Annotated in this window: 58 protein-coding genes and 1 tRNA gene (2 of these 59 only partly in view); 28 read left to right on the top strand and 31 right to left on the bottom strand. The window is 68.1% G+C overall.

Going from position 1 to position 54952, the window contains the following annotated elements; translation table 11 throughout:
* The 4 genes from dnaG to hcaB form a co-directional block, all read right to left on the bottom strand.
* A protein-coding gene (gene dnaG / locus AB7F93_RS07355) for a DNA primase (protein WP_428302242.1) crosses the window boundary here: on the bottom strand, window positions 1-1597 show its 5' portion. Its footprint begins 146 nt before the window's first position; the window shows 1597 of its 1743 coding nt (coding positions 1-1597); the start codon lies at window positions 1595-1597; the stop codon falls past the left edge of the window.
* Between the two features lie 75 nt (window positions 1598-1672).
* A complete protein-coding gene (locus AB7F93_RS07350) occupies window positions 1673-2149 on the bottom strand; it encodes an aromatic-ring-hydroxylating dioxygenase subunit beta (protein WP_428302241.1) in 477 nt (158 codons plus the stop codon).
* 4 nt (window positions 2150-2153) lie between these two features.
* Window positions 2154-3344, bottom strand: coding sequence for an aromatic ring-hydroxylating oxygenase subunit alpha (locus AB7F93_RS07345; protein ID WP_428302240.1), 1191 nt, complete (start codon window positions 3342-3344; stop codon window positions 2154-2156).
* Window positions 3345-3401: 57 nt separating this feature from the next.
* Window positions 3402-4217, bottom strand: a complete 816-nt coding sequence (gene hcaB, locus AB7F93_RS07340) for a 3-(cis-5,6-dihydroxycyclohexa-1,3-dien-1-yl)propanoate dehydrogenase (RefSeq protein WP_428302239.1) — start codon at window positions 4215-4217, stop codon at window positions 3402-3404.
* Between the two features lie 178 nt (window positions 4218-4395).
* Between hcaB and AB7F93_RS07335 the strand changes: the two genes are divergently transcribed.
* The 4 genes from AB7F93_RS07335 to AB7F93_RS07320 are packed head-to-tail and all read left to right on the top strand — an operon-like array spanning window position 4396 to window position 8057.
* On the top strand, window positions 4396-5721 hold the full coding sequence (locus AB7F93_RS07335; protein ID WP_428302238.1) for an aromatic ring-hydroxylating oxygenase subunit alpha: 1326 nt from the start codon (window positions 4396-4398) through the stop codon (window positions 5719-5721).
* 38 nt (window positions 5722-5759) lie between these two features.
* Window positions 5760-6248, top strand: coding sequence for an aromatic-ring-hydroxylating dioxygenase subunit beta (locus AB7F93_RS07330; RefSeq protein WP_428302237.1), 489 nt, complete (start codon window positions 5760-5762; stop codon window positions 6246-6248).
* Between the two features lie 28 nt (window positions 6249-6276).
* Window positions 6277-7170: an ABC transporter substrate-binding protein gene (locus AB7F93_RS07325; protein WP_428302236.1), complete on the top strand. Its 894-nt coding sequence runs from the start codon at window positions 6277-6279 to the stop codon at window positions 7168-7170.
* A gap of 5 nt (window positions 7171-7175) precedes the next feature.
* A complete protein-coding gene (locus AB7F93_RS07320; protein WP_428302262.1) occupies window positions 7176-8057 on the top strand; it encodes an NAD(P)-dependent oxidoreductase in 882 nt (293 codons plus the stop codon).
* Between the two features lie 62 nt (window positions 8058-8119).
* On the opposite strand, the gene AB7F93_RS07315 is transcribed toward AB7F93_RS07320, so the two are convergent.
* The 12 genes from AB7F93_RS07315 to AB7F93_RS07260 are packed head-to-tail and all read right to left on the bottom strand — an operon-like array spanning window position 8120 to window position 21031.
* On the bottom strand, window positions 8120-9118 hold the full coding sequence (locus AB7F93_RS07315) for a ketopantoate reductase family protein (protein ID WP_428302235.1): 999 nt from the start codon (window positions 9116-9118) through the stop codon (window positions 8120-8122).
* Between the two features lie 28 nt (window positions 9119-9146).
* Complete coding sequence (locus AB7F93_RS07310; protein WP_428302234.1) at window positions 9147-9713, bottom strand: c-type cytochrome; 567 nt, start codon at window positions 9711-9713, stop codon at window positions 9147-9149.
* 10 nt (window positions 9714-9723) lie between these two features.
* Window positions 9724-11295 (bottom strand): FAD-binding oxidoreductase, encoded by a 1572-nt coding sequence (locus AB7F93_RS07305; RefSeq protein ID WP_428302233.1) that lies wholly within the window; start codon window positions 11293-11295, stop codon window positions 9724-9726.
* A 55-nt stretch (window positions 11296-11350) separates the two neighbouring features.
* Window positions 11351-12712 (bottom strand): aromatic ring-hydroxylating oxygenase subunit alpha, encoded by a 1362-nt coding sequence (locus AB7F93_RS07300; RefSeq protein WP_428302232.1) that lies wholly within the window; start codon window positions 12710-12712, stop codon window positions 11351-11353.
* Window positions 12713-12738: 26 nt separating this feature from the next.
* Complete coding sequence (locus tag AB7F93_RS07295) at window positions 12739-14055, bottom strand: aromatic ring-hydroxylating oxygenase subunit alpha (RefSeq protein WP_428302231.1); 1317 nt, start codon at window positions 14053-14055, stop codon at window positions 12739-12741.
* A gap of 46 nt (window positions 14056-14101) precedes the next feature.
* On the bottom strand, window positions 14102-15217 hold the full coding sequence (locus tag AB7F93_RS07290; protein ID WP_428302230.1) for a fatty acid desaturase: 1116 nt from the start codon (window positions 15215-15217) through the stop codon (window positions 14102-14104).
* Window positions 15218-15261: 44 nt separating this feature from the next.
* The gene (locus tag AB7F93_RS07285) at window positions 15262-15492 is read right to left on the bottom strand and encodes a non-oxidative hydroxyarylic acid decarboxylases subunit D (protein WP_428302229.1); all 231 of its coding nucleotides are present in this window, start codon (window positions 15490-15492) and stop codon (window positions 15262-15264) included.
* Window positions 15493-15494: 2 nt separating this feature from the next.
* On the bottom strand, window positions 15495-16958 hold the full coding sequence (locus AB7F93_RS07280) for a non-oxidative hydroxyarylic acid decarboxylases subunit C (protein WP_428302228.1): 1464 nt from the start codon (window positions 16956-16958) through the stop codon (window positions 15495-15497).
* A gap of 29 nt (window positions 16959-16987) precedes the next feature.
* Complete coding sequence (locus AB7F93_RS07275) at window positions 16988-18457, bottom strand: aldehyde dehydrogenase family protein (RefSeq protein ID WP_428302227.1); 1470 nt, start codon at window positions 18455-18457, stop codon at window positions 16988-16990.
* Window positions 18458-18463: 6 nt separating this feature from the next.
* Window positions 18464-18814, bottom strand: a complete 351-nt coding sequence (locus tag AB7F93_RS07270) for a c-type cytochrome (protein WP_428302226.1) — start codon at window positions 18812-18814, stop codon at window positions 18464-18466.
* Window positions 18814-20388 carry an FAD-binding oxidoreductase gene (locus AB7F93_RS07265; RefSeq protein WP_428302225.1) on the bottom strand — a complete coding sequence of 525 codons (1575 nt, stop codon included), beginning with the start codon at window positions 20386-20388 and terminating at the stop codon, window positions 18814-18816. The genes AB7F93_RS07270 and AB7F93_RS07265 overlap by 1 nt, the downstream gene beginning before the upstream one ends.
* 49 nt (window positions 20389-20437) lie before the next feature.
* A complete protein-coding gene (locus AB7F93_RS07260; protein ID WP_428302224.1) occupies window positions 20438-21031 on the bottom strand; it encodes a hypothetical protein in 594 nt (197 codons plus the stop codon).
* Between the two features lie 205 nt (window positions 21032-21236).
* Here AB7F93_RS07260 and AB7F93_RS07255 point away from each other — a divergent pair, with 205 nt between their 5' ends.
* The 10 genes from AB7F93_RS07255 to AB7F93_RS07210 all read left to right on the top strand — a co-directional run bounded on the left by AB7F93_RS07255 (window position 21237) and on the right by AB7F93_RS07210 (window position 29320).
* Window positions 21237-21623: a hypothetical protein gene (locus AB7F93_RS07255; protein WP_428302223.1), complete on the top strand. Its 387-nt coding sequence runs from the start codon at window positions 21237-21239 to the stop codon at window positions 21621-21623.
* A 33-nt stretch (window positions 21624-21656) separates the two neighbouring features.
* A complete protein-coding gene (locus AB7F93_RS07250; protein WP_428302222.1) occupies window positions 21657-22487 on the top strand; it encodes a protocatechuate 3,4-dioxygenase in 831 nt (276 codons plus the stop codon).
* Window positions 22488-22510: 23 nt separating this feature from the next.
* On the top strand, window positions 22511-23767 hold the full coding sequence (locus AB7F93_RS07245) for a Rieske 2Fe-2S domain-containing protein (protein WP_428302221.1): 1257 nt from the start codon (window positions 22511-22513) through the stop codon (window positions 23765-23767).
* Between the two features lie 104 nt (window positions 23768-23871).
* A complete protein-coding gene (locus AB7F93_RS07240) occupies window positions 23872-25224 on the top strand; it encodes an aromatic ring-hydroxylating oxygenase subunit alpha (protein WP_428302220.1) in 1353 nt (450 codons plus the stop codon).
* Window positions 25221-25787, top strand: a complete 567-nt coding sequence (locus AB7F93_RS07235) for an aromatic-ring-hydroxylating dioxygenase subunit beta (protein WP_428302219.1) — start codon at window positions 25221-25223, stop codon at window positions 25785-25787. Before AB7F93_RS07240 ends, AB7F93_RS07235 begins: the two co-directional genes overlap by 4 nt.
* Window positions 25788-25802: 15 nt before the next feature.
* The gene (locus AB7F93_RS07230; RefSeq protein ID WP_428302218.1) at window positions 25803-26099 is read left to right on the top strand and encodes a hypothetical protein; all 297 of its coding nucleotides are present in this window, start codon (window positions 25803-25805) and stop codon (window positions 26097-26099) included.
* 22 nt (window positions 26100-26121) lie between these two features.
* A complete protein-coding gene (locus AB7F93_RS07225; protein WP_428302217.1) occupies window positions 26122-26952 on the top strand; it encodes a protocatechuate 3,4-dioxygenase in 831 nt (276 codons plus the stop codon).
* A 15-nt stretch (window positions 26953-26967) separates the two neighbouring features.
* Window positions 26968-27441: an aromatic-ring-hydroxylating dioxygenase subunit beta gene (locus AB7F93_RS07220; RefSeq protein ID WP_428302216.1), complete on the top strand. Its 474-nt coding sequence runs from the start codon at window positions 26968-26970 to the stop codon at window positions 27439-27441.
* Between the two features lie 205 nt (window positions 27442-27646).
* On the top strand, window positions 27647-28135 hold the full coding sequence (locus AB7F93_RS07215) for an aromatic-ring-hydroxylating dioxygenase subunit beta (protein ID WP_428302215.1): 489 nt from the start codon (window positions 27647-27649) through the stop codon (window positions 28133-28135).
* A gap of 114 nt (window positions 28136-28249) precedes the next feature.
* Window positions 28250-29320, top strand: a complete 1071-nt coding sequence (locus AB7F93_RS07210; RefSeq protein WP_428302214.1) for a 2Fe-2S iron-sulfur cluster-binding protein — start codon at window positions 28250-28252, stop codon at window positions 29318-29320.
* An 18-nt stretch (window positions 29321-29338) separates the two neighbouring features.
* Here the strand turns inward: AB7F93_RS07210 and AB7F93_RS07205 are convergent, their stop codons facing one another.
* The gene (locus AB7F93_RS07205) at window positions 29339-30100 is read right to left on the bottom strand and encodes an SDR family NAD(P)-dependent oxidoreductase (RefSeq protein ID WP_428302213.1); all 762 of its coding nucleotides are present in this window, start codon (window positions 30098-30100) and stop codon (window positions 29339-29341) included.
* Window positions 30101-30199: 99 nt separating this feature from the next.
* Between AB7F93_RS07205 and AB7F93_RS07200 the strand changes: the two genes are divergently transcribed.
* Window positions 30200-30865 (top strand): nitroreductase, encoded by a 666-nt coding sequence (locus AB7F93_RS07200; RefSeq protein WP_428302212.1) that lies wholly within the window; start codon window positions 30200-30202, stop codon window positions 30863-30865.
* A 7-nt stretch (window positions 30866-30872) separates the two neighbouring features.
* On the opposite strand, the gene AB7F93_RS07195 is transcribed toward AB7F93_RS07200, so the two are convergent.
* Window positions 30873-31970: an alkane 1-monooxygenase gene (locus AB7F93_RS07195; protein ID WP_428302211.1), complete on the bottom strand. Its 1098-nt coding sequence runs from the start codon at window positions 31968-31970 to the stop codon at window positions 30873-30875.
* A gap of 40 nt (window positions 31971-32010) precedes the next feature.
* The gene (locus AB7F93_RS07190; protein WP_428302210.1) at window positions 32011-32643 is read right to left on the bottom strand and encodes a lytic transglycosylase domain-containing protein; all 633 of its coding nucleotides are present in this window, start codon (window positions 32641-32643) and stop codon (window positions 32011-32013) included.
* 109 nt (window positions 32644-32752) lie between these two features.
* On the opposite strand from AB7F93_RS07190, the gene AB7F93_RS07185 reads away from it, so the two are divergent.
* The 9 genes from AB7F93_RS07185 to AB7F93_RS07145 all read left to right on the top strand — a co-directional run bounded on the left by AB7F93_RS07185 (window position 32753) and on the right by AB7F93_RS07145 (window position 39024).
* On the top strand, window positions 32753-33262 hold the full coding sequence (locus AB7F93_RS07185) for a hypothetical protein (protein ID WP_428302209.1): 510 nt from the start codon (window positions 32753-32755) through the stop codon (window positions 33260-33262).
* Window positions 33262-34110: a hypothetical protein gene (locus AB7F93_RS07180; protein WP_428302208.1), complete on the top strand. Its 849-nt coding sequence runs from the start codon at window positions 33262-33264 to the stop codon at window positions 34108-34110. Before AB7F93_RS07185 ends, AB7F93_RS07180 begins: the two co-directional genes overlap by 1 nt.
* Window positions 34107-34556, top strand: a complete 450-nt coding sequence (locus AB7F93_RS07175) for a DUF4124 domain-containing protein (RefSeq protein WP_428302207.1) — start codon at window positions 34107-34109, stop codon at window positions 34554-34556. The genes AB7F93_RS07180 and AB7F93_RS07175 overlap by 4 nt, the downstream gene beginning before the upstream one ends.
* Window positions 34553-35056, top strand: coding sequence for a hypothetical protein (locus AB7F93_RS07170; RefSeq protein WP_428302206.1), 504 nt, complete (start codon window positions 34553-34555; stop codon window positions 35054-35056). Before AB7F93_RS07175 ends, AB7F93_RS07170 begins: the two co-directional genes overlap by 4 nt.
* Window positions 35056-36423 carry a UDP-N-acetylmuramate:L-alanyl-gamma-D-glutamyl-meso-diaminopimelate ligase gene (gene mpl / locus AB7F93_RS07165; RefSeq protein ID WP_428302205.1) on the top strand — a complete coding sequence of 456 codons (1368 nt, stop codon included), beginning with the start codon at window positions 35056-35058 and terminating at the stop codon, window positions 36421-36423. Before AB7F93_RS07170 ends, mpl begins: the two co-directional genes overlap by 1 nt.
* 1 nt (window position 36424) lies before the next feature.
* Complete coding sequence (locus AB7F93_RS07160; RefSeq protein WP_428302204.1) at window positions 36425-37036, top strand: LON peptidase substrate-binding domain-containing protein; 612 nt, start codon at window positions 36425-36427, stop codon at window positions 37034-37036.
* 136 nt (window positions 37037-37172) lie between these two features.
* Window positions 37173-38378 (top strand): Fic family protein, encoded by a 1206-nt coding sequence (locus AB7F93_RS07155; RefSeq protein WP_428302203.1) that lies wholly within the window; start codon window positions 37173-37175, stop codon window positions 38376-38378.
* A gap of 107 nt (window positions 38379-38485) precedes the next feature.
* Window positions 38486-38704: an antitoxin MazE family protein gene (locus tag AB7F93_RS07150; RefSeq protein ID WP_428302202.1), complete on the top strand. Its 219-nt coding sequence runs from the start codon at window positions 38486-38488 to the stop codon at window positions 38702-38704.
* A complete protein-coding gene (locus AB7F93_RS07145; RefSeq protein WP_428302201.1) occupies window positions 38701-39024 on the top strand; it encodes a type II toxin-antitoxin system PemK/MazF family toxin in 324 nt (107 codons plus the stop codon). Before AB7F93_RS07150 ends, AB7F93_RS07145 begins: the two co-directional genes overlap by 4 nt.
* Window positions 39025-39101: 77 nt before the next feature.
* On the opposite strand, the gene AB7F93_RS07140 is transcribed toward AB7F93_RS07145, so the two are convergent.
* The 6 genes from AB7F93_RS07140 to gloA form a co-directional block, all read right to left on the bottom strand.
* A complete protein-coding gene (locus tag AB7F93_RS07140; RefSeq protein WP_428302200.1) occupies window positions 39102-39746 on the bottom strand; it encodes a type IIL restriction-modification enzyme MmeI in 645 nt (214 codons plus the stop codon).
* Window positions 39747-39917: 171 nt separating this feature from the next.
* A complete protein-coding gene (locus AB7F93_RS07135) occupies window positions 39918-40433 on the bottom strand; it encodes a hypothetical protein (protein WP_428302199.1) in 516 nt (171 codons plus the stop codon).
* Window positions 40433-41113, bottom strand: coding sequence for a GNAT family N-acetyltransferase (locus tag AB7F93_RS07130; RefSeq protein ID WP_428302198.1), 681 nt, complete (start codon window positions 41111-41113; stop codon window positions 40433-40435). Before AB7F93_RS07130 ends, AB7F93_RS07135 begins: the two co-directional genes overlap by 1 nt.
* Before the next feature lie 95 nt (window positions 41114-41208).
* Window positions 41209-42027, bottom strand: a complete 819-nt coding sequence (gene dapD / locus AB7F93_RS07125) for a 2,3,4,5-tetrahydropyridine-2,6-dicarboxylate N-succinyltransferase (RefSeq protein ID WP_428302197.1) — start codon at window positions 42025-42027, stop codon at window positions 41209-41211.
* A gap of 41 nt (window positions 42028-42068) precedes the next feature.
* Window positions 42069-43259 (bottom strand): succinyldiaminopimelate transaminase, encoded by a 1191-nt coding sequence (dapC, locus tag AB7F93_RS07120; RefSeq protein ID WP_428302196.1) that lies wholly within the window; start codon window positions 43257-43259, stop codon window positions 42069-42071.
* Between the two features lie 6 nt (window positions 43260-43265).
* Entirely contained in the window at window positions 43266-43673 is a 408-nt protein-coding gene (gene gloA / locus AB7F93_RS07115; protein WP_428302195.1) for a lactoylglutathione lyase, read from the bottom strand.
* A 153-nt stretch (window positions 43674-43826) separates the two neighbouring features.
* Here gloA and AB7F93_RS07110 point away from each other — a divergent pair.
* Window positions 43827-43902, top strand: a tRNA-Phe gene (locus AB7F93_RS07110).
* Between the two features lie 134 nt (window positions 43903-44036).
* On the top strand, window positions 44037-45623 hold the full coding sequence (locus AB7F93_RS07105; RefSeq protein WP_428302261.1) for a Fic family protein: 1587 nt from the start codon (window positions 44037-44039) through the stop codon (window positions 45621-45623).
* Here the strand turns inward: AB7F93_RS07105 and AB7F93_RS07100 are convergent, their stop codons facing one another.
* Window positions 45624-48455 carry a class I SAM-dependent DNA methyltransferase gene (locus AB7F93_RS07100; protein ID WP_428302194.1) on the bottom strand — a complete coding sequence of 944 codons (2832 nt, stop codon included), beginning with the start codon at window positions 48453-48455 and terminating at the stop codon, window positions 45624-45626.
* A gap of 141 nt (window positions 48456-48596) precedes the next feature.
* On the opposite strand from AB7F93_RS07100, the gene AB7F93_RS07095 reads away from it, so the two are divergent.
* Both AB7F93_RS07095 and AB7F93_RS07090 read left to right on the top strand, forming a co-directional pair.
* Window positions 48597-49724: a GNAT family N-acetyltransferase/peptidase C39 family protein gene (locus tag AB7F93_RS07095; protein ID WP_428302193.1), complete on the top strand. Its 1128-nt coding sequence runs from the start codon at window positions 48597-48599 to the stop codon at window positions 49722-49724.
* Between the two features lie 7 nt (window positions 49725-49731).
* Entirely contained in the window at window positions 49732-51210 is a 1479-nt protein-coding gene (locus tag AB7F93_RS07090) for a RimK family protein (protein WP_428302192.1), read from the top strand.
* 18 nt (window positions 51211-51228) lie between these two features.
* On the opposite strand, the gene AB7F93_RS07085 is transcribed toward AB7F93_RS07090, so the two are convergent.
* The 5 genes from AB7F93_RS07085 to AB7F93_RS07065 all read right to left on the bottom strand — a co-directional run.
* The gene (locus tag AB7F93_RS07085; protein ID WP_428302191.1) at window positions 51229-52053 is read right to left on the bottom strand and encodes a hypothetical protein; all 825 of its coding nucleotides are present in this window, start codon (window positions 52051-52053) and stop codon (window positions 51229-51231) included.
* A gap of 142 nt (window positions 52054-52195) precedes the next feature.
* Complete coding sequence (locus tag AB7F93_RS07080) at window positions 52196-52972, bottom strand: SDR family oxidoreductase (RefSeq protein ID WP_428302190.1); 777 nt, start codon at window positions 52970-52972, stop codon at window positions 52196-52198.
* A 186-nt stretch (window positions 52973-53158) separates the two neighbouring features.
* On the bottom strand, window positions 53159-53863 hold the full coding sequence (locus tag AB7F93_RS07075) for a DsbA family oxidoreductase (RefSeq protein ID WP_428302189.1): 705 nt from the start codon (window positions 53861-53863) through the stop codon (window positions 53159-53161).
* A 112-nt stretch (window positions 53864-53975) separates the two neighbouring features.
* Window positions 53976-54863: a (2E,6E)-farnesyl diphosphate synthase gene (ispA, locus tag AB7F93_RS07070; protein WP_428302188.1), complete on the bottom strand. Its 888-nt coding sequence runs from the start codon at window positions 54861-54863 to the stop codon at window positions 53976-53978.
* Window positions 54864-54873: 10 nt separating this feature from the next.
* On the bottom strand, window positions 54874-54952 hold the 3' end of the coding sequence (locus AB7F93_RS07065; protein WP_428302187.1) for an exodeoxyribonuclease VII small subunit. The gene runs 197 nt beyond the window's last position; 79 of the gene's 276 nt are visible here — the last part of the coding sequence; its start codon lies off the right edge, out of view; it ends in the stop codon at window positions 54874-54876.

Genomic DNA, 54952 nt, shown 5'->3' with positions numbered 1-54952 from the left:
GCAGTTCCTCGGCGGCCTCCTCGGCCGTGTCCGGCACCAGCTCGCCGCCGGCGAGGATGCGCGACAGCGTGGCGCCGTCGTCGCTGTCCCGCCACAGCTCGATCAGCCGATCGAGGCGCGGTCGCGACATGCCCGCGACGGTGCCGAGCAGGCGACACAACAGGTTGATGCCCGGTCGGCTGACGGTTTCGAGTGCTTCGGGCGTGCCCAGTTCGGCCGCGAGTTCGGGGTAGTGGGCCAGCACCAGAATGGCGCGGCGGATCAGCGATGGGCGCAGCGTGCCGGGCACCTTGCGCGGCGGTTGCGAGCGTCGTTGCGGGGGCGAGGCGGGCACGCTGCGGCCGACCAGGCGCCCGATTTCGTCCGCCAGCAGGTCGCGAAAGGTGCCCGCCGGCAGTTTTTCAAGCTGCGGTTTGGCCAGCACCGACAATCGGGCGCGGCCCTCCGCCGAGCCCAGATCGACCTCGTCCTGCAGGCGGCGCAGCAGGTATTGCGACACCGGCGTGGCGTCCCGGGTCAGGGCCAGAAAGGCCTCCTTGCCGACGCGTCGCACCAGCGAATCCGGGTCGTCGCCCTGCGGCAGGAACAGCACCCGCAGCTCGCGGCCGTCGGTGAGTTCCGGCAGCGCCGTGTCGACGGCGCGCTCGGCCGCGCGCCGGCCGGCGTTGTCGCCGTCGAAGCACAGGATGACGCGCGGCGTGAGCCGAAACGCGGTCTTGAGATGATCCGCCGTGAGCGCGGTGCCGAGTACCGCGACGGCGCTGTCGATGCCGTGCTGGGCCAGCATCACCACGTCCATGTAGCCCTCGACCACCAGCAGCGCGTCCGGCTGGCGGGCGTGGGCGAGCACGTTCGGCAGGCCGTACAGCTCGCGGCCCTTGTGGAACACCGGCGTTTCGGGGGAGTTGAGGTATTTCGGTTCGCCAGCGCCGACGATGCGACCGCCGAAGCCGATGACCCGCCCGCGGCGGTCCTCGATCGGGAACAGGATGCGCCCGCGGAAGCGGTCGTAGCCGCGGCGGTCCTCGTCGCCGGTGAGGAGGCCGGCCTGGCGCAGCAGGTCTTCGCCGTAGCGCGGCGCGAGTGCCTGCTTGAGCCGGTCCCACTCGTCGGCGGCGTAGCCGATATGAAAACGCGCCGCCGTGGTGCCGTCGAGGCCGCGGTGCTTGAGGTACTCGATGGCCGTAGACGCCGCCGGGTGGCGACGCAGCTGCTGCTGGTAAAACGTGCTCGCCGCCGCCAGGACCTCGTACAGGGGCGCGAGCGGCGGGCCGGACGGCGTCTGCGCGGCTTCCGTTTCCTGGGGCAGATTCATCCCGGCTCGCTGGGCAAGTTCGATCACTGCCTCGCGAAAATCGAGCCGGTCGAGCGCCATAAGAAAGCCGATCGCCGAGCCGTGCGCGCCGCAGCCGAAGCAGTGGTAGAACTGCTTTTGCGGGCTGACGGTGAAGGACGGCGTCTTTTCTTCGTGAAACGGGCAGCGGCCAGACAGCTCCCGGCCACTGCGCCGCAGCGGGACGCGCGCGCCGATCACTTCCGCAATGTCGGTGCGCGCCAGAACGGCGTCGATGAAGTCGTCGGGGATGCGGCCGCTCATGGCGTGCACGATAGCGCGCCCCGGGCCGGGGGAAAACACGGCCTGCCCCGGACTGGCCGGGGCAGGCGCGGTCGATCAGATGGGGTACACGATGTAACGCGGCGCGACGTTGGTATCCATCACCGCACGGCGGGACTTGAGCTTGGCGCCGGTGCCGTTGATGGCGATCTCGTCCACGTAACGACCGGTCACCAGGATGCCGGTGTTGCCGGCGGAGTCGGTGTAGAACACGCTGAAGTTGCTCACCGTGTTGTACAGATCGCCGCCCTTGGGCGTGCAGGCGATGCGCTGCACGAAATGGCGGGTCTGGTAGTCCTCGAAGGTGCCGGCCCAGACCTTGGTCACGTAGGTGACGCGGTCTTCAAGGCGTTCGTGGCAGTCGTCCATCATCAGCGCGAGCGGCAGGCCCTGCTCTTCGTTTTCGGCTGCGATGCAGATGTACGAGCCGTCAGCCGTGAAGCTGTCCAGCCAGCCCTGCATGTTCTTGCTGTCCAGCGCGGCGATATAACTGGTTTGCAGCGCGTCGATCTGTGCGAGCACGTCGGCGGTCATCGGTTCAGTTCTCCTCTCGTTCGAAGCCCATCACGCGCCGGTAGTACTCCCACTTCGGGAGATTGCCGGCCTCGTCGTTCTGTTTGAAATCGAGCCACATGTCGCCGCGCTCGTGCTTGACGCCCTTCTGGAACACGGCGTTGCCCGGCGTGCGGTTGCCCTGCTGCACGCGCAGGAAGATCGACGCGTCCTCCATGGACACCATGCCGCACGGGCCGAGCATGTTCGACGACTGGCGCAGGCGGTGCGTCACCATCGCCTCGTCGTCGTCGGCGTGCGCGAAGTAGGCGTAGTGCACCTCGGTCTTGAGCAGCGAGCGCGCCACGGCGAAGCGCACGTTGATCATGTCCAGATGCTTGGTCATCACGGTCAGCGGGTTCAGGCTGACGATGACCGAGCCCTTCGATGTGTGCGTGCCCTTGAACTCGATCAGCGACGGGTCGCGCAAGAAGCCCACGTTGTTCGGCACCTTCAGTTCCGACTGGAACGCGATGTGGCCGTTCTCGGTGGCGAACTGCGTGCCGCCGCCGCCCTGCCAGTTCAGCATCTTGAACGCCAGGTGCAGCAGCGGGGCGTGGTAGCCGTCGTTGTCGACGTAGGCCTTCCAGTTGCAGTCGTAGCTGACCTTCTGGTAGCCGAGCAGCCGCAGACGCCCGTCGCCCCCCAGCAGCTGCAGCAGCGCCGGCTGGGTGCGGCCGAGCCAAGTGTCGATGTCGGGTGTGCCGTCGTGCAGCGTGGCGAAGATGAGGCCGCCGACGATGGCGCTGCGGACCTCGGCGAGGCCGCTGTCTTCCTGCCGGAAGCTCGGCGCGAAGTCATCCTTGCCGGGGCAGCCGCGCAGCGCGCCGGTGCTGTCGAACAGCCAGCGGTGGTACGGGCACTCGTATTCGGTCTTGTTGCCGCGGTTGCTGGTTTCGAGCAGCGTGCCGCGGTGCGAACAGGCGTTGTAGAACACCCGCACCTGGCCGTCCTGGCCGTGAATGATCAGCAGCGGCCGCTCGCCGATGTGGAAGGTCTTGAAGTCGCCGACGTTCGGCAGCTCGCCCGTATGCGCCACCGGGTGCCATTCCGGGCCGTAGAAGATGCGTTCGAGTTCGAGCCGGAAGATGTCTTCCCGGTCGAAGATGTCCTTCGGGATTTCGTTCAGCTTGGCCGGCCAGTGCACCGGCGTGCCAAAGAGGGTCGGAGCGTTCATGGTGGGGGTGTCTCCAGGCAGCTAGGCGAACGATTGTATATGTCAATCGTCGGCGCCTTACAGGTCTTCGCCGCCCGCCATCTTGGTGAAGCCGCGCGCGCCAAGGCCGCCGTCGGTGTTGATCACGACGCCCGTCATCGGCGCCGAGTTGGCGCGCGATGCGAGCAGCACGTAGGGCCCGCAGTAGTCGTCCGGCACTGCGGCGATCTGCAGCGGGCTGATGGCGCGCAGCATGTCGTCGAGGCCGTCCATCTGGCTCAGCTTGACCTCGGCAGTGCCGGTGGCAGCCAGGCCGCCAAGTTCGGTCTTCATGCCGCCCGGCGCCACGCCGTTGACGCGCACCTTGGGCGCCAGTTCGTAGGCCAGCTCGCGCACCAGGCCGACCACGGCGTGCTTGGAGGCGGTGTAGATGGGCCCACCGCCCGCAGGATAAAAACCGGCGTTAGAGATGGTGTAGATGAGGCTGCCGCGCGTCTTGAGCAGTTCCGGCAGCGCCGCCTTGGCGCCGAGCAGGTAGCCCTTCACGTTGACCGCGAACAGCTCGTCGAAGGCCGCCGAGATGCGCTCGGCGTCGAGCTGCGGCAGGGTCTGGAAATAATCGAACACGCCGGCGTTGCCGATGAAGGTGTCGAGCCGCCCGAAGCGCTCCACCGTGGCCTGCACCACGCGGGCATTGTCGGCGTAGGTGGTGACGTCGCCGGTGATGGCGAGCACGCGGTCGCCGAAGTCGCGTTCGAGCTGCGCGGCCTTGGCCGCGTCGCGCTCCAGCACGCCCACCGACGCCCCTTCCGCGATGAAGCGCTGCACTAGCGCCCGGCCGAGGCCCGACCCGCCGCCGGTGATGATGGCAACGGTATTGTCCAACCAACCCATGTGAACCTCCTGTTCGTGTTGTGGCGGCCTCGGGCGTCGCCCGGCTGCGCAGTTTAACGGTGGCCGGCGCGCAAATTGCCGCTGATCCTACCAATCGTTAACATGCGCAATCCCCGTGTCGTCGCGGTTTGGTGATCGCGCCAGGCCGGGGTTTCCCCGCCCTCCCGGAGGCTCCCCCATGAAACCCTTCGAATCAATCAACCTCGACGCCTACCTCGACGAGCGCCCGGCCGAGGGCGTGATCCGCGTCGACCGCTCCATCTTCACCGACCCGGCCATTTTCGAGCTGGAGATGGAGCGCATCTGGGAGCGCTCGTGGCTGTACGTGTGCCACGAGAGCCAGATTCCGAAGGCCGGCGATTTCCTGACCACGTACCTCGCGCACCAGCCGGTCATCGTGATGCGCGGCGCGTCCGGGCAGGTCAACATCTTCATCAACGCCTGCGCGCACCGCGGCTCCCAGCTGGTGCACGAGGAGCGCGGCAACAAGACCGACATGACCTGCTTCTTCCACGGCTGGTGCTTCGATACCGAAGGCAAGCTGATGTCGGTGACGCGCGAGAAGGGCGGCGGCTACCCGGACCAGTTCTGCAAGGAAAACTTCAACCTCACCCGCGCGCCGCGCGTGGAGTCATACCGCGGCTTCGTGTTCGCGGCCTTGAGCGACGAGGTGCCGACGCTCGCCGAGCACCTGCGCGACGCGCGCGTGATGATCGACATGATGGCCGACCAGGGCGGCGAGGCCGGCCTCGAAGTGCTGCGCGGCCACTCGACCTACACCTTCGACGGCAACTGGAAGCTCCAGGCCGAGAACGGCGTGGACGGCTACCACGTGCACGGCCTGCACGTGAACTTCGCCATGACCACGCAGAACCGCGAGCGCATCCGCGCCGGCGAGAACCAGATCAAGTCGATGGACGTGTCGCAGCTCGGCAACCTCGACGCCGGCTTCTTCGACTTCGGCAACGGCCACGTGGTGCTGTGGGGCGACTGGCCAAACCGCGGCGACCGGCGGCCGAACTTCCACATGTACGACGAGTGGACCAAGAAATTCGGCGAGGTCTACACCAACTGGATGATCGGCAAGCTGCGCAACACGCTGATCTACCCGAACGTGTTCCTGATGGACCAGATGTCGAGCCAGATCCGCGTGTTCCGGCCGGTTGCGGTCGACAAGACCGAGGTCACCATCTACGCCATCGCGCCGAAGGGCGAGTCGCCCAAGATGCGCGCCCACCGCATCCGCCAGTACGAGGACTTCTTCAACGCCTCCGGCATGGCAACGCCGGATGACCTCACCGAGTTCGGCTACGCGCAGAGCGCGGCGCAGGGCCGCCTGGCGCGCTGGAACGACCTGACGCGCGGCATCAAGTTCCTGACCAAGGGCGCGGATGCGCGCGCGGCGGCGCTGGGCATCAACCCCGATTACTGCGGCGGCAAGGTGGAGGACGAGGGCATCTTCCTCGCCCAGCACCGGCACTGGCTGCACGCCATGCAGAAGTGATCGCGCCCGTCCCCACTCCCGAACCGTAGGCCAAGACCATGGATGACGTCGCGCGCTGCGCCGACCTGCTGTACACCGAAGCCCGCCTGATTGACCGCAAGGCCTGGGACGACTGGCTTGCGCTGTATTTGCCAGACGCGGAGTTCTGGATTCCAGCCTGGGAGTCCGAGCACAGCTACATCAGCGATCCGCAGAACGAAATCTCGCTGATCTATTACCCGGACCGCAGCGGGCTCGAAGACCGTGTCTACCGCCTGCGCACCGGCATGTCGTCGGCCTCGGTGCCGCTGCCGCGCACCAGCCACATGGTCGGCAACGTGCAGGCGAGCCGGCAGGCGAACGGCGACTTCGCCGTCGACGCCGCCTGGCAGGTGACGTATTTCAAGCACAAGCAGACGCATTTTTACGCCGGCCAGTACGAGTACCTGCTGCGCCCGCAGGCCGACGGCAGCCTGCGCATCGCGAAGAAAAAGGTCATCCTCATCAATGACCTGATCCCACAGGTACTCGACTTCTACCACGTCTGACAGCCGCCGGCGGCGGCGGGAGCGCGTCATGGACACCGTCAACTGGGGCACGCCGCCGGTCGGCCTGTTCAACTTCCCGATCGAGGCCTGGCAGCGCGGCGGGCGCTTCGCCGAACGCGGGCTCGACCTCACGCTCTCGAGCCACCTGACGGGTGAGGAATACGGCGCGCGCATCCGTGCCGGCGCCTACGACATGGGGCAGATCGGCACGCCGGTGTTCCTGCCGGCGGCGGTCGGCTCGCGCGAGTACGCGGTCGTCAGCATCGGCTTTTGCGACTTCGCTCCGTTTTATCTAGTGGCGGCGCCGGAGGTCGGGCGACTGTCCGACTGCCGCGGCGAGAAGGTCGTCATCAACAAGCGCATGACCTGCCCGGGCAGCCTGCTGGAATGGCACGCCCGCCAGGAAGGGCTGACCATCGGCGATTTCTCGGTGGTCGAGCTGATGAAGGACAGCGCCTTCGACAACTACGGTCAGGCGTTTGCGGACGGCATCGAGCGCGGCGCGTTTCGCATCGGCATCCTGTACGAGCCGTACGTCAGCCTGGTGGAGCGCCGCTACGGCTGGCGCGTGCTGGCGGATTACGCCGACCTGCTGCGCCCGGCCAACTACGGCATCCTGCTGTACGCCCGCCGGCGCTGGATCGAGGAGAAGCCCGAGCTCGTGCGGCGCATGGTCCACGCCTACTTCGCGGCGGCCTCCTGGGGCGTCGATCATCCCGCCGAACTGCGGCCATTTGCCTCGCAACTGCCGTTCGTGACCGAGGACGACATCGAAAACGCCATGCGCCGCGACGGCCGCCACTGGCTGCGGGAGCCCAGCCTCGACTGGGCGTTCCTGAAGCGTGTGGAGCAGGAGCTCGTCACCCAGCAACGCGTGCCGGCGGACTACGACATCCGCGATTACGTCGCCGCCACCTGGTGACCGCCATGCGGCTCGGCTTCGTCGGCGTCGGCGTGATGGGCGTGCCCATCGTGCGCCATCTGGTCAGCGCCGGGCACAGCGTGCACGCCTACGACCCCGCCGCCGCGGCACTCGAAAAGGCGCAGGCCGTCGGCGGTCACGCCGCACAGTCGGTCGGCGACGCGGCGGCCGGCGCGCAGGTGGTGTTCGTCGCGGTGTCGAACCAGGACGTGCTGGGCGAGGTGCTGCGCCAGCCGGACGGCATCTTCGAGCGCGCCGCGCCGGGCGCCGTGGTGGTCGATCTCGGAACGACCGCCCCGCCGCGCTGCCGTGCCTTCGCGGCCGAGGCAAGCGCCGCCGGCATGAGCTACGTCGATGCGCCCTTGAGCGGCTCCGCGCCATGGGCAGAGGCCGGCACGCTGGCGGTCATGGTCGGTGCCGAGCCGGCGGCGTTTCAGACCGTAAAGCCGCTGCTCGACACCTTCGGCGGCAGCATCTTTCACTTGGGTCCGCCCGGCAGCGGGCAGATCGCCAAGCTGTGCCACCAACTCGCCTTCATGGGCACGCTGGTCGGTCTCAGCGAAGCCGTCGTGCTCGGCGAGCGCTGCGGCATCGACGGCGTGCAGCTGATGGACGTGCTGGGGGCGTGCGTGTCGCCGCGGCACGTGCTCGATTTCTACAAACCCAAGCTCGCCGCGCGACCGTTCGGCGAGGGCCCGACCGGGCTTGGCATCTTCTACAAGGATCTCAAGGCCGTGCAGGAGTTCTCGCAACAGGACGCGGGGCTCACGCTGCCGCTCGGCGAGGCGCTGCTGGGGCTGTTCCAACAGGCCATGGATGCCGGCTACAAGAACTTCGACCCGTTTGGGCTCAGCGAGCTGATCGAGCGGGGCGTGATCAAGCGTTGAGCGACGCTCCGCCCACAAAAAAGGCGCCTCGCGGCGCCTTTTTTGTCGGCCATCAGGCCGCCTCACTCCAGGTACGCGTCCTGCGCCTTGACGATGCGGTACACGGTTTCCAGCACCGGCACCGCAAGGCCAAGCTCCGCGGCCTTGTCCAGGAAGGGCTTGAGCAGGTAGTCGACCTCGGTCTTCTTGCCGCGGATGACGTCCTCGTGCATGGAGGTGCGCCCGCGCATGCCCTGCTGTTTGAGGCGCTCGCCGAGCTTCATCATCATGGCGACGCCGCCCTCGAAGTCGAGCTCGTTCAGTTCCTTGAACTGCGACATCGGCGCGTAGAAATTCTGCGGCGTGTAGCCCATGGCGCCGTAGACGCGCAGGAAGTCCTTGGCGAGCGCCACGTAGTGCTCGGCGCCCTGGCGGATCAGCAGGCCATCCTGGAAGTACAGACGCAGGCCGAGCGTGCTCACGGACCAGCCGGATGCGGTGCCGATCTGCACCAGCTTTTCCCACAGCACCTGCATGATGTTGGGGACGGACTTGGCGACCAGGCCGCCGCGCGTGAAGGCCTCGGCCAGCGCGTCGGTGCGCGCGCTGGTGCCGCCGTCGAGTTCGCCGAACCAGGCGGTGATCGGCGTGGTGAGCGGGTTGCTGACGACGCCCGGCTCGTGCAGCGTGCCGCCCTCGATGGTGGACGCGCCCACCACCTTGTCGCGGCCGGCCCAGGCGCGCAGGCGCTCTTCCTTGCCGATGCCGTTTTGCAGCGAGAACACGTTCTTGCAGCGGGTTTTCAGGCCCTCGGCCTGGGCGAGCGCGGTTTCGGTGTCCTTGCCTTTGACCAGCACGATCAGGTGGTCGAATTCGCCCTTGGCCTCGTCGGGGCTGGTGACGGCGGTGAGGTTCTCGCGCACGACATGGTCGCCGCGCACGCCGCTGATCTTGAGGCCATTGGCGTTGATGGCCTGCGCGTGGGCCGGGCGGCAGATGAGGGTAACGTCCTCGCCGGCCTTGGCGAGGTAACCGCCGATGACCGAGCCGAGACCGCCGGCGCCGAGAATGACGAATCGCATGTTGGTTCCTTGAGTCGAGTGGGGAGGGTCAGCGCTTGCGCCGGCGCAGCAGCAGAACAATCACCGCCACCAGCACCGCGATGGCCGGCAGGATGACTGTGAACAGGCGCGGCCGGATGCCGAACACCCAGATCTCTTCCAGCGTCGGCGCCTTGGTGTAGGCGCCGCCCGGGTGCTCGGCCGGGGCCTTGCCGGCCGGCGTGCTGCGCACGTACTGCACCAGGCGTTCCAGCTCGGCTTCGGTGACGTCGGTCGGGCGCAGCGGCGGCATGCCGAGCAGGCCGTTGCGCACCACGTGCGCGATGTATTCGGCCGGCAAATCGTCGCGGTTCAGGATCACCGCCTTGTCGGCGCCCTTGGTCATCGCGAGCTTGGCGGTGCCCGGATGGTCCGCCCCCGGCGCGTGGCAGGCGCGGCAGAACAGCACGAACAGCTCCTCGCCGCTGCGCTCGCCGACCGGCGTGGCGGCGTCGGCCTGCGGGCTTACCGCCGCGTCAGCCGTGGCGTCGTCGGCCGCCATCGCGGTTCCGTTGAGGCCAGCCAGGCCCAGCAGCGCGGCCGCGGCGAGCGTCTTCATCGTTGTTGTACGGGTCATGTGCGCAGCCTCAGTTCCGCGGGCCGGTCCAGTTGGACGGCCAGATGCCGGACTTACCCGGCGACAGGATGCCGTTAGGGTCCAGCGCGTCCTTGATGCGCTGGTTCACCTTGCGTAGCGCCCCGTCCTGGCCGTCGTACATGTCGGCGATGATGTCCATGTAGGTGAGGTTGGCCTTGAGCTCGCCGTAGCCGTGCGCCTTGGCTATGGCCACCAGCTCGCGCGAGCAGGCGTCGGCGCGCTTTCTGGCGTCCTCGTCGCGCGGGTCGAACATGACCATGACCAGCGTGATCATGGTGCGGAACATGGCCACTTCTTCGCAGATCATGTCGAAGCCGTGGCGGTTCAGCAGTTCCTTGAACAGGTTGAACATCTCCCAGGCGTTCTTGCCGGTCATGGCCGCCATGGGCGTGAAGTTCAGATGCCCGCCGCCGGCCCAGTTCACGAGGTTGAACTCGGTCATGTTGGGCTCGCCGCGCATCAGCTTTTCGCGGTAGTTCCAGCCGGCGTCGTCGGCCGGGCGGTCGCCCTGCAGATAGATCTTGGCTCCCGGGATGCGCTTGAGCTCGTGCTCGACCAGTTGAAAGGCCAGTTCGACGTTCTCGGGCAGGCCGTACAGCGCGCCGTACATGTTCCACATGCCAAGGTCGAGCTCCGTGGCGAGCTCGCGCCAGCGCGAGTCCGGAATGACGCCGGGCTGGTCCCAGATTTCCTTGCGCAGGCGCTGCACGGACGCGCTGTAGGAGATGTGTTCGATCACGGCGCCGTTCTGGATGACCATGTTCATCTTCAGCGGCCGCAGGATGTCCATCAGCGGCTTGATGTCTTCCTCGTTCTGGAAGGTCGCCATGAACGGCTTGTAGGCCGGCGGCACCGGCATCAGCCAGAAGCCCATCTTGGTGACGATGCCGAAGTTGCCCTGCGAGAACATGCCGTCCACGTACGGGCCAAAGCCGTACTTGAACAGCTGCCAGCTGGCGTTGCCGGGCATCGCGCCCATGCCGGTGCGCAGCAGCTGGCCGTCGGCCAGCATCACTTCCATGCCGCAGGAGAACAGCAGGTGGTCGGCGTACGGCGTGTAGCCGGCGCCGTGTTCGAGCGCGTTGCCGATGACGCCGCCCCAGCCGGGCGCGGCGCAGTCGATCCACAGCTTGTAGCCCTTCTCCTGGATGTGCTGGTAGAGCTGGAAATACGACACCCCAGGCTCGACCAGGCAGTAGCCGTCCTGCTCGTTGACCTCCAGGATGCGGTTCATGCGCTTGAGGTCGAGCACCAGATAGCCCGCCTGCTTGGGCGCCGGGCCGCCGTAGGCAAAGTTCTTGCCGTTGCCGTAGGTCCACAGCGGCAGCTTGTACTTGTTGGCCACCTGCAGCACGCCCTGCACTTCCGCCACCGAGGCGGCGGAGATGGCGGCCGACGGCATGCGCTCCTCCGGCTGCACCGCGGACATGTGATCCAGGTACGGCTGCAGGTCGCCCTCGGGATCGGCAAACACCCAGGCGGCGCCGACGATGGCGCGGATCTCGGCCAGCGCGGACTGGAAGTCCTCGCGCGTCACGCCAGGCGGCAGGTATTCGGGCATCGACGTCTCCTTGTCGCCGGCGGGCTGGCCGGCGTTATTGGGTTGAAACCGTTATTCAGCCGGCCAGCACGGGTGCCAGCAGGCGCAGCCACTCGCGGTACTGGCCGTGCAGCAGCACTTCGTCCTGAAAGTCCGGGCCGCTCATCTCGGCCGCCATGCCGACGGCGGTCGACTCCTCGTCGCCGCCCGCGCGGGCCTGCGAGAAGCCGCGGTCGTAGCCGAGCTGCCAGGGCACGAGCCGCCCCTGCAGGCCGTCGTGGCAGGCCTCGAAGGTGGCCAGATCGTCCGGCGTGGCAAGGCCGGTGGCGTTGTAGAAATCCTCGAACTGGCGGATGCGCCGCGTGCGCACCTCAGGCGTGTCCTCGCGCGCGCCGAGGGCGTAGCTCTCGACCTTGGTGAAGTCCACCGACACCGGCTTGATGACGCGAATCTGCGTCGCCGCATGGTCCATCAGCAGCAGGTTCGGGAAGATCAGCAGGTTGCGCAGGCGGCCGACCACCCACTCGGCGTGGGCGGCGCCGTGGCGAGCGGCTACCTGTTCGCGCCGGGTCCACACCGGGCGGTTCTGCGGCTGGCCGAAGCTGCCCCACATCAGCGTGTGGCCGTGGCCGTAGTCGTACCAGCCGGACTTGAGCTTCAGCAGGTCGTCACCGCCGAAGCTGCGTTGCACGCCGCCGGCCGCGGCGGCTTTCTTCGCGCGGCGCTCGGCCTCGCGCTTCATGATGCCGACGTAGTTGGCGTGCACGGCGGTGAAGTGGTAGCCGTCGATGCCGTTTTCCGGTTGCAGCTTCCAGTTGCCGCGGTGCGTGTAGCTGGACGAGCCGCGCAGCACCTCCAGCGGATGCTCGGACTGGTCCATCACGAAGTCGATGGCCTTGGCGGCGCCGCCAAGGTGTTCGGCGAGCGACGGCACGTTCGGGTTCAGCGAACCGAACACGAGCCCGCGGTAGGTTTCGAGCCGCGGGATGGCTTTGAGGTCATGCGACTGCTGCTCGAACACCGGCGGGTAGGCGCCGGTGGCGTGGTCCTTGATGTCGACGTTCTTGCCGGTGCTGTCGTACACCCAGCCGTGGTACGGGCAGGTGTGGAACTGCTGGTTGCCGCGGCGTGTGCGGCACAGCGTGGCGCCGCGGTGGGCGCAGGCGTTCACGAAGCCGTACACCTTGCCGTCCTTGCCGCGCGAGATCACCACCGGCTGGCGGCCCATCTCGGTGGTGAAGAAATCGCCCGCATTCGGAATCTGCCCCTCGTGGCACAGGAACAGCCACGTGTTCTCGAAGATGTATTTCATCTCCAGCTCGAACAGCTCGGCGTCGTTGAAAAGGCGCCGGCTCACGAGGAAGGTGCCGTCGCTCGGCTGGTCGACCACCAGCTCGGCGGGATCGAGCAGCGTGTGGGTTTCGACGGGCTTGTTCATGGCGTGATCTCCGGTGGGGGCAGCGCTCAGCGCTGACCGGTCAGCAGTTGCTGCCAGCGGCGGTAGAAGCTGTGGAAGATGTTCTCGTCGGCCCAGTCCGGGCCGAGCGAGTGCGGCACGGCGCCGATGCTGCGCGCGGCCTCGTCCGGCTCGAACTGCACGCGCGCGAGACCGCGGTCCAGGTGCTGCTGCGTGCCGGCGAGGCCGCGGTTGCCCTCCTGGCAGGCCTCGAACTCGCGCAGGTCATCCGGCGTCGCCATGCCGGTGGCGTTGAAGAAGTCCTCGTACTGGCGGATGCGCCGGTTGCGGGCAAAGGCGCTCTCGCCACGGGGCGCAATGCCGAAGATGGTGACCTCGGTCTTGTCCACGGCCAGCGGCCGGAACACGCGAATCTGCGTGGACGTCTGGTCCATCAGGAACACGTTCGGGAACAGACCCAGGTTGCGGCTGCAATCGATCATCCAGTGCGCCTTGACCGGACCCACGCGCTGTTCGAGTTCGTCCCGGCGCTGCGCGAGCGGCCGGTCGGCGGCGCCCGGCACCACGCCCCACAGCAGCGTGTGGCCGCTGCCAAGGTCATAGGCGCCGCTGCGCATCTTGGTGATGTCGCCGCCGCCGACGATGGCCTTGACCTTGTCCTCTTTGCCCATCGCCATGCGCCGCTGCACCATGGCGACGTAGTTGGCGTGGACGCTGGTCACGTGGTAGCCGTCGACGCCGTTCTCGGCTTGCAGCTTCCAGTTGGCGTTGAAGGTGTAGGTGGAACTGCCGCGCAGGATTTCGAGCCCGTCCGGCGATTGATCGGCCATGAGGTCGATGAACGGCCGCGCCGCGCCCAGGTGCTCGGCAAGCGTCGGCACCCGCGCCGACAGCGAGCCGAACACGAAGCCGCGGTAGGACTCCAGCTTCGGGATGGCCTTCAGGTCATGCGACTGCTGCTCGAACACCGGCGGGTAGGCACCCGTGGCGTGGTCCTTGATGTCCACGTTCTTGCCGGTGCTGTCGTACACCCAGCCGTGGTACGGGCAGGTGTGGAACTGCTGATTGCCGCGGCGCGTGCGGCACAGCGTGGCGCCGCGGTGGGCGCAGGCGTTGACGAAGCCGTACACCTGGCCGTCCTTGCCGCGGCTGATGACGACCGGCTGGCGGCCCATGTGCGTGGTGAAGAAATCGCCCGCGTTCGGGATCTGGCTCTCGTGGCACAGGTACAGCCAGCTCGCCTCGAAGATGTGCTGCATCTCCAGCTCGAACAGCTCGGGGTCGAGGTACACGTCGCGGTTGACGGCGAACACGCCGTCCTGGGCGCGGTCATCCAGCAGCGTCTTGAACTGTTCGATCTTCATGGGTGCGTCTCCTCCTGGTGGGGGCAGGTGGCCCCGCCGGCGCCGTCTACGCGGCGCTCGGTACGGGTGCGTCGGAAAGCCAGTCCGGCCAGCCGGCGGCGCGGTTGGCGGCAATCGCCAGCTCGCGTTCGCGCGCGTTGGCGTGGTGGGTATCCCAGTGCTGCAACAGCGGGCGGCCGATCACCCGCTCCCACAGCGGCGGGACCAGCGCCAGCACGAAGCAGGTCACGGCGCTCGGCATCTGCGGCGCGGCCGGGCGCGGCGTCAGGCGCCAGTACGGCCGGTCCGGGTCCACGTGGTGCTCGGAGTGGGTGACGATCTCGAAAGTGAGCGCGCGGCCGAGCGGCGTAAGGTGGTTCCAGGCGTGGCGGTCCTCGATAGGCGTGCCGGGCTCGCGCAGCAGGCCGTAGTGCTGGATGTAGCTGAAGATTTCCAGAATGAACAAACCCAGCGCCGACACCAGCATCAGCAGCAACATGCCGGTAAGACCCGTCGCGAGGTAAAAGCCGCCGAGCAGCAGCGCGTACATCGCGATGCCGCGCAGCACGAGGTTGCGCGGCGTCCAGAAGCCGAGGCCGAGCCGGTCAAGGCGCGCCATTTCGATCTGCCAGCTGCGCCGGTGCTGGCGAAACGCCGCCCGCGCCACGAAGCGGTACACGCTCTCGCCGCGAAACGGCGTCTCGGTGTCGTCCGGCGTGTCGGTGTCGATGTGGTGCACGTGCACGTGCGCCAGCGAGCTGTAACCGGACGCGAAGATGGTGCCGAGCACGCTGCCGACGAATTTGCCGAGCGCGCTGTTGCTGTGAAACATCTCATGCGCCGCCGGCAGGCCGCCGAGCGCCGTCATGAACGCCACCGACACCGCCGCGCCGAGGTAGTCGAGCGGTGCCAGGCCCGCGTTGGCGTGGCCGATGCGCCAGGCAAACGCCACCCACAGCGCCGCCACCGGCACCACCTGGAAGTACAGGATCACGTTCGCCAGCAGCGGGTGGGCGCCGCGGCGCATGCCGTGGTCCTTGCCGAGCAGCGGGTCCAGCATGGCCACCAGCAGGAAGGCGCCGAAGCCGAGCCACACCCAATGCCCGCCGAGCAGCAGCCCGGCGATGCCGCTTGCCACCAGCAGCGCCGGCGACATGTAGCGCAGGTAATCCAGTTGCGTCATCGGAGTTCCCTCTCCTTGGATCACGGCGAGCAAGAGCAGCGCCTTCAGCGCGCCACCGTCGGAATCACCACCCCGAAGCGCTCCGGGTGGCTCGGGTCGATCTGGAACACGGCGCGCCGCTTGGCCGGATCGATCGACAGCGCGGGCTCGGTGTCGCGCCAGGTGAAGCAGCAGGCCGTGCAGTAGTGCACGGTCCAGATCACCTGGCCGTCTTCCTTGCCCTGGTACTCGACCCGGTTCTTGTCGCCGCCGCAGCGCGGGCAGTTCACGGCCATGCTCAGTTACCTCCCTGCAGGTCGCGGATGCGCGCCGCCAGCGCGTCGATGGCCGGCCCGGAGGGCGGGCTCACGATTTCCACATCGCCGCCGATCGGGTCGGGCGGCATGTGCGTGGTGGCGTCGATGATGAGGTGGTGGCCCTTGCCGGGGATCACCGCGGCCGGGTCGATCATGATTCCGGCCATGTCGTTCAGCAGCATGATGTCGCTGGCGCGGGTGCGCACCGACAGCGCCCACATGACCTGGTTCAGATCGAACGGGTCCACGTCCGCGTCGACCATGATCAGGTTCTTGAGGTACATCAGGCCATGCGGCGTGGAGAGTGCCCGCAGCGCCACGCTCTTGGCGAAGCCGGCAAAGCGCTGCTTGACCGAGATGATGCCGGTCAGGCCGTGCTGGTAGAGCGCGTTCACGGCCTGGACTTCCGGGAACTCTTTTTTCAGCTGCGCGTAGATCGGCGCCGAGGTGTTCAGGCCGATCAGCGTGTCGTGCTCGGTCCAGCCGCGGCCGATGTAGATGTTCTCGAAGATCGGGTTTTTGCGGTGCGAGACGGCGGTGACCTTGAACACCGGCGCCCGGCGCACGCCGCTGTAGGAGCCCGGGAACTCGCCGAAAGGCCCCTCGAACTCGCGCCGGCCGTGCACGTACTCGGCCTCGATGACGATCTCGGCGTGCGCCTGGATGTCGAGGCCGTTGCCGGATTCGGTGAGCTCGATCGGCGCACCCATCATGGCGGACGCGTAGGCGTACTCCGATTCGTCGTAGCCGATGGGCGTGGCCGCGAACATGGCCATCGCCGGGTGGTTGCCGAGCATCACGGCGATCTTCAGCGGCTTGCCGGTTTCCTCGGCGGCCTGCATGTGCCGGCCCATGTCGTGGATCGGCACGCTCATCAGCGTGAACTCGTCCGGGCCGTGCGGCTGGATGCGGTAGATGCCGACGTTCTGCTTGCCGAAGTTGTCGGGATCGTTCGGATCCCGGCTGACCACGTTGGCCTTGCCGATGTAGTAGCCGCCGTCGAAGTCGTTGATGCGGTACAGCGGCAGCAGGTCGTAGAGGTTGATGTCGCGCTCGATGCGCACCTCGTGCACCGGCGCCTGGCCGGGCTTCACGCGCGGCAGCTGCGCCTTCTCAGAGCCCCAGCGGCTGATGATGTCGTAGAACATCGTCTTGATGCTGGCGGTTTTCGGATGCCCCAGCAGCACGGCGAGATTCGCCCAGCTGCCGTGCACGCCCGTCACCAGCCGCCGGCCCTGGTAGCCGCGAATCTTGTCGAACAGGATGGCCGGCGCGCCGGCCACGTCCTGCCCGGCGGCGACGCACACCTCACGGATGCCCGGCTCCGGCATCACCGGGTCCGGCCAGGTGATGCACTGGCCCTGGCTGTCGAGCAGTTCGAGGAAATCCCGCAGCGACCGCACCGAGGCGGCGAGCTTCACGGGCAGGTCGGAGTACTTGTTCACGGATGGCCTCCTGCGGCGATGCCGCGCGATCAGTGATGTCCGGGCGCGTCGCTCGGCAGCTGGATGGTGACCCACTTCCACTCGGTCATGGCGTCGAGGTCGCAGTCGGTGCCCTCGCGGCCGACGCCGCTCTGGCCGACGCCGCCGAACGGCACATGCGGTTCGTCGTACAGGCTCGGCGCGTTGATGTGCACCATGCCGGTGTGGATGCCGGATGCGGCCTGCAATGCGCTGTTGATGTTGCTGGTGTAGATGGCGGCGGACAGCCCGTACGGCGTGTCGTTGGCGATGGCGAGCGCCTCCTCCAGCGTGTCGAACGGGTACAGCGTGGTCACCGGGCCGAAGGTTTCCTCGTAGTAGAGGGTCATGTCCTTCGTCACGTCGGTGAGGACGGTCGGCGCGCACTGGAAGCCGCTCATCTGTCCGCCGGTGATCAGCCGCGCGCCCTTGGCGGTGGCGTCCGCGATGTGGGTTTCGACGCGCTTGCGCTGACGGCCGGAGATGATCGGCCCGAGCGTGGTGCCGGGGTCGCGAAGGTCACCGCCCTTGAGGCCCGCCGCTGCGCCGGCGAGCGCCTGCGCGAACCGATCGAAAATGCCGCGCTGCACCAGGATGCGCGAGGAGGCCATGCAGGCCTGGCCCTGGTAGAAGAAGGTGCCCATGGCGGCGGCGCGCACGGCGCCCGGCAGGTCCGCGTCGTCCATGACGATGAGCGGACTCTTGCCGCCGAGTTCCAGCGTGAATTTCTTGAGCTGTTTGGCGCAGATTTCCGCGATGTGCCGGCCGACCACCGACGAACCGGTGAAGGTGACCGACTTCACGCGCGCATGCCCGGTGAGCACGTCACCGATCACGGCGCCGTTGCCGAGCACGACGTTGAAGCTGCCGGCCGGGAAGCCGGCTTCCTCGTACAGCTTCGCGACCCGCAGCGACAGCCGCGGCGCGTGCTCGGACGGCAGGTTGACGAAGGTGTTGCCGCAGGCGAGCGCCATCGCGGATTGCTTGATGACCTTGATCATCGGCACGTTGAACGGCGTGATGCCGGCCACCACGCCGAGCGGCTCGCGCAGCGACAGGCTCCAGCGCTCCGGCGAGTCGGACGGCAGGGTCTGGCCGGTGATGCGGCGCGGCACGCCGGCCGCCGCGCGCAGCATGCCGATGGCAAAGCCGACCTCGAAGCCGGCCTTCATGACCGGGGAGCCGACCTCGTCGATCAGGATGTCGATGAAGTCCTGCCGGTCGCGCTCCAGCAGCGCGGCGGCCTTCTGCAGCAGTGCTTCACGATCCTTGGCGAGCAGCTTGCGAAACGCCGGAAACGCCGCATCGGCGGCGGCGACGGCGCGCTCGACGTCCGTCGCATTGCCCTCGGCGGCGCGCGCGTACAGCGAGTCGTCGAGCGGGTTCAGGTCATCGAAATACTGGCCGCCGCTGGGCGGCAAGGCGGCGCCGCCGATCCAGTGATCGAGCGTGGGAACGGTCTTGGGCTGTGGGGCATTCATCGAGTGTTACTTGCTGGCGGGTTCACGCAGGTAGGCGATGAGGGCGTCGAGCTCCTCGTCGGTGATGTCGGTGGGGCGCAGCGGCGCCATTTCGATGAGGCCGCGGCGCACCACGTGTTTCACGTACTCGGGCGCGAGGTCCTGGCGGCCCTTGAGCGGCGCCTTGTCCCAGCCCAGGCGCGCCGCCAGCACGCGCGTGCCGGGGCCTTCCGGGCCGGGCTTGTGGCAGCCCTCGCAGAACAGCGCCCAGGATTTCTCGCCGCTGCGCGGGCGGGCGTCGATGCCATCGACGGCTTCCTCGGCGGCGCTGGCGGCCAGACTGGTCCCCAGCAGCATCAGTGCAAGCGTGCGGCGCATCAGACGTTCTCCTCGCGCATGTGCTTCGGCCAGATGCCCATCTTGCCGGGCGCCAGGATGCCGTTCGGGTCGAGCGCGTCCTTGAGCCGGTGGTGCAGCTTCCACAGCGCGCCGTCGTTCCAGTTGTAGGTGCCGGCGATCTTGTCCATGAAGGCCAGGTGCGTGCGGTATTCGCCGTAACCGGCCTGGGCGGCCTCATCGATCAGCACGTTGAACAGCTCGCGCGCGCGGCGGCGCTCGTCGGCGTCCGAGCGGTCGAAGGTGAGCGAGAACACGTGGTGCATGTCGCGCCAGCCGACCGCGAACTCACCGATGTAGTCGAAGCCGTACTCGTTGGCGCGCGTCTTGATCATCTGGTACTGGCGCATGGCGTCGTCGCCGCGCGTCGGCGAGATGGGCGAGAAGTCCACGTGCGCGCCGGCGCCGGGGACCCAGTTGCTCATGTTGAACTCGGTCATGTTCGGGATGCCGCGCATCAGCTTGACGCGGTAGTCCCAGGACGGATCGCCCTTGCGGTCCTCGTCGAAGTAGAACTTCGCGCCCGGAATGGCGCCGAGCGCGTCGCGCACCACCTTGAAGGTGTTGTCCATCATGGGCTTCGGGCCGTACAGCGCGGCGTAGAAGTTCCACATGCCGAGCTTGTGGTCGGCCATGAGCTTCTTCATGGCGCTTTCCGGCAGCGGCTTCTTGGGGTCGCCGTACTGGGCGCGGGTGGTCTTGATGGACGCTTCCCACAGCAGGCCAACGGTAAACGCGCCGTTCGGGATCAGCATGTTCACCTTCAGCGGCCGCACCGCCTCGGTGATGGCGTGCAGATCCTCCTCGCGCTCGTAGGTGATCATGAACGGCATGTAGCCGGGTGGCTCCGGCATCAGCCAGATGCCCATCTTGGTCACGACGCCGAAGTTCGACTGCGTGAAGATGCCGTCCAGCACCGGCCCGAAGCCGTACTGGAACAGCTGCCAGCACTGCGTGCCGGGCAGCGAGCCCTGGCCGGTGCGCAGCAGCGTGCCGTCGGCCAGCACCACCTCCATGCCGCAATGCATCATGTAGTGGTCGCCGTAGGGCGTGTAGCCGACGCCGTGTTCGAGCGTGTTGCCGAGCACGCTGCCCCAGCCGGGGGCGGCGCAGTCGATCCACAGCTTGTAGCCCTTCTTCTGGATGTACTCGTAGAGCTGGAAGTAGGTAACGCCGGGCTCGACCAGCGCGTAGCCGAATTCCTCGTTGACCTCGATGATGCGGTTCATGCGTTTGAGGTCGAGAACCACATGGCCGGCCTTGCGCGGCGCCGGGCCACCGTAGGCGAAGTTCTTGCCGCTGGAGATGGTCCACAGCGGCACGCGGTAGTCGTTGGCGATCTTGAGAATCTTCTGAATCTGCTCAACGCCGTCCGGGGCCACCACGGCCGACGGCAGGAACACGTCGTCTTCCTCGGGCGAGAAGGCGTCGCGGTAGCTGCGCAGCGCCGGGCCGTCCTCCGAGACGACCCACTCCTTGCCGACCACGGCACGCATTTCCTCGACCGCCTGGAAGAACTGTTGCGGGGTCAGCCAGGTGGGCAGCGCCTGAGGCATGTGGATTACTCCTTGAATCTGATGTCGGCGTGGACGGACGGCGGCAGGCTCAGGCGCGGACCGGGGCGAGCACCCAGGAGGCGAGCTGCGCGCCGGCGTCGTGGGCGCTGCGCTGCGCGCATGTGACGCTCTGGGTGGCGCCGCATTCGCGATCAGCCGGCAGTCCGACCAGCGTGCGGCCGAGCAGCGTCGGCCAGGCATCCGGGCTGCGCTGCATGAGTTCCGCGAGCGCCGGCAGCCAGGCCTCATCGCCATGCAGGCGATGGCTTGGCCGGCCGTCGGCCTGCGCGGCGTGCTCGCCATGGAATACCAGCCCGTAGCCGTGCGTGGCTGCGACCTGGCGCGCGATCATCAGCGTGCTGGGGCTGGTCAGGCCGAGAATCAACCGGCCGGCAGCGGTCGCTTCCGCCACCACGCCGAGCACCGCGCCCGGGTCGGCGCCCACGCCGTGACTGCGAAATGCGCGGGACGAGACGGCGCCCAGAAACGCGTCCCCTTCCGGGCGACGGGTGTCGCACACCGCCTCGAACGGCGCCGCCGTGCCCAGCGCGGCCCCGGGATGAAACTGGGCGCGGGCAACCGGCATGACGGACGCGAGACCGGCAAGACTGCCGCCCCGCAGGAACGCGCGACGCGAAACCATACCTTCTCCTCCCGGGTAACCATGAGTGGCGCGCCCATCCTGGCGCACACGCGCAGTCCGGCATCTTAGCCTTGGCCCAACGCGCCAGCAAACACCCTGCGTGGCGCTTAGGGTCTACACTCGGACCGCCGCCAGCATGGCATGACCGACTGGCCGGTCACCCGGCGGCCGTCGTCGGGCCAACCACAGCGGGGAGAGCGAAATCATGAGCGTGCACGCGGTCGAGAAGGTGTTCTGGGAGTTCGGCAACAAGCCGGCGCGCATCGACGAGTTCCGGCGCGATCCGGACGCTTACCTGGCGCGCTACAACCTGACCGCGGAAGAGCGCGCCATGGTCCGGCACGTGGACCTGAAGGCACTCGCCGAGCATGGCGTCAGCACGCTGCTGACGATCATGGTGTGGCCGCTGCTGAAAGGCCCGGACGAAATGCCGTTCGACTACCTGGTGCACATGAACGACGGCAAGCTGCCGGACATGGGCATGACGGGCGTGAAGGCGATTGGTCTTAAAGGCTACATCCGCTTCCGGCAGATTCGGGCGGCGCTGCGGCGGGCGTTCGGCAAGGGCGGACCGGCCCGGGTCGGCGCCTGATACCAGCATTACGACACGAGGAGGAGAACAGCCATGGCACACATCGTCGGCGGGTTCTGCGTGCCGCATGACCCGGCCATTACGGCCTTTCCGGAAGTGGCCAACAAGCGCCAGGCGGCCAACATCATGGCCGGCTTCGAGCGCGTGGCAAAGCGCGTCGGCGAGCTTGAGGCGGACACCGCCATCGTGGTCGGCGACGACCACTTCGCGTTGTTCGGCCCGCACTGCCTGCCGCAGTTCCTGATCGGCATCGGCGACGTCGAGGGACCGGAAGAGAACTGGATGCGCTTCGACCGTTACCCGGTGCCGAACAACGTGCCGCTGGCCGAGCACATCATGAACTACGGCTTCGACCACGGCTTCGACTGGTCCGTGGCCAAATCGCTGGTGCTCGATCACGGCACCATGATTCCGGTGCACCTGGCGGTCACGCCGAACCCCGGCGTGCGCACCATACCTATCTACACTGCCTCGGCCGTGACGCCGCTGCTGCGCCTGAAACGCGCGCTCGCGCTCGGGCGCATGATCGGCGACGCGGTGGCCGCCTTTCCGGGCAATGACCGCGTGGTCGTCATGGGCTGTGGCGGCATCAGCCACCGAGTGGGCACCTCCGACATGGGCCAGGTGAACCAGGGCTTCGACCAGATGATCCTGGACATGGTCGTGCGCGGCGACGTCGAGGCCATGACCGAACTCGACGACGCCTACGTGCTGCGCGAGGGCGGCAACGGCGCCTTCGAGATTCGCAACTGGATCGTTGCCATGGGCGCCATGCCGCGCTTCCGGGGTGAGGTGATCTGCTACGAGCCGATTCCGGAGTGGATCACCGGGCTTGGGCTCGCGGAGCTGAAGCTCGCCGCCTGACCTTGCTTCGAGGATTCGTGCCAATGAACGCCCCCCACACCGCCTCTGCCCTGTGGCCGCAGCGCGCAGTCACGGAAGTCCCCTACGCGCTGTACACGGACCCGGCCGTCTACGCGCTGGAGCAGGAGCGCCTGTTCCGCGGGCCGACCTGGAATTTCCTGGGTCTGGCCGAGGAAGTGCCGAACGCGGGCGACTTCAAGTCCACCTTCGTCGGCGACACGCCGGTGGTACTGACGCGCGACGGCGATGGCAGCCTGCACGCCTGGGTGAACCGCTGCGCGCACCGCGGCGCGCTGGTGTGCCGCGAACTGCGCGGCAACAGCGCGTCCGGCACGCACACCTGCGTCTACCACCAGTGGGCCTACGACAACCGCGGCGGCCTGGTCGGCGTGCCGTTTCGCAAGGGGCTCGGCGGCAAGGGCGGCTATCCGGCCGACTTCGACATGGCGCAGCACGGGCTGCGCCGGCTGCGCGTCGCGACGGCCGAGTCAATGGTGTTCGCGAGTTTTGCGGACGATGCCGAGCCGCTCGACCAGTACCTCGGCCCGGTCATGCTGGCCAACATCCGCCGAGTGCTGGGGCGGCCGATCGAGGTGCTCGGCACCACCCGCCAGCACATGCGCGGCAACTGGAAGCTGTACGCCGAGAACACCCGCGACAGCTACCACGGCGCGCTGCTGCACCTGTTCTATCCGACCTTCGGCATCTACCGCCCGGCGCAGGCGAGCGCGGCGGTGATGGACGAGGGCCACCGTTTCCACAACCTGTTCCAGATCATGAACGCGGGCGACCGCGGCGACGTGTCCGAGTACGAGAACAAGGGCATGCGCGCCATGCCGGCGGCGAACAGCCTGGCCGACACGCGCGTCATCGAGTTCAAGGATGACTACCACGACGGTGTGTCGCTGACCATCCAGTCGCTGTTCCCGAACGTCATCCTGCAGCAGATTCAGAACACGCTCGCGACGCGGCAGATCGTGACCCGCGGCATTGCCGACACCGAAGTGGTGTGGACCTTCTTCGGCTACGTCGGCGAGAGCGCCGAGCAGCGGGCTCACCGGCTGCGCAATATCAATCTGGTCGGCCCGGCCGGGTTCATTTCCATGGAAGACGGCGAGGCGGTCGAGATCGTCCAGCAAGGGCTCAAGGGCGTCGAGGCGGGCAAAGCATCGGTTCTATCCATGGGCGGCGACAGCGACGCCGACCTCGATCGCCTCGGCATGGACGAGAACTCCATCCGCGGCTTCTGGCGCGGCTACCGGCAATTCATGCAGGTATAGGCGGGCTGTGGAGTTCGCGGCGGTGAGAATCGCATTGAGCTGCGGCATAATCGCCGCCCCTCTCGGGTCGGGACTGGCCCGTTGCGTCAACACGGAGGTGTAGCGTGGTCGATGTGAACCAACTGGTGGACGTCGCCGGCGGCGTGCAGAGCAAGCGCGTGTTCTGGGATCAGGAAGTCTACGAACAGGAGTTGGACCGCGTGTTCGGCCGCTGCTGGCTGTTCCTGACCCACGAGAGCCTGATCCCGAATGCCGGCGATTTCGTCACCGCCTACATGGGTGAGGACAAGGTCCTCGTCGTGCGCCAGCGCGACGGTTCGATCAAGGCCTTCCTGAATTCCTGCACGCACCGCGGCAACCAGGTGTGCCACGCCGACAGCGGCAACGCCAAGGCCTTCACGTGCAGCTACCACGGCTGGTCTTTCGGCATGGACGGCGCGCTCGCCGCGCTGCCGCTGGAGCAGTCCGCCTACTACGGCAAGTTCGACAAGGCCGAGTGGGGCCTGCGCCCGGTGGCCAAGGTCGACAGTTACCGCGGCTTCGTATTCGGCTGCTTCGACCCGCAGGCGCCGAGCCTCCCCGACTATCTCGGCGAGATGGGCTGGTACCTCGACACCTGGATGGATGGCACCGGCGGCGCCGAGCTGGTCGGCCCGCCGATGAAGTCGATCCTGCGCTGCAACTGGAAGGTGCCGTCCGAGAACTTCATCGGCGACGGCTACCACGTCGGCTGGACGCACGCCGCCGCCATCAAGGTGCTGGGCGGGCCGCTGTCGGGTCTTGCGGGCAATGCCGAGATTCCGTTCGACGACGCCGGCCTGCAGGTCACCTCGCGCCACGGCCACGGCTTCGGCGTGATCTGGGACGGCGTCGGTCTGATCCATAACGATCCCGCCTACCGCATCTACGCCGCGGAAAAGCAGCCCGAGGTCGCCGCCAAGCTCGGCGACTGGCGCGCGAAGCTGTACATGGGCCACTGGAACGCCGGCATCTTCCCGAACTGCTCGTATCTGTACGGCACCAACACCTTCAAGATCTGGAACCCGCGCGGGCCGAACGAGATCGAGGTGTGGACCTGGACCCTGGTCGAGAAGGCCATGTCGCCGGAACTCAAGCGCGAGGTGGTCAAGCAGGCCATCCACAGCTTCGGCACCGCCGGCACGCTGGAAAGCGACGACGGCGAGAACATGGAAACCTGCACCTGGTCGAACCGCGGCCCGCAGACGCGCCGGGGCCGCATGAACTCACAGATGGGTCAGGTCAACGATACCGAGCACCCGGAGTTGCCGGGGATCATCGGCAAGAATTTCATCGGTGAGACCTCGTATCGCGGCTTCTACCGCTTCTGGGCCGAGCTGATGGAGGCCAAGGACTGGGCCGCCGTGCGTGCCAACGACGCCACCTGGAAGGAGCCGCTGATCAAGGGTGCCGCCAAGGCGCAGGGGCGTGCGGCATGAATGCGCCGGTGACACAGCCCTTCAACCCGGTGCTGGTGGACGAGAGCCGCCCGGTTGACATTGCGCTCCACCACGAGGTCTCGCAGTTCTACTTCCGCGAGGCGCGGCTGCTGAACAACCGTCAGGCGCGCGTGTGGTTGGAAACCCTGGTCGACCCGGACGTGCGCTACTGGCTGCCGATCCTCGAAGACCGCTTCGCGAAGGACCAGCGACCCGCGCCGAGCCCCGATGAGCCGGCCATCTACAACGACGATTACAAGGACCTCGACAATCGCATCACGCGCCTGGAGACGGGTCTCGTATGGATGGAAGACCCGCCATCGCGCCTGCGGTATCTCGTCAGCAACATCGAGGCGTACCACACGGCCGACGCGCAGTTGATCGCCACGTTCTGCAACGTGCATGTGTATCGCAATCGCCGCCAGCGCGAAGAAACCAACCATTTCTATGGTCGTGAGGACGTGTTGCGGCGCGGCACGGACGGCCAGCTGCGGCTGCTGCGACGCAAGATCACGCTCGACCAGCGCGTGGTGCTCGACAAGAACCTGTATTTCTTCCTGTAACGACGGAGCCGGCCGGTGAGTCTGAACGCAGTCGAGAAGGTGTTCTGGGAGTTCGGGACCGATCCCGCGCGCATCGCGGCGTTCCGGGCCGACCCCGAGGGTTATCTCAAGCCCTACCGGCTGGAGCCGGACGAGCGCGAGATGATCAAGCAGGTGGACCTGAAGGCACTCGCCGAACGCGGCGTGAGCACGCTGCTGACGATGATGGTCTGGCCCATGCTGAAGGGCCCCGAAGGGATGCCGTTCTCGTACCTTGAGCACATGAACGGCGGCGTGATGCCGCCGCTCCCTGGCATGCCCGGGCAGCCCTGATCCACCCCACGGAGACCTCGACATGGCACAGATCGTTGGCGGCTTCATCATGCCGCACGACCCGCTGATCACGGGCAACCCCGAAATCGCCGACGCCGGCCAGGTGGAGCGGGTAAACGCCGCCTTCGCGCGGGTGGTCGAGCGCGTCAAGGAACTCAAGGCCGACACCGCCATCGTGATCGGCGACGACCATTTCACGATGTTCGGTCCGCACTGCCTGCCGCAGTACCTGATCGGCATTGGCGACGTCGAGGGGCCGGAAGAAAACTGGCTGCGCATGGAGCGCCAGCAGGTGCCGAACAACACGGCACTGGCCGAGCACATCATGAACTTCGGCTTCGACCGCGGCTTCGACTGGGCGGTGGCCAAGTCCCTGGTGGTCGACCACGGCACCATGATCCCGATCCACATGGCGGCCACGCCGGCGGGTCTTCGCACCATCCCCATCTACACCGCCGCCGGCGTGACGCCGCTGCTGCGCACCAAGCGCGCCAGGCAGCTCGGGCAGATGATCGGCGAGGCGGTCGCCGCCTTCCCGGGCAACGACCGGGTGGTGGTATACGGCACGGGCGGCATCAGCCACTGGGTCGGCACCGCCGAGATGGGCCGCGTCAACGTCGAGTTCGATCAGCTTGTGCTGGGCATGGTCGAGCGCGGCGACGTCGACGGCCTGGTGAACCTCAGCGACGAGTACGTGCTGGAGCACGGCGGCAACGGCGCGCTCGAAATCCGCAACTGGATCGTCGCCATGGCGGCCATGCCGGCCGGCATCCGCGGCGAACTGCTGGTGTACGAACCGATGCCGCCGTGGATCACCGGCATCGGCATCGCCGAACTCAAGATTGCCGCCTGACCGGAGCCGCCCCACATGAGCCAACAGCCCCTGCGTTACGAAGTGGAAGAACTGATCCACGCCTACGTGCAGTGCATCGACGACAACGAGCTCGAAAGCTGGCCGGATTTCTTCACCGACGACTGCGTGTACAAGGTCATCCCGCGCGAGAACGCGGACCTTGGCCTGCCGGTGGCGGTGATGTTCTGCGACAGCAAGGGCATGCTGCGCGACCGCATCGTGGCGCTGCGCAAGGCCAATATCTACGCCCCGCACTTCTACCGCCACCTGGTGAGCAACGTGCGCGTGCTGGGTGAGGAAAACGGCGTGATCCGCGCGCAGACCAACTACGTGGTGTTCCAGACGCTGCTGGATGGTGAGACGCGCATCTACAACGCCGGCAAGTACCTGGACAAGATCGTGCGCGTGGACGGGCAGCTGCGCTTCAAGGAAAAGCTCGCCATTTTCGACACCAACCGCATCCAGACGCTGATGGTGACGCCGATCTGAATCGACCCGCGCCGGCGGGCTTGTCCGGGCCAGCCGCCCCGCCGGAACTCCTGCCCGCGGGGCGGTTTGCGTTTCCGGGTCCGGATGGCCGCCGGACGGCGTGCTGACGCGCTTTGCCGTGGACACTCATAGCCGCTTCGGCTAGCATCCGTGTCCCCCCACGGGTCCAGACACAGCCTTACCAAACGAGCGAGGGAGACGACTCATGAGCGATCAATTTTCCCGAGTGAGCGCGCTTCTGTTCGAGGAAGCGGCGGCCCTCGACGAGCAGCGCTGGGACGACTGGCTGACGCTGTTCACGCCGGACATCGAGTACTGGATGCCGGCCTGGGACAGCGAGCACGAGATGACGCAGGACCCGACGTCCGAAATCTCGCTGATGTACTACAGCGACCGCAGCGGGCTTGAGGATCGCATCTGGCGTATCAAGTCCGGCATGTCGTCGGCCTCCACCCCGCTGCCGCGTACCTGCCACCTGGTCACCAACATTCGCGTCGGGGCCGTGACCGACGGCCTGCTGCAGGTCAAGGCCAACTGGCAGGGCAACGCCTACCGGCACGAGAAGACCGACTCTTTCTACGGTCGCTATGAGTACGGCCTGCGCGAGGAGCAGGGCAACCTGCTGATCGCCCGCAAGAAGATCGTGCTGATGAACGACGTGATCCCGTCGGTGGTCGATATCTACAACGTGTAAGAGCGCCTGTCGCGCCGTTCGCGGCCTCGGCGCCCGGTCCTGGGTGCCGGGGCCGTTTCGTTTTGACCGTCGTGGTCGCGTCTGGCCACGGCGTTGACTGCAAAGGAAGTGCGCATGTTTGGTCTTTTCAAGCGCAAGCCCAAGGATCCGGGCACGGTCCGCATCGAACCGCTCGGCATCGAGCTGCCGGTGCCGGGCAACCAGAGCGTGCTGCAGGCGGCGCTGGAAGCGGGTGTCGATTTTCCGCACAGCTGCAAGGTTGGCACGTGCATGGCGTGCCGCAGCCGCCTGCGCGAGGGCAAGGTCAAGGCCATCCGCGACTTCTCGTACGTGCTGAGTGCCGAGGAACTGAAAGCCGGCTACATCCTGGCATGTCAGGCGAAGGTGGCGCCCGGCGAGCGGATCGTGCTGGAGGTCGAGATCGACAGCCAGCGCCCGCACCACCCGCAGGTCACCACCCAGGGCCGCATCACAGCGCAGATTCCGCTCACGCACGACATCGTCGAGTTGCGCCTCACGCTCGACCAGCCGCTGGCGTACACGGCCGGCCAATACGCCGCGCTGCGTCCGGCGCACATCGAGCGCGCGCGCGAGTACTCGTTTGCCAGGGCGCCGCACGCCGGCGGCGACCGGGAGCTGAGCTTTTTCATCCGCCTGACGCCGGGCGGGCAGTTCACCGGCTGGCTGTTCGAGCAATCGCGAGTCGGCGAGATACTCGAAGTCACCGGGCCTGGTGGTGATTTCTGGCTGCGCGCGGCCGACGCACCGCTGGTGTTCGTGGCCGGGGGCAGCGGGCTCGCGCCGGTGCTGTCGGTGCTGGAAGCGGCCGCCGATGCCGGCGTGCAGCGCGACGCGGTGTTCCTGTTCGGCGCCCGCACGCAGTCTGATCTCTACCAGCTCGACGCCATCCAGGCGATGGGGGCGCGCTGGGCCGGGCAGTTCCGCTTTATGCCGGTGCTGTCGCACGAGCCGGCGGACAGCGGTTGGGAAGGCGCGCGGGGCTTCGTGACCGAGTTCCTGACCAATGCACAGGCGCCGGATCTGGCCGCCCGCCACGCCTATCTGTGCGGACCGCCGCCGATGATCGATGCGGCGCTGGCGGTGCTGACCGCGGCCGGCGTTCCTGACGGCCACGTGCACTACGACAAGTTCCTCGACTCGAGCAGCCTCGGCGCGAAGGCTTGAGGGGAAGTCGGATCCGCGTCAGCGGGTCGACATGCCGCCGTCCACGGTGTAGATGCCGCCGGTGCAGTAGCGGCTCTCGTCGCTGGCGAGGAACAGCATGAGATCGGCCACCTCATCCGGCGTGCCGTAACGCTGCATCGGGATGCGCTGCGCCAGCGCGGCCTTGGCGGCCTGCGGCTGCGCGGGCATGAAGCCCGTCTCCAGCGAGCGCATCATGCGCGTGTCGATCGGCGCGGGGTTCACCGTGTTGACACGGATGCTCTGCGCTGCGCCTTCGAGCGCCGCCGTGCGCATCAGGCCCACCACCGCGTGCTTGCTGGCGCAGTAGGCGGACATGTTGTCGGCGCCCGAAATGCCGGCGACCGACGAGGTGATCACGATGCTGCCGCCGCCGCGCGCCGCAAGCGCCGGCAGGCAATACTTCAACCCGAGCCACACGCCGCGCACGTTCACCGCCATTACCCGGTCGAAGGTGGCGATGTCGTAGTCGGGAATCGGCTTTACCTCGCCCTCGATGCCGGCGTTCAGCACGGCGATGTCGAGCCCGCCGAAGCGCCGCACCGCCGCATCGACGCACGCCGCCATCGGCTCGGGCTGCGACACGTCGGCCACGCACACGTGCATCTGCGCGCTGTCGCCCGCGACCGCCCGCAGCGCGGCCTCGTCGAGGTCCACCAGCAGCACCTGCGCGCCCTCGGCGACGAAGCGCCGCGCCGCGGCGGCGCCGATGCCACCGCTGGCACCGGTGATCATGGCAACCTTGTTGGCGAGTCGAGTCATCGGGCGGTCCTCCTCGGGCGTTGTGTGGTGCGTTCCGGCGCACGGTGTAGCGTGACGGGTGTCAGGTCCGCAAGCTGCGGGTCACACAAGGGGGGAACAATGGACGTGATCGACGCCATGCGCGGGCGCATTTCGGTGCGCGCGTATCTCGACAAGCCGGTCAGCCGGCACATGCTGGAGCAGGTGCTGGAGGCCGCGCGCTGGGCGCCGTCCGGTACCAACACGCAGCCGTGGCGGGTGGTGGCGGCGAGCGGCGCGGTACGCCGGCGGATTGCCGACGCGCTGGTCGCGCACGCCGCGGCCGGCGGCGCGCCGAGCGCGCACTACGACTACTACCCGGACACCTTCGTCGAGCCCTACAAGGGCAGGCGCTGGCGCTGCGGCCTGCAGCTGTACGGCGCGCTTGGCATTTCGGCGGACGACAGGCCGGCCCGACAGCGCGCCATGCTGCGCAACTTCGAGTTCTTCGGCGCGCCGCTCGGCTTGTTCTTCTACCTCGACCGCGCCATGGCCCGGGGCTCGTGGGTCGACATGGGCATGTTCCTGCAGAACGTGATGCTGGCCGCGAGCGGGTTCGGGCTCGAAACCTGCCCGCAGTTCGCGCTCGCCATGTACCCGGACATCGTGGCGCAGCATCTCGACGCGCCGGCCGGGCACGATCTGGTGTGTGGCCTGTCGATGGGCTACGGCGATCCCGAGGCGCCCGTCAACCGCTACCGCACCGAGCGCATGGCGGTCGACGAGTTCCTCACCTGGACCGAGTAGGCGGGTCTCAGGCCGCAGCAGGCAGCCACTGCGCCCAGCCGGCGCGGGCGTTCGCCTCCCGGGCGAGCTGCTGCTCGGCGGGGCTGGCGTAGTGGCGGTCCCAGTTTTCCAGCCGCGGCTTGGCGATCACCCGCTCCCACAGCGGCGGCACGAAGGACGCCAGAAAGCAGGCCACGATGCTCGGCATCTGCGGCGCCTGCGTGTACGGGCGCAGCAGCTCGTAGTGCTTGTCGGGGTCGAGGTGGTGCTCGGAGTGGGTGGAAATCTCGAACGACACCGCCCGGCTGAACGTGTTGAGGTGGTTCCAGGAATGGTGCGGCAGCAGCGGCGTGCCCGGCTGGCGCACGATGCCGTAGTGCTGCGTGTAGTTGAAGCCGCCGAGGATCAGGAAGCACACCGCGGCCGACGCCAGCAGCCACGGCAGCCCGAGCGGGCCCGCCAGCCAGACGAAGATGCTCACCCACAGCGCAACGCTGACCAGCGCCCACACCACCCGGCTGCGCCACCAGAACACCGAGTGATCCCGCTTGGCCAGACGCGCCTTCTCGAACTCGTAGGCCTTGACCGTGCCATCGACGATGGACCGCCACACAAAGCCGTACACCGTCTCGCCGCGCAGCGGCGTGTCCGAGTCGGCCGCCGTGCCGACGAACGGGTGGTGGCCGTGCACGTGGTTGAGGTCGTTCATCGGCAGCCCGAACACGGTCAGGTACAGGCTGCAATAGGCGATTTCGAGCGGGTGCTTGCGGTGCATGAGTTCGTGCGCCGAGGGCAGGCCGCCGAGCGCGCTCAGGAACGCCACCGCGATCAGCGCGCCCAGCATGTTGAACCAGCCAAGATCCCCGGCGCGGATGTGCTGCGCGAACAGCACCCACAGCGTCACCATCAGCGGCAGCTGCAGGTACAGCACGCCGTTGTAGAACCACTTGCCGGCGCCGCCGCGCAAGGAATGGTCGGCCCCGGCGGTGAAGTCCAGCAGCGCCAGGCTGACGAAGCCGGCCAGGCCCAGCCACACCCAGTAGCCGCCGAGATAAAGCCCAACAATGCCGTTGCACAGCATCGCGGTCGCGATCAGATAACGCCCGTACTCGCCAATCCTTGGCATGGGAACTCCCGTGTTTGTGGCGGCAGCCGGGACGCTGTGCTCAGCGCGCCACCACCGTGTAAGGATGCTCGGTCTTGCCGTAGCGGCTGATGATGCCGGCCACGTAGTTGCGCGTTTCCGCGTACGGTGGCAGGCCACCGTGGCGCGCCACCGCGCCTTCGCCGGCATTGTAGCCGGCGAGCGCCAGGCGCACGTCGCCACGGAACTGGCCGAGCAGCCAGCTCAGGTACGCCATGCCGCCGCGCAGGTTCTGCTCCGCATCCCAGGGGTTCTGCACGCCAAAACGCGCGGCGGTGGCTGGAATCAACTGCATCAGGCCCTGCGCGTTCTTGGGCGAGCGGGCGTTGCTGTTGAAGGCCGACTCGGCCGCCACCACCTGCTTCACCAGCGCCGGGTCCAGCGCGTACTGCGGGGCGAGACGCTCGATGAGCCGCTCGACCGCCTGACGGCCAGGGCTGATGAGCGTGGCGCCGCGGACCGACGCGGGTGTGATCAGCGTCGGCCCCGTGTACTTGCGCGGACCGCGGCGCGCGGCGTAGTTGGCCGGCGCGTAGCCGGGCCGGGTCATCGCCCGGTCGCTGAACACGGTGTGGCCACCCGGCGTGCGGTAGATGAACAGCTCCGCCTGCACCGGGCCGGCCAGCAGCGCCAGAATGACAATCAGCCACCGCATGGACCGTCCACCGCCTCCCGGGTACTGCGGTCAAGCATAACCGCGCCGCGTCGATAAGGAATTGCCGCCGTACTATCGGCCGCATGGAACGGACAGTTGAGCCGCCACCGTGACCCCAGCCGACAAGACCGACGACGACCCCCACGCCACCCTGACGCTGCACGGCGCGGCCGACTGCGGCGCGGCGGCGCTGCGCCTGCTGGAAGGCGCCCGCCGCCGGGTGCGCATTCTGCCGCAGCGGGTGGACCTGCGTTACCTCACCGACGACGCCGTCGTCGCGGCCCTGCGCGCGCTGCTGGTGGGCAGTCGGCGCGCGCGGCTGGAGATGCTGCTGCCGCCTGAGCTGGCACGGGATGACCTTGGCCGGCCGCTGTGGGATCTCGCCCGCCGCCTGACCAGCGCCGTTACCGTGCACCGCCTGGCGGACGAGGACGCGCAGTTCGGCGAGGCCTGGCTCACGGTCGATCAGCGCGGCTACCTGTACCGCCCGCAGGCCGAGCGCCTGTCCGGCCAGGCCAGCCTGGATCAGCTGCCGCAGACGCGGGAGCTCGACCAGCGCTTCGAGGCGCTGTGGCTGGCGAGCGCGCCCGACCCGGACCTGCGCCGGCTGAGTCTGTGATGCGCCGGCAGCGGTTCGGAGCCTGGCTGTCGCTCGGTCTGTTGGTGGGCCTGTGTGCCCTGCAGCCGGTACGGGCGCGTCCGCAAATCAGTACCATCGCCCTGCAACAGCGCCCTGCGGCCGAACTCGCGCCGGTGCTGCAGCCGCTGCTGGCCGCGCACGAAAGCGTGACCGGCGACGGCTACACGCTGATCCTGAACGTCGAGCCGGCGCGGCTCGAACACCTCGCCGCGGTGATTGCCGAACTCGACCGCGCGCCGCGGCAACTGCGCATCACCGTGCGCCAGCAGCAGTTCGCCGAGGACCGCATCGGCACCGACGGCGTGGCCGCCGGTATCGACAGCGAACACGCGCAGGTGATCACGAGCCCGCCGGACGCCGGCCGCGGCGCCGAGGTCCGCTACCGTGGCATCGGCGTGTACGGCGCGGACGCCACGGGCGCCCAGCGCGACAGCACCGAACAGACCATCCTCGCGCTCGAAGGCCGGCCGGCACATATCGCCGTCGGCCTCATCGCGCCCTTCGACAGCCCGTGCGAGGACGACTACGGCCGCCGCCAGGTCTGCACCGAATACCGCGAGGTGAGCACCGGCTTCGACGTGCTGGCGCGGGTCGATGCCACCGGCGTGACGCTCGACGTCAGCCCGCAGGCGCAGCAGCTCGCGGGGGGCGATCTGGTAGCGTTTCAGTTGGCGCAGACGCAGCTTCGCGGGCCGCTCGGGCAATGGCTGGAACTGGCCGGCGAGGTCACCACCTCGGGCGAAAGCCGGGACCACGTGCTAGCGTCTACCGCCCGCAACAGCCGCAGCGCGCGGCGCATCGTCATCAAGGTGGAGCTCGCCCCGTGAATCGCACACATACCGGCCGGCTGTTGGCGCTGGCCTTGCTCGTGAGCTGTGCCAGTGCCGGGGCCGACGTCTACCGCTGGACCGATGCGCAGGGCCGCACGCACTACGGGGACCGTCCGCCCGCCGAAGGCGCCGAGAAGATCGTCGAACCGCCGCCGCCGAGCGACCTGTCGCCGGAGGAAGCCAACGCCAAACTCGACGCCATCCGCGCCCAGCGCGAGGCCGCCGCCGAGGAGCGCGCCAAGGCGAAGGAAGAGCAGGCGAAGACCGATGCGGAACGCAAGCAGCGCGCGCGGGAATGCGCCTCCGCGCAGCGCCAACTCGATTCCATGCGGTCCGCGCAGCGCATCCGTGATGCCGAAGGCAACTGGTACACGGGCGAGCAGCGCCTGGACAAGCAGCGCGAGCTGGAGAAGGCCATCCGTAAGCACTGCGGCGGGCAGTGAGCACCCCCTGGCGGGCGCTGCTCGCGCTGGTGGGCGGTTTGCTTCGCCTGCAACGCGGCCCGCAGGACGTGCCGTATTCGCCCACGCTGTTGCTCCTCGCGCTGGTGCCGTACGCGCTGCTCGGCAGCGCGCTCGCCGGTTTTGCCATCCCGGGTGAGCGCGCGCTCCTGTACGGCCCGGCCGAAGCGGCGCTGCTGGCGGCGCTGGTCTACCTTGTGCTGGCCGTAAGACGGCAGCCCGCCCGATACGTGCAGACGCTGACGGCGCTGGTGCTGGCGGGCGTCGCCTTCAACCTGCTGTCGCTGCCGCTGACGGCGCTCGCGCGACCCGAGAACGGCCTGGGATTGCTGATCCTGCTGCTGGTCGGCTGGAGCTTCGCGGTGTCGGTGCACATCCTGCGCCAGGCGCTCGACATCCCCGTCCCGGCCAGCGTGCTGGTCAACATCGGCTTCTTTCTGGTGGCCTGGTACGGCCTCGGCACCCTGTTCGGACTGCAGTGATGCACGTGCATATCCTTGGAATCGGCGGCACCTTCATGGGCGGCCTCGCGCAGCTCGCGAACGCGCTCGGCCACCGCGTGAGCGGTTGCGACGCCGGCGTCTACTCGCCGATGCGCGAGCAGCTGGAGCAGGCCGGCATCGCCTGGCAGGAGGGCTATGACCCGGCCCAGCTCGGCAGTCCGCCGGACCTGTGCGTGATCGGCAATGCGCTGTCACGCGGCAATGCGCTCATCGAACACATCCTCGCGAGCGACCTGCCCTACACGTCCGGCCCGCAGTGGCTCGGCGAGCAGGTACTGCGCGGCCGGCACGTGCTGGCGGTGGCCGGCACGCACGGCAAGACCACCACGTCGTCGCTGCTGGCGTGGATTTTGGAACACGCGGGGCAGAACCCTGGCTTCCTGATCGGCGGCGTGCCGCAGAACTTCGGCGTGTCGGCGCGCTTGGGTACCGGGCCGTTTGTGGTCGAAGCCGACGAGTACGACACGGCGTTCTTCGACAAGCGGGCGAAGTTCCTGCACTACCGCCCGCGCACGGCCATCCTCAACAACCTCGAATTCGACCACGCGGACATTTATCCCGATCTCGCCGCCATCGAATGGCAGTTCCACCAGTTGGTCCGCAGCGTGCCCGGCAACGGCCGGCTCGTCGTGAACGCGGCCGACGCCAATCTCGCGCGGGTGCTGGAACGCGGCTGCTGGACGCCGGTGACAGGTTTTGGACCCGGCGGGCAGTGGCAGGCCGCGCCGCTCGCACCGGATGCGAGCCGTTTCGAGCTCACCGTCGGCGGCGAGCGTATTGGCGTTGGCGAGTGGGCGCTGGCGGGCGTGCACAACCTCAACAACGCGCTCGCCGCCATGGCCGCGGCGGCGCAGGTCGGCGTCGGCCCGGCGCAGAGTCTTGCCGCGCTCGGCAGCTTCCAGAACGTGCGTCGGCGGCTGGAAGTGGTGGCGCAGGAAAACGACATCACCGTCTACGACGACTTCGCCCACCACCCGACGGCGATTGCCGCGACGCTGGCAGCGCTGCGCGGGCGGGTCGGCGCGGCGCGCATCCTGGCGGTGGTCGATTTGCGCTCGAACTCCATGCGCGCCGGCGCGCACCGGGCCGGCCTCGCCGCGGCGCTGGCGGATGCCGATCTTGCGCTGCTGCACTGTGCCCAGCCGCTGGCCTGGGACATCGACGAGGTGCTGCGGGATATGCCCGATAGCGCCCGCTTTTTCAGCGACGCCGATACGCTGGTGCAGGCGCTCGCCGAAGCCGCGCGACCGGGCGACCACATCCTGCTGATGAGCAATGGCGCCTTCGGCGGCGTACAAACTGCACTAGCCGCGAGGCTCAAACAGTCACAGGCCGAGGAAACCTGACATGCCGGAACTGCAAACCTTCACGCTGCCCGTGTTCCCGCTCGGCAGCGTGCTGTACCCGGGCGGGCTGCTGCCGCTGCGCATCTTCGAGCCGCGGTATCTGGCCATGGTGCGCGAGTGCGTGCGCGAGAAGCGCGGCTTCGCCGTGTGCCTGATCAGCGAGGGCCGCGAGACCGGCCAGGCGGCGCGCTTTCACCCGGTCGGCACGCTCGCGCAGATCGAGGACCACGACCAGGACGCCGCCGGCATGGTGCACATTACCGTGCGCGGCGAGCAGCGCGTGCAGGTGGTAACGAGCCGCGTGCGCACCGACCAGCTGATCGTCGGCGACGCCGTGCGGGTGGAGGCCGAGCCCGTCACCGGCCTTGCCGAGCGTCACCGGCCGCTCGTCGACCTGCTGCGGCAGGCCATGGAGGAATACGACCCCGACTTCGGCCGCGCCGAAGAACTCATGGACGCCTCCTGGGTCGGCTTTCGTCTCGCGGAACTGCTGCCGCTGCCGCCCGCCCGCCGGCAGTGGCTGCTCGAAGTCACCAACCCCACGCTGCGGCTCGAAGCGCTCGCGCAGTTCATCGACGAGCTGCGCATCGGGGACGAGATGCGCAAGCGGTGACCGGCGGCGTGTTCGGCGTCACGCCGCCGAGCACAGCGCCTGCTGCCGGACAATCTGCCGGACATTTACTCGCCAAACAGTCCAGCCTATATTCCCGTAACCTTTTGCTATATAGAGAGTTTAAAGGCATAACCGGGTGGACATTCTCGCGGACATTTTCGGTGGCGTTAGCGACCCCGAGACGCTCACCCGGCGGGTGGAGACGGACCGCTTCGGCCCGTTCACGTTTCGTCTGGGTCTGGACTTGCCCGCACTGGCCCTGCCGCTGGTGCGGGTGCAGGACGCCCAGCGGCGTTTTGCCGGCTCGCCGCTGGCGCAGGTCGCCAACCGGCTGGAGCCCGAAGTGCTGGTGGAGTCGGTGCACGGCACCAACACCATCGAAGGTGGTGACCTGACACCCGACGAAACGCGCGAGGTGCTGGCCCTGCCGCCGGAGCAGCTCACCGCCGAGCGGCAGCGGCGCGTGCGCAACGTCCGCGACGCGCATGCCCTGGCCACCGCCACGGCGGCCGACCCGGCCTGGCGCCTCGATGGCGACTTTCTGCGCGCCGTGCACGTAGCTGTCTGCCGCGACCTGTCGGAAGACGACTACCGGCCGGGCCTGCTGCGGGACAACCCGCGCAACCTCGTTACTCGCGTCGGCGACGCCGCACACGGCGGCGTCTACAAACCACCCCAATATGGGCGCGACATTGAGCGTCTGCTGGACGCGCTGGTCGGCTGGCACAACACGCTGGTGGACGCCGGTGTGCCGGCTGTTGTCCGGGCGCCGCTGGTGCATCTGTACTTCGAGCGCATCCACCCGTTCTGGGACGGCAACGGCCGGGTCGGGCGCGTCATTGAAGCCACTCTGCTGCTGCAAGCCGGCTTTCGCTACGCCCCATTCGCGCTGTGGCGCTATTACCTCGACCACGTCGACGACTACTTCAGCCTGTTCAACACCAGCCGCAAGGCCGACGAGGCGGGCAACGCGCATCCAAACCAGGCCTTCGTGGCATTTCACCTGGAAGGCATGCGCCAGACGCTCGGCGCGCTGCACGACCGGGTCAATGAGTTGGTCACATTGCTGCTGTTTGACGCACAGTTGGTCACGGCGCTGGAAACCGATCGGATCAATCCACGCCAGTACACCATCATGCGTTTGCTGGTGGACAACGGCGAAGCGACGCCGCTGTCCGCGCTGCGCCAGCACGCAACCTACCTGGCGCTGTATCGCAACAAAACTGACAAGACCCGGCAGCGCGACCTGCGCCGCCTGCGCGAGCAAGGCTGGCTGCGTGTGGACGACAAGGGCCTGGTCTGGCCGGGGTTCATCAAGGGCGCCGACGACGGCGCGATTTAGCACGCAGGGCCGGTCCTGGCCGGCCCGACGGGTACGGGCTGCATCGGGCTTGACTGAGTCCAAGCTTGGGGTATCGTTTCATGAAACGCTCAAAGAGGGGCACAGCCATGGACCCATCGACTGATCGAGTGAAGCGGCACCGCGACAGCCTGCGCGCCGCCGGCATGCGGCCGGTCCAGATCTGGGTTCCCGATACGCGCAGCGCCAATTTTCAACGCGAGTGCGAACGCCAGGCGGCGCGTGTCGCGCAGTCCGACGCTGCTGACCGGGAACTTCACGGTTTACTCGACGCCGCGTTGGAGGACATCGACGGCTGGCAACCGTGAGGCGGGGCGACTTCGTCACCGTAGCCCTGCAGGGCGACTTCGGCAAACCACGGCCGGCCCTGGTCGTACAGGCCGACCATTTCGCGAACCTCACGACGATCACCGTACTGCCGGTTACCAGCACCTTGGTCGACGCGCCATTGCTGCGTCTGCCCGTCGAGCCCGATGCGCATAACAACCTGGCCCGCCCGTCGCAGGTGATGATCGACAAGCTGGTCACGCTGCGACGCGAGCGGGTCGGCGAACCGTTCGGTCGCGCTGGTGATGAGCTGATGCTGAGCGTGAATCGCGCGCTCGCGGTGTTTCTCGGGATTGCCTGAAGGTGCGGCTACTCCCCGCCCACGCATCCCACGGCCGTCAGCGCCTCAATCCCGCAGCAACGCGTTAATCCCTATCTTCAGTCAAGCCGCGCGAGTTCCAGCAGCGTGGCGACGTCGGCGGTTTGCAGCGGCAGCATGTCGTCGCCGTCGAAAAGACCGCCGTTGAACCAGTCGATGATGTCGGCGCCGAACGGCCCGCCCTGACGCATGGCGCCGAACAACTGGCCGAGCAGCGCGGGCAGGTGCTGCGGGTTCTTGTGGCCGCTTTCCAGCAGGCGCTCGGGGTCGGTGAACAGCCACTTCAGAATCTGCCGCACCTGCGGGTCGGCCAGATCGTCCAGCGCGACGACGTGCGTCTCCTGCACGGCGTTGGTAAACGCGGTGTGGATGCGGATGGTGTCGAGGTCGCACACCACCAGCAGCGGCGGCGATTCCAGCGCCAGCGCATAGAGCTGCAACTGGCGCAGCGCCGTGTCGAGGTTGGCGTGCTTGCCCTTGTATTCCCAGCCGAAGTGGCCGCGCTTCCACACGTCCGCCCAGCCGCGCCCGGCGCCGGTGCGCTGCGCGCCGCGCTCGAAGGCGTACCAGTCGCCGGCGGGGTCGGCCTCGTTGGGCGTGGGTTCCCCGAGCAGCCGGCACAGGTCGATGAAGTGCTCCTGGGCGGCGGCGCGTTCCTTGGTCTGAACGTCGCGCCACTTCCTGATAAACGCTTCCGGAGTCACGTTGCTGTTTTCCCTGCCCGGCGATGGGCGCGGAGTTTACGGCGCGGGGTGGGCAGCGTCGGCGGCGGACCGGCGCTGATCAGAGGGCGACGAAAGTCACGTTGAATCAGCCGCGCGAGCTGGGTGGTCGGGTGGACGCACTTGTTGAACATGCTCAAAGACGGTGTCGGTTCAGATTTTTCGTGTCAAAAAATCGTCGCCGAACGGCCCGTCCGGGCCGAATCGTTTAAAAAAATCGCGACTGAAGCCGCGTGGCTCCTTGCGAATCCACTCCCTGTGAATGAGGCCCTCGTCCTGGATTACTGGATACCACGTGTCCTGCAGGCTCCGATCGACAAGACAGCGGTCAGCGATCGTTTCCAGGAAATTCCATATCATTCTGGCGTAGGTGTCATATTCCCGTTGCTGATTTGTTGCTAGCTGGGGGTTCCTGTATATCGATTCCGGTTGTCGCAAGTATGGGCGGTCAAGGGCCATTTTCAGGAGTTCCAGATACATGCCGTCCAGCTCGGTGTAGTTGATGTTGTTCACCGACTTGCGGAAGCTGCGGGCGGCATGCCACAACGCCAGAATCGGCACAGCGGCGCCGATCACCGCGGCCGAGGTAGCCGGTTCCGAGGAGAGCAGGCACCAAAAGTCCCCGCCAAGGTCGCGCAGCCATTCAAACGCCGTCAAGGCATATTCCATCACCCCTCCGTCGATCCAATCAGTTGCAATGGGTCTCCAAGGCGGGCAATCATCTGCTCAATGCGCGGGTCTGCCGGAGACCGGCCATAGACGGTGACGTAGATCGTGCGCAGCCAGCGTTCCAGCGTGGCGCGGCGAATCACCGCGCCATCCGGGGGCGGCAGGATCAGCAAATCCATTAGTGGTGGCGCATGGCCCGTATCGAGCGGCAGCACGTAATCCAGGCCCTCGATCCGCAGACAGCCCAGGCGTTGATAGAACGCCTGCCGGCGACGGCGGATTTCCCGATCCGCCGTCGCCTCTCGATCTGAATCCACCTCCAGCAGCATGGCGACGTCGCCGCGACCGTTGCGGGCCATCTCAACGGCATGAAGAAACAGTGTCGAGCCGATGCCGCCACCGCGAAAGGACGCGTGAACGGCCATGTATTCCAGCAGGCAGAACGTGTCGTTTTCCGGCACGAAGGTCACGCTGTATCCGGTGAGGCGACCATCCAGCAGCAGCAGCAACACCTGATAGTCCGGTCGAGCCACCAGAGCCTGCATCGCGGGCCTGGATTTTCTCTCGCTTGCCGGCATGGACGACCAGTAGAGCGCGAAAAACTCATCGAAGGCCGCCGCGTCGTTGGCGCCGAGTCTGCGGAAGGTCAGTTCCCGGGGCGGATGGGTGGCGGTCACCATGGCGCCTCAATCAATGTTCAATCCGTTCTTCCCCAGCACGCCGCGGCAACTCGCACCATAAGTTGAGCGCCGACAGGGTCGGCACATGCGTTGCCTCAGTCCCGCAGCAGCGCGTTGATGCCCACCTTGGCGCGCGTTTGCAGGTCCACGCGCTTCACGATCACGGCGCAGTAGAGGCTGTGGCTGCCGTCGGCGGCGGGCAGGTTGCCCGGCACCACCACGGAGCCGGCCGGCACGCGGCCGTAGGTGATCTCGCCGGTTTCCCGGTTGTAGATCTTGGTGCTCTGGCTGATGAACACGCCCATCGACAGCACGGCGCCGCGCTCCACCACCACGCCTTCGACGACTTCCGAGCGGGCGCCGATGAAGCAGTCGTCCTCGATGACGGTCGGGGACGCCTGCAGCGGCTCCAGCACGCCGCCGATGCCGACGCCGCCCGACAGGTGCACGTTCTTGCCGATCTGCGCGCACGAGCCGACCGTGGCCCAAGTGTCGACCATCGTGCCGCTGTCGACGAAGGCGCCGATGTTCACGTAGCTCGGCATCAGCACCACGCCGGGGGCGATGTAGGCGCCGCGGCGCACGGTGGCGGGCGGCACCACGCGCGCGCCCTGGGCGGCGAATTCGGCCTGGCCGAAGTGCGCGAACTTGGTCGGCACCTTGTCGAAGAACGGCTGGTAGCCGCCTTCGATCACGCTGTTGTCGGCGATACGAAACGACAGCAGCACGGCCTTCTTGAGCCACTCGTTCACCTGCCAGCCGGCGGCGGTGGGCTGCGCCACACGCGCTTGTCCGGCATCCAGCAGCGCCAGCGCCTGCTCCACCGCATCGCGCACGCTGGCGCTGACGTTGGCGGGGGTGATTTCGGCGCGCGCCTCGAAGGCGGCTTCGATGGTGTCGATCAGGTTCTGCATTGGAAAGGGATTCCTTCGAGATACAAAAAAACGGATGAGCTTCAGGCCGCCAGCGCCTGGGCGAGCCGCGCTGTGGCCTGCGCGCAGTCGGCCTCGTCGGCCACCAGCGCCAGACGCACGTGGCCCGCGCCGGGATTCTGGCCCGCGTCGGCGCGGGCGAGGTAGCTGCCGGGCAGCACGCGCAGGTTGAATTCACCGTACAGGCGGCGGGTGAAGGCGAGGTCGTCGCCGCCCGGCACCGGCAGCCACAGGCAAAAGCCGCCCTGGGGCAGCGCGACGCGCCCGCCGAGTGCCGCCACCGCCGCGGCGAGCTTGCGCCGGTACAGCGCGCGGCTGTCGGCCACGTGCGCCTCGTCCGCCCAGGCGGCGGCGCTTGCCGCCTGCACGTACTGCGGCAGCGCGCAGCCGTGGTAGGTGCGGTACAGGCCAAAGCGCTCGATGAGCCGCGCGTCGCCGGCCACGAAGCCCGAGCGCAGCCCCGGCACGCTGGAGCGCTTCGACAGGCTCTGGAACACGAGGCACCGGTCGAAGCCATCCAGCCCCAGCGCCCGGCAGGCGGCGAGGATGCCGACCGGCGGCGCCGCATCGTCCGGATAAATCTCGGAATAGCACTCGTCGGACGCGATGACGAAGTCGTGCCGCTGCGCAAGCTCGATGAGCTGCGTGAACTGCGGCAGCGCCAGCACGCGCCCGGTCGGGTTGTGCGGCGAGCAGATGTACAGCAGTTGCACCTTGCGCCACACGCTGTCCGGCACGGCAGCGAAGTCCGGCGCGTAGTCGGCATCCGCGGCGCAGGGGATGTACAGCGGCGCGGCACCGGCCAGCAGCGCCGCGCCCTCGTAGATTTGGTAGAACGGGTTCGGCATTGCCACGCGCGCGCCGGGCGCGCGGTCCACCACGCACTGCGCGATGGCGAACAGCGCCTCGCGCGTGCCGCTGACCGGCAGCACGTGCCGCGCCGGATCGACGGCACCGGCCGGCAGGCCGTGCCGGCGGGTGAGCCAGGCGGCGATCGACGCGCGCAGTGCGTCGGAACCGGCCGTTTTCGGGTACCGGCCGAGGCCGTCGAGATTGGCGATCAGCGTGTCGCGGATGAAGGCCGGCGGCGCGTGGCGCGGCTCGCCGATGGATAGATCAATCGGCGCCAGGCCGGGCGCGGGCGGTACGTCCGCCAGCAGACCCCGCAGGCGCTCGAACGGGTACGGTTGCAGGGCGGCGAAACCGGGATTCACGGCGGTTCAGGCGTGCTTCTGGATCAGCTCGACCCGGTACCCGTCCGGGTCTTCGGCAAACGCGATCACCGTCGTGCCGTGCTGCATGGGCCCGGCCTCGCGCACCACCCGGCCGCCGCGCGCCTTGATGGCGTCGCACATGGCGTAGGCATCGTCCACCTCGACCGCCACGTGGCCGAAGCCGTTGCCGAGCTCATACGCTGGCGTGTCCCAGTTGTGCGTCAGCTCGATCAGCGGGGTTCTCGCCGCCGCCGGGCTCGCCGCGGCGTCGTCCTCGTACCCGACAAACGCCAGCGTGAAGCGCCCACCCGGAAAGTCGCTGCGCGACACGAGCTTCATGCCGAGCACGTCGGTGTAGAACGCAATCGAGCGATCCAGATCGCCCACTCGCAGCATGGTGTGCAGGATGCGCATGTCAGTTCCCGGGGGGGTGCGGCGGCGCGGCATCGGCCGCAAACAGGGGCGGGATGGTAGCGCGCCTTGACGCGCCGCCAAGCCGCCGCATCTAATACGCACCCCGCGCGCCCGGTGCCCCGGCACCACCCACGACGCGCGGGCGTCACGCCCGGCCAGGTAGCTCAGTCGGTAGAGCAGTGGACTGAAAATCCACGTGTCGGTGGTTCGATTCCGCCCCTGGCCACCATTTCAACGCATTGAAGCCACATCGCTCAGGGCGCTTTGCTGCCCCGCTTGAATCGATATTGGTCGCGCGTATTAATTTCTAATCATTTCTGCGCGCCTATAATCGATTCGGTGCAGCCCGACGCGGAAAACGTGATGGCCGATCTGCCCGCCGATCCCATTGGCGCCGCGTGGTTGGCGCGTGCCTTCGCGGTTGAACCGCTGGCCCGCTTGCCGGTGCTGAGCCGGGTCGGTGGTCGGCGGGCGACCGTCGTCCAGGACGGCCATCGGCTCGAAACCTATCCCGCAGCAATGCGTCCGGCCGCGGAGCCCGCCGCGCACCTGCAGTTCCATCTGCGGCACGAGGTGCCGCACCTCGAATCCCTGGCCCGCCTGTTCGCGCGTTCCGGGCCGGCCTTCGTCCAGGCCTGGGTAGCGGCCGAGCCGACCGGGCAATACGCCCGCCGGGCCGCGTTCCTCTACGAGTGGCTGACCGACGACACGTTGCAGGTGCCCGATGCCCTGGGCGGCAACTATGTCGACGCGATCGACGACGCCCGGCAGGTCGCCGCCTCGCCGGGCCGGGCGGTCAAGGTGCGGCGCTGGCGGGTGAACGACAACCTGCCCGGGACGCGCCACTTTTGCCCGACCTTGGTCAGGACCGACGCGGTCGTGCAGGCCGCTGCGCTCGACCTGCCGCGGCTGTTCGCCGAATTGACCGCCGAGTTCGGCGCGGACCTCCTGCTGCGGGCCGCGGTGTGGCTGACGCTGCGCGAGAGCCGGGCGAGCTTCGCCATCGAGGGGGAGGCCGACCAGGCCAGTCGCATCCAGCGTTTCGCGGACGTGATGGCGCGGCGCACCGGGCAGGGTGCGCTGCCACTCACGGACGCCGCGCTGGCGCCGTTGCAGCGGGACATCCTGGGTGACAGAACCACGCTGGCGCGGTTCGGCATCCGCCAGTCACCCGTTTTCGTCGGGCAGACGGTGCGGTTCCAGAACCACGTGCATTACGTGGCGCCACCGGCCGCGGATGTACCGGCCATGCTGCACGGCCTGCAGGTATTCCTGGAGCGCACGCAGGGTCAGTCGGCCGTGCTGCGTGCCGCGGTGGCGGCGTTCGGCTCCGTCTACATCCATCCGCTCGCGGACGGCAACGGCCGCATGCACCGTTTTCTCATCAACGACCTGCTGCGGCGCGATGGCGCCATTCCCGAGCCGGTCATCCTGCCCGTGTCGGCGGCCATCACCGAGGATGCCGCGGAACGGCGGGCCTACGACCAGGTGCTGGACGCCGTGTCCGGGCCGCTGATGGCGCACCTGCGGGACCGGGTGGCCTTCAACCCCGCCACTGCCACCTATGCAGATGGCGTGACCTCGAATTTCGAGTTCACCGGCGACGACCTCGCTCGGCCCGTGTGGCGCTACCCCGACCTTGGGCCGCACGTGGTCTTCGTGTCCCGCATCCTGACGCGCACGCTCCGGGAGCAGATGCGGGCCGAATCGCGCTACCTGCAGTGGCACGTGCGGGCGCGGGCGGCGCTGAAGGAAATCGTCGAGATGCCGGACCAGCAGGCTGATCGGGTGCTGCGATCGATCGAGCAGAACCAGGGCGAACTCAGCCACGCGATGGCGAAGGAAATACCCCTGCTGCGGGATCCCGAGGTCTGGGCGGCCGTCGTGGCGGCGGTAAGCCGCCTGCAGCCCAACGACGCGCCGATTCCGCCGCGTGAGCGGCTGCCGTAGCTACAGGTTGCGGCCGGCGCGGCTGAGGTTCAGCGCCAGCAGGCGCGCGAGCACGTCAGCGTCGTCGAGGTCGGCCGGCCAGCCGTAGGCGGCGGCGACGGCGGCATCCAGCGCGCGGTGGGCGTTGGCGAGCCACGCCGGGCGGGCGTTGTAGAGGTTGGTGAGGGTGCGTTTTTTCAGTTCCGCTTCGAAGCCCGGCCGCGGCAGGATGCGGTCCGGATAGCCCGGCACCACTTCCGGCTCGCGCTGGGTCCACTGGGGCGGGTTCAGCCACGTGTCGCGCAGGCGCGTGAGTTCCTGCGCGGCGGCGGCGATGGCCGCGGCGTGCGGGTTCGCGTAGTCGGCCGGGGCGAGGTTCGGCGTCAGGCCGTCCGGGAAGGGGAAGGTTTCGAAGCAGGTGGTGGGGGTGTAGCGCGGGCGGTCTTCCAGACTCGTGCCCATGCGCAGCGCCCACAGTTCGTGAAAGCGCGAGTGCAGGATGCCGAAGGTGACGTCGTCGTCGCGGGCGATGGCGATGAGCATTTTGTCCGGCAGGATCAACGCATCCATCCAGACGAATGTGCGGTGCTTGGCTACGTGTGGCGTTGCGATGTAGCGCGTCAAGACCGCTAGCGCCCTGCGCATTTCAGGGCGCGGCCGACCATGCCTCCACCAGTTGATTCGTACGACCGTGTCGCCGTTTGTCTCTCGCTCTGGCTTGACGTGCTCTATCACATACTGAAACGGCGCCTCGTATAGCGCGGCTGCTGCTTCAGGCATGGCGGTGCCGAAATCGATAATCCAGCCATCACGCGGCCGGCGTGTGACGTCCAAGCCGTTCCAACTCAGCTTGAGCACATCCGAATTGGGACGACCATTGGGGTTGGGCAATGGCAGCCATCGCCGGGCCAGTTCGCCGGGAATATCAAAAGCGCCAATTTTCTGCGAGCCCTGAAAACTCGTGTCTGCGTTCTCAACGAGCGGCTTGGCTTGAGTCAGGTCGAGCCCTGCACCGGACGTAAGGTCAGCGTGGATCGTCGCTGCCGGTGCACCGTCAAGCATTACGCCATCGGCGTGGCCGCCGAAGCACACCAGACTTACCCGCACGGCGGCGCCTTCGTTCACCCACGGTTCATCGGACCAGGCGTTGAAGATGGGCGTGTCGGCCAGCACGCGCTCCAGTACCTTGCGGTTGGCGCCGCCGCGAATCGAATTGGTGGCGACCAGGCCGGCCGCGCGCGCCTGCCCGGCGGCGATCTGCGCCCGCGCCTTCTCGAACCAGTAGGTGACAAGGTCAGCGCCATCGGGCACGCGGCCTTTGTAGACAGCCGATAGGCGGGCGAAATAGTCATCGCCAAGCTCGCGACGCTTCTTGCTGCCACCAAGAAACGGCGGGTTGCCGACGATGGCGTCCGCCGGCGGCCAGTCGGCCTCGCTGCCGTCCGCGTTCAGCAGGGCGTCGCGCTGCTGGATGGTGTCGAGCGGTTTCAGGATGGGGCTGCGCGACAGGCTCAGGCCGTGCGCCAGCATCCACTGGATTTCGCCGATCCAGACGGTGACGCGGGCGAGCTCGGCGGCGTAGGGGTTGAGTTCAATGCCGCGCACGCACTCCGGGCCGACGCGCGGGAACTCGCGCGCGAGACCCAGCGCCTCGCCCTCCACGATGGCGCGGTGTTCGACGTCCTTCAGCGCCCGCAGCGCGAGGTACAGAAAGTTGCCGGAGCCGCAGGCCGGGTCCAGCACGCGGTAGGCGGTGAGCCGCTCCAGGTACCCGCGCAGCGTCTGCTGGGCGTCGGTGCGCAGCTTGGCGGCGGCGGACTTTTGGGCCGCGTCGGCCTTTTGCATGAGCGCGGCGATGCGATCGCGCACTTGCGCCCACTCCCGCAGCAGCGGCTGCACGATGACCGGGTCCACCAGCCGCAGGATGGACTCCGGGTCCGTGTAGTGGGCGCCGAGCTGGGCGCGCTTGTCGGGGTCGAGACCGCGCTCGAACAGCGTGCCGAAGATGGCCGGCTCCACCTGCGACCAGTCAAGCCGCGCGAGTTCCAGCAGCGTGGCGACGTCCGCGGCTTGCAGCGGCACCACCTCGTCGCCGTCGAACAGGCCGCCGTTGAACCAGTCGATGATGTCGGCGCCGAACGGCCCGCCCTGACGCATGGCGCCGAACAACTGGCCGAGCAGCGCGGGCAGGTGCTGCGGGTTCTTGTGGCCGCTTTCCAGCAGGCGCTGCAGGAGCGCCCGCGGCAGCAGATCGGCATCTTCCGCAAACAGGCAGAACAGCAGCTTGTTCAGGAAATGCGCCACGGCGTGCGGCTCGTGCCCGCGTGCGCGCAGCGTGGCGGCCAGCGTGCCCAGGCGTGCCGCGGCGCGCTCGGTGATGTCGCTGCGCGTGCGGCCGGGGCGCAGGCGCTCGGGGTCGGTGAACAGCCACTTCAGAACCTGCCGCGCCTGCGGGTCGGCCAGATCGTCCAGCGCGACGACGTGCGTTTCCTGCACGGCGTTGGTAAACGCGGTGTGGATGCGGATGGTGTCAAGGTCGCACACCACCAGCAGCGGCGGCGATTCCAGCGCCAGCGCATAGAGCTGCAACTGGCGCAGCGCCGTGTCGAGGTTGGCGTGCTTGCCCTTGTACTCCCAGCCGAAGTGGCCGCGCTTCCACACGTCCGCCCAGCCGCGCCCGGCGCCGGTGCGCTGCGCGCCGCGCTCGAAGGCGTACCAGTCGCCGGCCGGGTCGGCCTCGTTGGGGGTCGGTTCGCCGAGCAGCCGGCACAGGTCGATGAAGTGCTCCTGGGCGGCGGCGCGTTCCTTGGTCTGGACGTGGCGCCACTTCCTGATGAAGGCTTCCGGAGTCACGTTGTTGTTTTCCCTGGCCGGCGATGGGCGGGGAGTTTACGGCCGGGTGCGCAGCCCACAGCGCCGTGGCGGTTATCGCCGGTGCCTGCCGGGCGGCGCCGTACAATGCCCCTCATCCCATCCGCGCCCGTGCGCCCGCCGATGATCCGACCCGCCACGCTCGACGATCTGGACGCGCTGGTCGCCATCGAGGAGCGCTGTTTCGACACCGACCGCCTGAGCCGGCGCAGCTTTCGCCATTTGCTCACGCGCGGCCGTGCGCTGACGCTGGTCATCGAGCACGGGGGCGGCGTGGGCGGCTACGGCATGGTGTTGTTCCACGAGGGCACGTCGCTCGGGCGGTTGTACTCGTTTGCGGTCGATCCGGCCTGCCGCGGGCACCGCTACGGGCAGCGCCTGCTCGACGCCTGCGAGCAGGCGGCCCTCGATCGCGACTGCGTGACGCTGCGTCTGGAAGTGCGGCCCGACAACGCGGCGGCGATTCGGCTGTACGAACGCCACGGCTACCGCCGCTTCGGCGTGCACGAGGATTACTACGAGGACCACGCCGAGGCGCTGCGCTACGAGAAGGAGCTCGCGCCGCACCTGAAGCCGGACCGCGTGCCGGTGCCGTTTTACCGGCAGACGCTCGATTTCACCTGCGGTCCGGCGGCGCTGATGATGGCCATGAAGGCGCTCGACCCGCGCCTGCAACTGAACCGCAAGCTCGAACTGCGCCTGTGGCGCGAATCGACCACCGTGTTCATGACCTCCGGCCACGGTGGCTGCGGGCCGTACGGCCTGGCGCTGGCCGCCTGGCAGCGCGGTTTCGACGTGGAGGTGTTCGTCAACGACGAGGGCGCGCTGTTCGTCGACTCCGTGCGCAGCCCGGACAAGAAGGTGGTGATCCGGCTGGTGCAGGAAGACTTTCTCGACCAACTGCGCGCGCTGCCGGTACCGCTGCGCCGCGGCAGGGCCAGCCTGGACCGCCTGCAGGCGGCGTTCGTCGCCGGTGGCATTCCCATCGTGCTGATCAGCTCGTACCGCATCTACCGCGAGAAATTTCCGCACTGGGTGGTGGTCACAGGCTTCGACGAGCGCTACGTGTACGTGCACGACCCGTTCGTCGACGAAGACGCGGGCAAGACGCGCACCGACTGCATCAACATGCCCATCCTGAAGAAGGACTTCCTGCGTATGGCCCGCTACGGCAAGGCCGGCCAGCGGGCGGCGCTGGTGCTGCGTAACCGCACCGAAGTCGCCCGCCTGCCGGCGGTGGCCGCCTCCTGAGGACCTGATGTCGATTCATCTGATCGTGGTCGAGAACCGGCGCGACTGGCCGGCGCATTTCCCCCCCGCCATGGTGGTCACCGTGCAGGACTACCTGGCGACGCCCGAGTACCAGAAGCTGCGCGACGTGCGCGTGCTGAACCTGTGCCGCGGCTACCGGTATCTGAGTCTCGGCTACTACTGCTCGCTGCTGGCAGAGGCGCGCCGGCACCGCGTGATCCCGGCCATGCGCGCCATCACGGATCTGTCGGCCAAGGCCATCTACAGCCTGGGCGCGGAGGATCTGGACGCCCAGGTGCACCGCTCGTTGTCGCGGCGCATCGCGCGCGAGGCCGGCCGCAGCGAGTTCGAGATGGACATCTACTTCGGCCGCTGCGCGGACGAGGCGTTGCAGGATCTGGCCGAGGAAATCTTCGACCTGTTCCCGTGCCCGCTGCTGCGGGTCGAGTTCGAGCACGACAGCAAGTGGCGCATCAGCGCCATCCGGCCGCTGTCGCTGGGCGCGCTGCCGGCGGATGCGCAGGCGCTGTTCGTCGGCGCGTTCGAGAGCTACGTCAGCAAGCGCTGGCGCTCGCCCAAGGTGCGCGAGTCGGCCCGCTACGACATCGCCATCCTGCACGACCCGGCCGAGAAGCTGCCGCCGACCAGCGCGCGCGGCCTGCAGCGGTTCATCCGGGCGGGCAAGAAGCTGGATCTGTCGATCGACCTCATCACGCGCCAGGACTACGGGCGTCTGGCGGAATACGACGGGCTGTTCATCCGCGAGACCACCGCCATCGACCATCACACCTACCGCTTCGCCAAGCGCGCGCAGGCCGAGGGCATGGCGGTGATCGACGACCCGGACTCGATCGTCAAGTGCACCAACAAGGTCTACCTGCACGAGTTGCTCAGCGCCAACCGCGTGCCGGTGCCGCGCACGCGCGTGCTGCAGAAGGGCCAGCTCGAAAACCTGCCGGTGGACGCGGTCACCTACCCGGCGGTGGTGAAGATCCCGGACGGCTCGTTCTCGCGCGGCGTGCACAAGGCCGACAACCGCGAGCAGTTCGAGCACTACGCGCGCGCGCTGTTGCGCGAGTCGGACCTGATCCTGGTGCAGGAATTCGTGCCGACCGAGTTCGACTGGCGCATCGGCATCCTGAACCGCCAGCCGATCTTCGCCTGCCAGTACTTCATGTCCAAGCACCACTGGCAGATCGTCAAGCACGGCGACGGCGGCGATTTCACCGAGGGCGGCGCGCGCACGGTGGCCGTCGAGGAAGCGCCCGAAGCGGTGGTGAAGACCGCGCTCGCGGCCGCCAACCTGATCGGCGACGGCTTCTACGGCGTCGACATAAAGCAGTTCGGCGAGCGCGTGGTGGTCATCGAAGTGAACGACAATCCCAACGTCGACCCCGGCGTCGAGGACGCCGTGCTGGGCGACCGCCTGTACGAGTTGATACTGGAAGACCTCGCCCGACGCCTGGACGAGCGGCGGTCGCGCTGAGCGGCCGCCGGGGCGGCTTCAGCCGCGGCTGCGCCGCCGCAGGCCGAGCCCGAGCATGCCGACCAGCGCCAGGCCCGCGGTGCCCGGCACCGGCACGCTGCTGACTGGAGGGTCCAGGCGCAGGATGTCGTTCCCGCACAGCATGGTCCAGGTGAGATCGAAGGCCTGGTTCGGCCCCTGCGCGTCCCACAGCGCAGCGAACGCGCTGACCGGAATCGCCAGCTCGTAGATCCAGTGGTTACCGCCGAGGGCGCCCATGTTGGTCTGCACATCCGAGATGAAGAGGCTGCCCACGCCGGCCAGCGTGCCGCCGGTCAGCGCGACCGCGTCCGTGGACGGCCCCAGCACGCTGGGGCTGGACCACAGGCCATAAGCCCAGTTGGCGTTGGTGGTGCTGTACAGGCTGCCCTTGGCAATGGCGCCGCCGGCACGATTCTTTGTGGCAAAACCAAAATCCCACGTGCCGTCGAGGTTGAAGTCGAAGGCGAAGTCGCCGCGGCCGTAGCTGCCGCCTCCTGTACTGGTGCTCGGGTTGTGCCCGGTGACCATCGCCACGTACAGATGGCTCGCGTTCCAGGTCATGTACATGGCCTCGGCGTCGTAGGCCTGGCCGCCCCAGCCGGGGCTGAGGAAGGCACCACTGTCGCCGCTCTGGTCCTCGACCACCGACAGCACGCCGGACTGGGTCGTCGTCCAGTCGGACGACTGGCCGCTGAAGGTCAAACCCCAATCCGAGAGATTGCCGTCGACGGTGATGGCCTGACCGGCCGCGGATACGGTGAGCAGCACCGCGCCGCCGAGCGCGAGTTGAGCCTTCGAGAGCAGGGCCGTGAGTTTCGACATCGCACTTTCCCGTGTTGCGGTGGCGACGCCATGTCGCCCCAATCGCCGTATTGGCAGTGGGGCGCAGTATTCGAAACTCGGCTAGGCCGGCGTTATTGGCCGATCGGTGTCAATTCGTATTGACAGCGCATTTTTCAACGTGCTAGCGCAAGGTCAGCCCGCCGTCGGCCACGATGGCCTGCCCGGTGATCCAGCGCGCATCCGGCGAGCACAGCAGCGCGATCACGCGGGCGATGTCGTCCGCCTCGCCCACCCGCCCGGCCGGCGTGCGCCGCACCCAGTCCTCGGCCGCCGCCGCATAACCGCCGGGCTCGTGCGTGTCCGCCCACAGGCGCGCCGAGTCGGTGGCGACAAAGCCCGGCACCACGCAGTTGGCATTGATGCCGAGCGGCGCGAGTTCCGCCGCCAGGTACCGCGTCAGTGTTTCCACGGCTGCCTTCGCGGCACCCAGCAGGCCGTGCCCGGGCAGCGCACGCAGCGTGTCGAAGCCGGACACGGTGACGATGCTCGCCGCGCGGTCCCGCATCAGCGGCACGGCGGCGCGCACCAGCGTCAGCAGCGCCTGCACGCTGGTGTCGAGCGTCATGCCGATGTTGTGCGCTTGCAGCTCCAGCAGCGGCTTGAAGGCCGTGGAGGCGGCGTTCGCGACCAGCATGTCGATGCGCCCGAAGGCCGCGCCGACCTGATCCACCGCTGCCGCCACGGCCGCCTGATCGCGCAGATCCGCGCGCACCGCGACGGCCCGCACGCCGTTGGCGCGCACCGCCTCGCACACCGCCTGCGCGGCGGCTTCGTCGCGCCGAAAGTGCACCGCGATGTCCGCACCGCGCGCCGCCAGCAGCAGCGCCGTGGCACGGCCGATGCCGCGCGAGCTGCCGGTGATCAGCGCCGTCTGGCCGCTGAAAGTCTGCTCCGCCATGCCGCCTCCCGGTGCGTGCGCGTCTACAGCGCCTCGTCGTCGAAGTAATCGCTGTCGATTTTCGGGATGCGTACCGGCCGCGAGGTGACGCCGACCTCGTGGTCGATCATCGGCACCGCCCTATCCGTGTCCGCACCAGCGACGGGGGCGCCTTATCCGACGTCTCACCACTGTCGCGCGTGCGCATCACTCCGCCGCCGGCAGCCCATAGCCCAGCATGCGCCGGCGCTTGATGTCGTCGTAGAAGGTCTCGATGCCTTCCTCGCGCAGGCAGTGGCCGAGCGTGGAGCGCGGAATGCCGCCCAGCACGTGGCGGCCGTCGCCGACCAGCGCCGGGATGCGCAGGATGCCGTAGCGGGCGGCGCGCTCGATGTCCTCGGCCAGCATCTGCCGGGCGTGCTCGCCGAACACGTCGTGCTGCCAGCGCGCGCCGTCGAGGCCGATGTCTTGCGCGCACTCACGCAGCACCTCGTAGTCGGCGATGTTGCGGCACTCCGTGAGGTGCGCGCGCTGCACGCGGTCGAAGAAATCCCAGTGCGCGCGCTGGCCGCCCTGCATCTCGGCCGCCTTGGCGCCGAGCTGGTTCGGCAGCGAGTAGGGGTAGTCGAAGTCGCGCGTCATCATCAGCTCGCAGTTGATGCGCGGGTCCGGCTCGAAGGCGCGCGCGTCGGCCCAGTGCACCATCACCACGTCGCGCTTGGCCTCGCGCTTGTCGGCGTAGAGCTGGCGGTTGAACAGCATGGGCGACACGGCCAGCGGGTAGCAGCGCTGCACCATCTGCACGTCCGGGTGCGCGGCGGCGAAGGCGCGCAGGCGCTCCGACGCCTTGTAGCACCAGGCCGACAGGCAGTCGTGAAAGAACTCGATGACGATGGGGTGGCTGTCGGACATGGCGGCTCTCCTCGTTGTGCTTGTGAGCCGAGTGTCGCGCCCGGGCCGGTCGCGCTCAAGTGGCGCCGGCCATCACCCCGGCGGGCCGATGCACGCTGGGTGAGGGCCGCGGTCAGGCGCGGCGCGAGACGCTGAACGCGGCCAGTTGCGCCAAACGATCGGCACGAGCCCCAAGCGACGCGAGCGCCGCCACGGCGCGCTCGTGTTGCTGCCGGGCACGCTCGCGCGCGCCGTCGAGTCCCAGCAGCGCGGGATAGGTCGCCTTGCCGCGGGCGATGTCCGCCCCGGCGGTCTTGCCGAGCGTGGCGGTGTCGCCCTCGACGTCCAGGATGTCGTCCTGAATCTGAAAGCACAGGCCGAGTGCCTGCCCGTACTCGCCGAGCGCGACAAGCTCCGGTGCGTCCGGCGCCAACATAGCGAGCGCACCCAGGCGCACGCTCGCCACAATCAGCGCGCCGGTCTTGCCGCGGTGCACGGTTTCGAGGTCCGGCAGGGTGAGCGTTTTCCCTTCGGCGGCAAGATCGAGCGCCTGCCCGCCCGCCATGCCGCGCACGCCGCTGGCGTGGGCCAGCTCGTGCAGCATGGCGAGCCGCTGCGCGGGCGCGATGGCGTCGGCGCCCGCGAGCACTTCAAAGGCGAGCGTCTGCAGCGCATCGCCGGCCAAAATGGCGGTCGCCTCGTCGAAGGCGCGGTGGCAGGTCGGCTTGCCACGGCGCAGGTCGTCGTCGTCCATCGCCGGCAGGTCGTCGTGCGCCAGGGAATAGGCGTGGATCAGCTCCACCGCCGCGGCGGGCGCGTCGAGCAGGGCCCAATCGACACCAAGCGCCTCGCCGGTCGCGTACACTAGCGCCGCGCGCAGGCGCTTGCCACCGCCAAGCGCGGCGTAGCGCATGGCTTCGGCCAGGCGCGCGACGGGCAGGTCGGGCGGCGGCAGCAGGCGGTCGAGCACGGCTTCGCTGCGCCCGCGCACCGCGGCGAGAAAATCGTCGAGTGATTGCATTGCGGCGGCTTTATTCAGCCGGGTCGAAACCTTCAAGACGCAGCTGGCCGTTGGCCTCGACCAGTTGCTGGACTTTCAGTTCCGCGTTC

Source organism: Immundisolibacter sp. (genome assembly GCF_050250495.1).
Classification (GTDB): domain Bacteria; phylum Pseudomonadota; class Gammaproteobacteria; order Immundisolibacterales; family Immundisolibacteraceae; genus Immundisolibacter.
Note: the sequence above shows the minus strand (reverse complement) of the source record. Positions and strands in the feature narration are given on the sequence as shown.

Coding starts and splice junctions, on each gene's coding strand:
- AB7F93_RS07160 (WP_428302204.1), top strand. CDS start 36,425: ATGCCGGAACTGCAAACCTTCACGCTGCCCGTGTTCCCGCTCGGCAGC.
- AB7F93_RS07200 (WP_428302212.1), top strand. CDS start 30,200: ATGGACGTGATCGACGCCATGCGCGGGCGCATTTCGGTGCGCGCGTAT.
- AB7F93_RS07080 (WP_428302190.1), bottom strand. CDS start 52,972: ATGGCGGAGCAGACTTTCAGCGGCCAGACGGCGCTGATCACCGGCAGC.
- ispA (WP_428302188.1), bottom strand. CDS start 54,863: ATGCAATCACTCGACGATTTTCTCGCCGCGGTGCGCGGGCGCAGCGAA.
- AB7F93_RS07250 (WP_428302222.1), top strand. CDS start 21,657: ATGGCACACATCGTCGGCGGGTTCTGCGTGCCGCATGACCCGGCCATT.
- AB7F93_RS07215 (WP_428302215.1), top strand. CDS start 27,647: ATGAGCGATCAATTTTCCCGAGTGAGCGCGCTTCTGTTCGAGGAAGCG.
- AB7F93_RS07260 (WP_428302224.1), bottom strand. CDS start 21,031: ATGGTTTCGCGTCGCGCGTTCCTGCGGGGCGGCAGTCTTGCCGGTCTC.
- AB7F93_RS07195 (WP_428302211.1), bottom strand. CDS start 31,970: ATGCCAAGGATTGGCGAGTACGGGCGTTATCTGATCGCGACCGCGATG.
- AB7F93_RS07275 (WP_428302227.1), bottom strand. CDS start 18,457: ATGAATGCCCCACAGCCCAAGACCGTTCCCACGCTCGATCACTGGATC.
- AB7F93_RS07180 (WP_428302208.1), top strand. CDS start 33,262: ATGCGCCGGCAGCGGTTCGGAGCCTGGCTGTCGCTCGGTCTGTTGGTG.
- AB7F93_RS07295 (WP_428302231.1), bottom strand. CDS start 14,055: ATGAAGATCGAACAGTTCAAGACGCTGCTGGATGACCGCGCCCAGGAC.
- AB7F93_RS07105 (WP_428302261.1), top strand. CDS start 44,037: ATGGCCGATCTGCCCGCCGATCCCATTGGCGCCGCGTGGTTGGCGCGT.
- AB7F93_RS07225 (WP_428302217.1), top strand. CDS start 26,122: ATGGCACAGATCGTTGGCGGCTTCATCATGCCGCACGACCCGCTGATC.
- AB7F93_RS07320 (WP_428302262.1), top strand. CDS start 7,176: ATGCGGCTCGGCTTCGTCGGCGTCGGCGTGATGGGCGTGCCCATCGTG.
- AB7F93_RS07345 (WP_428302240.1), bottom strand. CDS start 3,344: ATGAACGCTCCGACCCTCTTTGGCACGCCGGTGCACTGGCCGGCCAAG.
- AB7F93_RS07265 (WP_428302225.1), bottom strand. CDS start 20,388: ATGCCTCAGGCGCTGCCCACCTGGCTGACCCCGCAACAGTTCTTCCAG.
- AB7F93_RS07210 (WP_428302214.1), top strand. CDS start 28,250: ATGTTTGGTCTTTTCAAGCGCAAGCCCAAGGATCCGGGCACGGTCCGC.
- AB7F93_RS07310 (WP_428302234.1), bottom strand. CDS start 9,713: ATGACCCGTACAACAACGATGAAGACGCTCGCCGCGGCCGCGCTGCTG.
- dapD (WP_428302197.1), bottom strand. CDS start 42,027: ATGCAGAACCTGATCGACACCATCGAAGCCGCCTTCGAGGCGCGCGCC.
- AB7F93_RS07305 (WP_428302233.1), bottom strand. CDS start 11,295: ATGCCCGAATACCTGCCGCCTGGCGTGACGCGCGAGGACTTCCAGTCC.
- AB7F93_RS07150 (WP_428302202.1), top strand. CDS start 38,486: ATGGACCCATCGACTGATCGAGTGAAGCGGCACCGCGACAGCCTGCGC.
- gloA (WP_428302195.1), bottom strand. CDS start 43,673: ATGCGCATCCTGCACACCATGCTGCGAGTGGGCGATCTGGATCGCTCG.
- AB7F93_RS07270 (WP_428302226.1), bottom strand. CDS start 18,814: ATGCGCCGCACGCTTGCACTGATGCTGCTGGGGACCAGTCTGGCCGCC.
- AB7F93_RS07245 (WP_428302221.1), top strand. CDS start 22,511: ATGAACGCCCCCCACACCGCCTCTGCCCTGTGGCCGCAGCGCGCAGTC.
- AB7F93_RS07325 (WP_428302236.1), top strand. CDS start 6,277: ATGGACACCGTCAACTGGGGCACGCCGCCGGTCGGCCTGTTCAACTTC.
- AB7F93_RS07330 (WP_428302237.1), top strand. CDS start 5,760: ATGGATGACGTCGCGCGCTGCGCCGACCTGCTGTACACCGAAGCCCGC.
- AB7F93_RS07075 (WP_428302189.1), bottom strand. CDS start 53,863: ATGTCCGACAGCCACCCCATCGTCATCGAGTTCTTTCACGACTGCCTG.
- AB7F93_RS07350 (WP_428302241.1), bottom strand. CDS start 2,149: ATGACCGCCGACGTGCTCGCACAGATCGACGCGCTGCAAACCAGTTAT.
- AB7F93_RS07095 (WP_428302193.1), top strand. CDS start 48,597: ATGATCCGACCCGCCACGCTCGACGATCTGGACGCGCTGGTCGCCATC.
- AB7F93_RS07220 (WP_428302216.1), top strand. CDS start 26,968: ATGAGCCAACAGCCCCTGCGTTACGAAGTGGAAGAACTGATCCACGCC.
- AB7F93_RS07300 (WP_428302232.1), bottom strand. CDS start 12,712: ATGAACAAGCCCGTCGAAACCCACACGCTGCTCGATCCCGCCGAGCTG.
- AB7F93_RS07090 (WP_428302192.1), top strand. CDS start 49,732: ATGTCGATTCATCTGATCGTGGTCGAGAACCGGCGCGACTGGCCGGCG.
- hcaB (WP_428302239.1), bottom strand. CDS start 4,217: ATGGGTTGGTTGGACAATACCGTTGCCATCATCACCGGCGGCGGGTCG.
- AB7F93_RS07235 (WP_428302219.1), top strand. CDS start 25,221: ATGAATGCGCCGGTGACACAGCCCTTCAACCCGGTGCTGGTGGACGAG.
- mpl (WP_428302205.1), top strand. CDS start 35,056: ATGCACGTGCATATCCTTGGAATCGGCGGCACCTTCATGGGCGGCCTC.
- AB7F93_RS07130 (WP_428302198.1), bottom strand. CDS start 41,113: ATGGTGACCGCCACCCATCCGCCCCGGGAACTGACCTTCCGCAGACTC.
- AB7F93_RS07285 (WP_428302229.1), bottom strand. CDS start 15,492: ATGGCCGTGAACTGCCCGCGCTGCGGCGGCGACAAGAACCGGGTCGAG.
- AB7F93_RS07205 (WP_428302213.1), bottom strand. CDS start 30,100: ATGACTCGACTCGCCAACAAGGTTGCCATGATCACCGGTGCCAGCGGT.
- AB7F93_RS07135 (WP_428302199.1), bottom strand. CDS start 40,433: ATGGAATATGCCTTGACGGCGTTTGAATGGCTGCGCGACCTTGGCGGG.
- AB7F93_RS07335 (WP_428302238.1), top strand. CDS start 4,396: ATGAAACCCTTCGAATCAATCAACCTCGACGCCTACCTCGACGAGCGC.
- AB7F93_RS07085 (WP_428302191.1), bottom strand. CDS start 52,053: ATGTCGAAACTCACGGCCCTGCTCTCGAAGGCTCAACTCGCGCTCGGC.
- AB7F93_RS07290 (WP_428302230.1), bottom strand. CDS start 15,217: ATGACGCAACTGGATTACCTGCGCTACATGTCGCCGGCGCTGCTGGTG.
- AB7F93_RS07255 (WP_428302223.1), top strand. CDS start 21,237: ATGAGCGTGCACGCGGTCGAGAAGGTGTTCTGGGAGTTCGGCAACAAG.
- AB7F93_RS07315 (WP_428302235.1), bottom strand. CDS start 9,118: ATGCGATTCGTCATTCTCGGCGCCGGCGGTCTCGGCTCGGTCATCGGC.
- AB7F93_RS07190 (WP_428302210.1), bottom strand. CDS start 32,643: ATGCGGTGGCTGATTGTCATTCTGGCGCTGCTGGCCGGCCCGGTGCAG.